The organism is Gluconobacter japonicus (assembly GCF_002723975.1).
GTDB lineage: Bacteria > Pseudomonadota > Alphaproteobacteria > Acetobacterales > Acetobacteraceae > Gluconobacter > Gluconobacter japonicus.
This window is the reverse complement of the sequence record NZ_BEWO01000007.1, coordinates 115,344-164,908: the sequence shown is the minus strand read 5'-3', so window position 1 is coordinate 164,908 and position 49,565 is coordinate 115,344. Positions and strand designations below refer to the sequence as shown.

Below are 49,565 nucleotides of genomic sequence, written 5' to 3'. Positions count from 1 at the left end.
CCTTGTTCAGGCCCCGACGGAAGATTTCAAATTGATCACCAAGACCGCTCAAACGCGCCACCCCCTCCTCAACATTAAAGAAACTGATCTATTTCATATCGAAATTACAACGATATGATCACTGATTTTGGCTAACAGTCAGGAAGAAGCTTAGTGGAAATTTGTTTTTGTCAGTAACTGCACGAAGCTTCGTATTCATACCACCTTTGGCGCCCCCAATCAGGCGACCTAGATTTTTTACCCGTAGCCTCGTTTTCTCTTGAGAGGCGACGCATCAATCATGATTAACTACGAACTACCTCTTCGGTCCCCGACCACCCATCGTCCTAGCCGAAGATCCATAACGCCCCAGCGCTCACGGCTTTTTACGCGCTCCATATTCTCGGTGTGCTCGCACCAGCGTAAACCGCTTATGTCCAACTTCCTCGGATAGAGCCTGAAGCAAATTTCTACTTTCAGATCTATGAGCCTTGCAAGAATATTACCAATATCGTGAAAATATAGTCTGAATAACTACAAAAAAACTTACCCAAACACTAAAAATTAATAAAGTAATCTCCATTTTTTCTATGTTTTTTGTAGAAATAAAATTTACTTTCTTTGAATTTGGAAAAAATAGAATGGAAAACATGGCTAGAGGTATGAAATATCGCCCTTGCAATCCTTCAATTTCATGCCCACCAACAGGCGTCCAAATCAGATAAAGAGCTAAACTGACACTACACATTGTCCCAAAAAACAACAAAAATATCAGACCATTTTTTGCAAAATATTTTTTTAAAGAATTTTTTCTAAAATACAGCAAGGAAAGCGTTGCTGAGATAATAAATAAAATACCTTCGAAATGGTAGAACCACCTAGGAAGCGGAGCATCGAGCCACCCCAGGACACCTATGAATTGTCCACTAAGAGACAATAGGGATACTTTGGCTGTATTCCAAAGCACTGTTATTATCATCAATGGGTGAACAAGCAAAAATTTTGCTTGTTGAGCAGCATCAACTCCATCAGAAATTCGAAAGGGAATTTTAGAAGAATGAACACCTACCAGTGACCAAAGCATTGTAATCGTTACAATACATCCAAATATACTCAGAGTACGGCGCCACATACTCAACGGCATAAGTACGACTGGGATAAGCCCTATTAAAATATAGGGCGGCTTAGATGCTATTATACACCCCAACGAAATGGTCAAAACTATCCAAAACCATTTTCCTTGAGAAAAATCATCTTCGAGACGCGTCAGAAGGGCCGCACAAACCGCACAGGTTGCAATTAACGGTCCATCCTGAGAACAAGATGCAAACAACGAAAGAACCATCGGCATCGACAGCAATGCCACAATAAAAATTTTTCCTCTAGTACTAATACAAATAGCGGTGATACCTGCAAAAAGGCAAAATAGCACATTACAGAGACGCGCTAGATAAAAAGAAGTTTGGATATCTGTATTAACTATTTTTCCAATCTCCACTCCAAAAGCGGAGGGAAGATAGAAAACCGGGAAATATATTACGGTATTGGGGAATCCGGCTTCCTCTTTATGACTTTCCCAGTCAAAATGAGTTCCATTTAGAATTCTATCCCAACTTACCTTTTCCTGGTAATTTCCTTTAATATCGTCGTAGCTATGAGCAAATTTAATACTATCACTTGGGAGTATCCCCCCGCTATTAAAGTCACCTAGTCGACGGCCAATCAGATTTCCTTGAGCAATCTGCACACTTCTTAAAAAGTGATTTTCTTCATCCGCAACCTGCAAGGGGGGCGTCGCTATAAACAAGAAAATGAGATAGACTGAAACAATAAGTCCCCATAAAATGGCGAGCGGATTCTTATATATTATGGGGAAATTAATATTTATCACAAGCCGGACCACGTTCTGCAGATTGAATTTAACAATTTATATTTGTACAAACTGACCTAGGAACTTCAACGAATTATAATTAAAAAATAGAAAATACGCTCTATTTCTTAAAAAAGCCGGGACAACTTATTCTCAAAAGCTTTCCCGGCTTGAAAAATTCTTCCTTACGGAAGGATTTCCGTCTCAGCGAAGAAGAATGCGATTTCGTTCTTTGCATTCTCAAGGCTGTCAGAGCCGTGCACGGAGTTGGCTTCGATGCTTTCTGCGTACAGCTTGCGAACAGTGCCTTCAGCAGCGTCAGCCGGGTTTGTAGCACCCATGACTTCGCGATGCTTGGCAACAGCGTTCTCAGCCTGCAGAACCTGCACGACAACCGGCTCGGCAATCATGGAAGACACGAGGCTGCCGTAGAACGGGCGTTCCTTGTGAACAGCGTAGAAAGCACCAGCCTGCTTTTCGGTCAGCTGGATGCGCTTCTGTGCAACGATGCGCAGACCGGCCTCTTCGAACACGGCATTGATCTTGCCGGTCAGGTTACGCTTCGTAGCGTCGGGCTTGATGATGGAAAGCGTGCGCTCGAGAGCCATCTTTCTTCTCCTGTTGGACAAAGGGGTAAATCCCGCCGTTCCACTAGAGCAAATTCGTCGTTCCTGATAGGTCTGTCGCGGTTTTTTCACTCTTCCCGACTGATCGAGGCGCCCGTGAGCCTGCTCACCATCACTGACCTGACACTCCGTATCGCTGGCCGCACTCTGCTGGACGGCGCATCGCTGACTGTCGATCCCGGTCGGAAAATCGGCCTCATTGGAAAGAACGGGGCCGGAAAATCAACGCTCCTTGGGGCCATCGCGGGCGATATTGCCCCTGATGGTGGTACGATCACGTTAGCCAACCGCGCAACAATGGGGCGCGTGAAGCAGGAAACACCGTCGGGCGAGACATCCCTGATCGATACAGTGCTGGAAGGCGATCTCCAACGGGCAAAACTTCTGGCTGAAGCAGAAACCGCCACAGATCCGGAGCGGATTGCAGACATTCATGAGCGCCTGATTGCGATTGATGCCTACACCGCCCCTGCTCGCGCCGGCGCTATTCTGTCCGGCCTCGGATTTGATCAGGAAGCACAACTCCGTTCGGTTTCGGACTTCTCTGGCGGCTGGAGAATGCGCGTTTCCCTTGCCACAGCACTGTTCCTGAGCCCTGACCTGTTGCTGCTGGATGAACCGACCAACCATCTGGATATCGAAGCCACTCTTTGGCTTGAATCCTGGCTGGCCAAATTTCCTGGCGCGGCCATCATCGTCAGCCATGATCGCTCACTGCTCGACAATACCGTCGATGCGATTGCCCATCTCGATCATCAGAAACTCAGTCTGACACCCGGAGGATACGACAATTTTGTGCGTATCCGTACGGAACAGGCTCTCCAGCAAAATCGCATGGCAGAACGCATCGCGACCCAGCGCGCCCATATGCAATCTTTCGTGGATCGGTTTCGTGCCAAAGCCACCAAAGCCAAACAGGCTCAGGCCCGATTGAAAGCACTGGAACGCCTCCCCCAGATCGACAGTGTTGTGGAAGACACGCCAACACGCTTTTCCTTCCCCGAGCCACAGCCTCTTCCGCCGCCAATGATTACCCTCAACAACGTCAGCATTGGTTATGATGAACGCGTGGTTCTCAAAGGACTGAACCAGCGGCTGGATATGGAAGACAGAATCGCGCTTCTGGGTCAGAACGGGCGCGGCAAGTCCACTTTTGCCAAGCTCCTCGCGGGTCGTCTTGAACCCATGAGTGGCTCTTACAACCACTCATCAAAACTCCGGATCGGATATTTCGCCCAACATCAGGCCGATGAACTCGTCCTCTCCGAAACACCGATCGACCACATGGCGCGCGCCATGCCGGATGCGACACCGGTGGCGGTGCGATCCCAGTTGGCGCGATTTGGACTGGATGTAAACCGCGCAGAAACACGGGTATCCGAACTCTCGGGCGGTGAAAAAGCACGACTTCTTCTTGCGCTCTCCACACGGGAAGCCCCTCACCTTCTTATCCTTGATGAGCCGACCAACCATCTGGATCTGGACGCCCGAGATGCCCTAATCCGTGCGCTATCAGAATTTGAAGGCGCCGTAATTCTGATCAGCCATGACAGCCACCTGGTCGAATCTGTCGCAGACCGGTTCTGGCTGGTTGAGGATGGAACGATCAGCGCCTTCGAAGGGGATATGGCTGAATACAAGGAGTGGCTGATCGAGCGGGCCCGCAAAGCCCGTGCAGACAATGCAGAGCGCACGAAAGGCACGGCGCGTTCGCCTTCCCAGGACGCGCCCCAGAAAAGGGTTGATCGTAAAGAACTGACGCGCGCTTTGGCTCCTCTCCGACGGAAAATCCGTGATGCAGAAGCGAAACTCGCCCAGATCACAAAAGAAAAAGAAAAAATCGAAGCCAAGCTTGCTGATCCGGCATTGTATCAGTCGGGAAATCCAGGAGAAATTGCATCGTTGAATGCACATTTGTCCGCGCTCAACGCGACACAGGAACAAACAGAAGAATTATGGCTTGAGGCCCAGACAGAACTGGAAGAAGCATCTGCCTGAAATCAAAATCCTCGCGCTCGCGCCAAGGCAATAAAGAGTTTATTTACTTTTAATTGGTAGAATCCTGTCTGAATTTCAAACATCAGGCGACTAGCTTTTTCAAAGTCGCCTGCAAGGACAGACAGGACTCCTGCGTGCCTCAGAAAATTTCCCATGCACCTCATGAGGCACACGCCAAACCTTCCTCCAAGTCGTTCTTTTCGCATCCAACCTTCAACAGCCATTATGGAAAATCTACTGCAGGTCACCCTCACCACAATCCTGCTCCATCACAGTCGCATCATGAAAAGCATACGGGCCACAAGCCCGCTTCCAGAAAGCAAAAAATTGAGGACTTTACCGAAGCCTGCTTTTTGCCTGGCAGTCTTATTGCCACTCCACAGGGTGAAAAACCCATAGAAACCCTGGTTATTAACGATGAAGTTCTGACAGTCGGGGGGCGAAGTGAAAAACTGGTCTGGGTTGGAAAAAGCCACTGTTGCGTTCGGCCCAATCGTCCAGATGATCTGGCAGGCTGGCCCATCCGTATCCGGGCCGGTGCAATCGCTGATCATCTGCCGCACACAGATCTCCTTGTAACAGCAGAACATTGTATTTTTATGAATGGTGGTCTCATTCCAGCAAGAATGCTGGTCAATGGTGTATCCGTCATGTGGGATCGTAATATTCATTCCTACGAATATTTTCATATTGAGACAGAAACGCACACAATCATATCTGCAAATGGACTTTTTACTGAAAGTTATTTTGACACTGGTGATAGACGTGCTTTTCGGCAAACAGGTCAGATTGCAACACTGCGTTCCATTCAGAAAAATTGGGACAAAGATGCGGCTGCCCCACTCCTGACATCTCGGTCCCAAACCGAAGCGGCTTGGAAAGCCATCGCTACCAGAGCTGGTATTGAAGGGTTTGAAGCCTTCACAACAACAGACCCCGCCCTGCATCTGATCCTTCCTGACGGCACACGCCTCTATCCGAGCCGTCAGAGTGGTGGATACGTCATCTTTACTTTGCCAACCCCGGTCAGAAGTCTGCGGCTTGTTTCCCGCGCAAATCGCCCTTGTGACGTGAAAGGTCCTTATATTGATGATCGGCGCACTCTCGGCGTCCTGATCCGGGACGTGCTCCTTTTCGATGCGTCCAGAACCCGAAAAGTAACCGATCATCTGGTTCCACCAGAACCAACCTCCGGCTGGATGACAGACGAGACACAGGGTCAGGGCTGGACCGATGGAGATGCCGCCTTACATCTCAATACGGAAGGTCCGAGTACTCTGGCTCTCGAAATTATTGGCGGTGGCCCTTACAGTCTTTCCCAGCCTGCTTCACAGATCCGTTGGGCTGGCTGACCGTTGGTTTCTTCCAAGGCCCGATTGACCCGCCCTCTCTAAATCCATAAGCCGATGCTGGTCTACAGATTCAGGATGGACCGGCTGATGCCTATTTCGTTTTCCGACCCGAAGGACCGTGACGAAAAGGAGCCTCGCACGCGCGAGTTATCCCGAATCGCAGGATTGCTCCGCATTGCTCTCGCTGTCACGTTAATCCTACTGGCCGTCTGGCTCATGAAAGACGTGTTGGCCGTTGTTTTCGCCTCTGCCCTGATGGCCGTGGTGCTTCATGGTCTCGCCCGCATGGTACGACGTCACATCACGTTCATCCCTTATCAGGCAGCAGTAGCGCTTGTGACCGTTATCATTCTTTTGGCCGTGGCAGGCCTTGTCTGGAGTAGCGGCCCAGCGATCGGAGATCAGTTCATTCGCCTCAAACAGGCGCTTGTTCAGCAGTCGGGAGACCTCAAATCCCACCTTTCCGGCTCTACGCTGGGTCAGATGGTTCTAGATCACCTCCCCACCGCTGTAGGCGGCAATGACGCGACCTCAGGCAGCCTCGGATCTTTGGGATCAGGGCTCGCTGGATCCGTAACCGGCATTCTCAGCAGCGCCTTCGGCGTTCTCGGAACTTTGGCGGTCATTCTGATTGCTGGTCTCTACTTTGCTCTGTCTCCTGCCATTTACATTGATGGCTTTCTCCGCCTGTTTCCAACCCAGCACCGCAATGCAGCCCGTACATTGCTCATGGCTGCGGGCACCACACTTTGGGCCTGGACGGCCGGACAGGCTCTGGACATGCTGGTCGTCGGTATTCTGTCAGGCATCGGACTGTCACTGATCGGAGTGCCACTGGCGCTGGCGCTCGGTGTTGTTGCAGGGCTGTGCAACTTCATCCCTTATATTGGAGCCATTCTAGGAGCGGTTCCGGCAATATTGCTAGGCCTCTCCATGGGAACGAAAGAAGCGCTGTTTGTTGCTATTCTCTACAGCGTAATTCAGTTCTTCGAGGGCAATGTTCTGGCCCCCCTGATCCAGCGCCGCGCGGTTCATATGCCACCGGCTGTGGCCATCCTGTCTCAGACCGTTTTCAGCACGATCCTCGGCATCCCAGGACTGATTCTTGCATCTCCGATTACGGCGGCTCTCCTTGCCATGGGAGACAAAGCCACTGCCCCGCTTGAAGACGAAGATCAGACCAAGCGGGATGTTGGAGAGATTTCCGAGACCGAAGCACACAAAGAGTAAATTTTCCCTTGCTCCTGACGTAACGTCATCATGACACATGGTGCGTCAGGAGGAAGATCCATGACACCACAGACCCTGACAATCGGGGAACTGGCCAAAGCAAGCGCCACCACGCCCCGAACCCTTCGACATTTTGAATCGATGGGGCTTATCAGACCCATTCGAGCAGAAAACGGCAGAAGAGTTTATGATCTTTCCGCCGTAAGCACACTTGCTCAGGTTCTGCTTCTGAAGCGTATGGGCTTCAGTCTTTCAGAAATCAAAGAGATGGAGCGCAGACCCACCGCTCCCGAAGCGATAATCGACGCTCAACTGGCGCTACTTTCAGTACGAAAGACGGCTCTCGAACGGACGATCAACCAACTTCATGCAACACGCCATCTGCTCAAAGAAAACGATATCGGTCATGGTGCCGTTGATCTTGCCGCATTCTGCCTCCTGCTGCGTGAAGGAGAAGCTGCTCTTCAATGGGAAAATACACGACCTATTTTCGAGCAGTACTTCACGCCTTCTGAGCAATGTGAATGGCAACAGCAGATGGATACTCATTTCGGCTGCAAAGACGAAAGGACATTCTATCAGATTCGATGGGTAAAACTGATCGCCCACTGTGAAGACGCCATCGGTCGCAAGGTCGTGCCTTCGAGCCCCGAAGCGCAGAACCTTGTCAAAGAGTGGATGGAGTTGCAGCAACCGCTCCAGGATGCCGTGGGACCGGATCTATGGCGCAAAGCTGCAACCATGTACGAGCAGATGCAAGACTGGCAGACGCCCGAGCGGCAGGCGCCTTTCAGTCCTGAAGTTTATACTTTCATCCGTGAGGCTGCAGCTCAGCGGGTTGTAGCGCCTTGAGAGACGCATCTTCAAAGGCATTCATACGATAAGGACCATCATCCTCAAGCTGAACGCCAACGATATCGGCCTCATGCTTGTGCTTCCAGATGGAAATGATGACAGGGTGGTTTTCAGCGTTGCTCAGACGCAGAATCACCTGTCCCTTTTGTGGCGGCTGTTCACCGCTCGGCCCCCAGCCCGTCGTATGGGACTGAAGCCAAAGGTTGACGTCACTCACTTCCGCGGACGTCAGATCCCGGCTGACAGGAGCCACGATTTTACCCTCCGTGACGGGCGGAAATTTCCATGCGTGGATCAATGGCCAGGCGACAAACCAGACGATACCCACGGGAATGAAAACCAGTGCACAAAAAGCCAGAAGCAGCTTCTGTTCGCGCCTCATGTATTTTCTCCTGCCCAGCTTTTAAGGGCATCCGTAATACGGCTGACTTCATCATCAGTCAGCTCCGGGTGAATAGGGAGCGCAAGCACTCGCGCGCCAAGACCTTCAGAAACAGGCAATGAAGCACCGTCATGATGCTCGCTGTAAGCAGGCTGATGATGCAGTGGCTTGGGGTAATAAACCGCTGTTGGCACGCCTGCCTCTTTCAAATGCGCCTGCAAGGAGTCCCGGGCCACGGCATCCGGGAGCAGAACGCTATATATCGCCCACGCGCTTTCACTTTCCGCGACGCGCGCTGGCGCCTGAATTCCTTCTGGCATGGCAGCGTCATAGGCACTGGCAATAGCGTCCCGGCGCTTCAGTTCATCTTCAAAAGCATCCAGCTTGGCAATCAGAACAGCCGCCTGAAGGGTATCGAGGCGCCCATTGATCCCAATTCGCTCGACTTCGTAACGGGTTTTGCCCTCGCCATGGGTGCGGAGCGACCGGTAAAGCGCAGCCAAGTCAGCATCATCCGTCAGGATCGCGCCGCCATCCCCGTATCCACCCAGCGGCTTGGACGGAAAAAACGAAAGTGTCGTAGCGCGGGCTTCGTGTCCAAGACGACGTCCATGATAGGAGGCCCCAAAAGACTGGGCGCAGTCTGCAATCAGGGTCAGCTCTTCCCGAGCAGCAAACGCCTTCAGTTCATCCCAGGGTGCAGGCTGACCAAACAGGTCGACACCGATGACAGCGCGTGGCTCCAGTTCCTCTCCAGCCCGCACAGCCGCCAGGCGCTCGGCCAAAGAGGTCATGCTGATCTGGAATGTATCTGGCTCAACATCCACAAAAACGGGCGTTGCCCCAAGAAGAAGCACGACTTCCGCAGTCGCCGTGTAGGTAAAGGCAGGCAGGAAGACCGCGTCCCCCGGCCCGATTTCTTCACCCATCAGCACCATCAGAAGCGCATCCGTCCCTGAAGACACGCCAACCGCGTACTTCGCGCCACCGAACGCGGCGAGACGCTGCTCCAGTTCCTCAACTTCTGGCCCCATAACGAAGCGGCAATGCTCGAAAACCGTCTTTACCCGACGGTCGATCGCATCCTTGAGACGGGCCTGCTGTTTCGGAAGATCCAGAAAAGCAATTGGATCAGTCATGCAATCGTCTCCACATCGGGCTGGGAATGGTCTGTTTGAGACGGTGTCTTGCCGTCCCGGTTATGATTAAATTCAGGCACAAGCTGCTGGAAAATCGCCATGATGGCGGGAAGATCTTCCTCTAGACAGGCGGCTTCAAGCGCATCCATGGCCTCAGCCGCCACATCAAAATCGACTGTCCGTGGGGATGCCATACGCAGGCCGGGTGCATCCGTCGGAACGGGTGCCTCGCGGCCGTGGAACAGTTCTTCAAACAGTTTTTCGCCCGGCCGCAGACCTGTAATCTGGATTTCCACATCCGTCTCAGGCCTTAGACCCGCCAAGCGGATCATTTGACAGGCGAGATCCATAATCCGAACCGGATCACCCATATCGAGCACGAAGATGCCACCCTGACGCAGCTTCTGATCCGTCGTGTCTTCACCGGATGCTTCCTGTGTGCCACGAACCGCCGCCTGAAGAACGAGACCAACGGCTTCGGGAATGGTCATGAAATACCGGGTCATGTCTGGATGGGTGACCGTCAGTGGACCACCCTGCTCAAGCTGCCTGCGAAACAGCGGCACAACAGACCCGGTGGACCCCAGAACGTTACCAAACCGAACGGTCACGCAACGCAGTCCACCTTTCCCGGCCCGGGCGCGCATGTCCAACGCCTGACCATAAACCTCGGCACAGCGCTTGCTGGCGCCCATCAGACTGGACGGATTGACGGCCTTGTCCGTTGAAATCATGACCATGGCCTGAGCACCAGAGCGCTCGGCTTCATCAAGCACGATCCGCGTCCCGATCACATTGGTCAGGACACCTTCGATCGGGTTGGATTCGACGATAGGCACATGCTTGAGAGCAGCCGCATGGAAAACGATTGCGGGCCGGTATTGAGTGAAAATTTCAGCAATCCGGCGTCGATCCCGAACATCGGCAACGATCTGATACCGCTTGCCATCGGGATAGCGCTCAGACAGATCGAGATTGATCTGCCACAACGCGTATTCATTGTTCTCAATCAACAGAATGGCTTTTGGGCCAAATGAGGCGATCTGTCGGGCCAGTTCTGAACCGATGCTACCACCAGCCCCTGTCACCGCGACAACCTGCCCAGCAATCAGCCGGCTCATGCCTTGAGAGTTCAATGCAACCTGAGGGCGATTCAGCAGATCCTCAATAGCCACAGGCCGAAGCTCGACACTTTCCGCAGGCTTCAGATCCGTCAGAGACGGCGTTCTCTGAACATCGAGATGATGAAGGCGCGCAACCTCAAGTACCCGGGAAAGCGACGCACCTCGCAAGTCTGATGTGGTGATCACCAGCGTGTCGGGCAGTCGCCCGGCTGCGGCCATTTGATTCAGGATTTCCGGAGTCTCATCAATGGTTCCCAGAATAGGGCAACTGTGAATACGCCTCCCGGCCTGCTGTGTTCCCCCCGTCAGCAGACCGACAACCCGCCGCCCCGCCTCCTGATCGCGTTCCATCGCACGGATAAAAAGATCCGCCTCATGATCCGCGCCGAGCAGGAGAACACGCTCTCGGCCAGCTACCATCAATCGGCGACGAGCGCTCAATCGCCAGATCATGCGGATGGACCCAAGAAATGTCAGCAAGACCAGCGCATGAATGAAGGGGAACGTTGAACTGGGAAGCGGATACCCTGCCAGATGCAGTAACGTTGAGAACAGAACCGCACTCAGCGCCGAGGCACAGGCAATATTGAACAGATCCGAGAGACCGGAAAACCGCCAGTACTGCTGAGCCATACGGAACGGCAACCCACTGACCAGCAGCGTGATTCCGCCCCCTGCGACAAACCACAATGGGTGAAGCCATCCCCCATGGGGATCTGCCAACCAACGGGCGACAGGCGCCGCCAGAGCCGAAACGACTCCGTCCAGCAGGACATTGAGGGCAATACGCCTGGCCTGCACAGTGGTACGACCAGTGCGGCTGACGGAAGAAGACTGGGCCGATAAATGGAGGCCGGATGGAGGTGTGACTGTCACACACACCTTATAGCGTCAAAACACCCGTTCCCATAAAGTCAGTCCATGCCCTTTTCTTTACAATCTCTTCTTTCCGGCGTTGTGGCCCCCGACCTCCTGGCCCCGCTTCTCTGCCTGGTGCTTATTGCGCTTATGATTCGCGCCGGGGTGATGGATCATCCTGTCCATCGAAGCTCTCATACTCGCCCGATTCCCAAAGGCGGCGGTATCGGGATCATTGGAGCCTTTCTGCTCTGTCTTGCTCCAGCCCTTTACCTGACTCACCAGCCGTTTTTCACAGGACCTATCTTTGGATTAGCAAGTGGCGTCATTCTGCTGGCAGCCGTTTCCTGGCTGGATGACCTCTATTCTTTTCCTGCGCGTTATAAGCTGGCGGCGCAATTCATTGCGGCAGCATTGGCAGCATTCGGAAGCGGCGCGTCACTTCCCATGACGGGCCTGTTCATTCTCGGCGCGGTATTCATAACAAATGCGCTGAATTTCATTGATGGAATCAACGGTCTGGCATCCGGCGTCATGGCCTTAGCCGCGCTGTTTCTGGCAGCATCTGGAATTCAGCCAGTCATTTTCGTTTTATACGCGATCTGCCTGCTGGCATTTCTTCCCTGCAATTTTCCCAAAGCGCGAATTTTCATGGGGGACGTTGGCAGCCAGTCTGGCGCTTTGATTATTGCTTGGGGTGCCATGCAGCCTCATCGCCTCGCAGGGCTGCTGACACTGGCACTTCTCTCTGGCGTTTTGTGGGATGTGCTGTTCACTTTAGCCCGCCGCGCTCGTGCCGGAGACCGACTGGCACAGGCTCATCGGGGTCATCTTTACCAGCTGGCAGTCCGATCCGGGATGCCGATGCCACTGGTCACAATGATTTACTGGGGATTTGTATTGTGGGGAGCGCTGGCCTGTGCAGCGACGCAGCCTTGGGAAACAGTGCTGCTTGTTCTTCTGCCCCAGCTTTGCTGGACAGGATATATCTGCACGCGTGCCAAAGCCCGCGTGCAGGATCGCTGGTAATTAGCCAGCGCGGCGTGTGATACGCTCGACAGAAGCAGAAGCGCGTTCTGCACGTGCAGGGCGCGTGCCGGATGCTTCAGCCATGACGGCGCGCATTTCACGCAGGAAGGACGATCCCTTCAGCGTGCGCTGAACCAGCACGGAGCGACGGTCCAGAGGATCGACTTTACGACGAGCCAGATCGAGTTCGCCCAGACGGTCCAGAGCGCGTGTGATAGCAGGCTTGGACACCTTCAGTTCCGCTGCCAGGCCACGAACGGTGTGAGCACCGTCACGCAGATAGCAGGTCAGGAACACGGCAAGCTGGCGGGCAGACAGATCCGGACCGTCACGGCGCACCATGGAAACGACGGTGTCGCACAGAAGGTGAAGCATCTGGTCGTTGTTAGCCTGAGGCATTTCTCTCTCCTTACGGTCTGCCCCCCTGTTACCCAATCAGGCAACAGGGAAAAGAACTGTCGAGCCATTCAGACCCGACGGGGTTGTGTATATCGCTCACCCCCGCATGGGTTTGAGCTCTGGTCTTCTACATCTGGTGTTTTGAAACGCATTCGCAAGTATGCGGGTTTCAAAACGATTTATGCTGCGGATAGCAGCTTTCGAACATGGAAGGCCGTATGCCCTATCAGACGCAGATTTACACCCCATAGTTTTAAGACAATCATATTACGGTTCGTTAAGGATCGTCCCGTAGTCTGGTTGTTCACTTCACGAAGACCTGCCCAGTCTTGCAATCATTTTAAGAAGCGCACGAAGCGCGAGGGTCTCTCCCCCCTCCGGACGACCTGGTGAACTCGCATCATTCCAGGCGTAAGTGTCTATATGGAGCCACTTTTGTCCGTCCGGAACAAACCGCTGAAGGTAGAGAGCGGCCGTAATCGCCCCTGCCATTGGTTTTGACGTTATATTTCCGAGATCGGCTATTTTACTATCAAGCCATGCGTCATAGCCATGCCAGAGTGGCAATCTCCACAAAGCATCCGCAGTATCCAGACCCGATTCGAGCAGTAATTGAGCGAGTTCATCACTGTTGCTGAACACCGCCGGAAGGTCGGGGCCGAGAGCTACGCGCGCAGCGCCGGTCAGGGTTGCAGCATCCACAATGTAATCCGGAGCACTTTCAGAGGCTTCCGTTATCAGATCACACAACACCAGACGCCCTTCTGCATCTGTGTTCCCGATCTCCACAAACTTTCCACTGCGCGTCTTCAGAACATCCCCCGGACGCATGGCATGACCGGACACACTGTTCTCAACGCAGCCCAGTCGAAGCTCCAGATCAATATCGAGCTTCAGGTCGATTGCCGCGCACATGACAGCCAGCATCAGAGCCGCACCGCCCATATCCTTTTTCATGCGCAGCATTCCAGCCGCAGGCTTCAAGTCATACCCGCCCGTATCAAAGCAGACGCCTTTCCCAACCAGTGACAAACGCGGCGCACCTTCCCGAGCCTTCCAGCGGGCCACGACAACAGCAGGCTTGCGCTCAGATCCCTCGCCGACTTCAGCCAGACAAGGGTAAGCCGCCTTCAAATCATCGCCCTCGACAATGCGCACTTCAGCGCCTCGCCCGTCCAGAGCTCGGTAGGCAGACTGGGCCAGATCTCTAGGACCAAGAAGATTGGCAGGCGTGTTGATAAGGTCACGACCGAACCAGATGGCCTTCGCAATGGCACTTGCTGTCGCAACGGTATCAGGAACCACCATGCGGGTCGCAGCGTCCTGATCCTGACCCACACGATAGCGATATGCCCCCATCGCGAACCCTAGGAGCGCGGTCTCCTGAACGCCGCCTTCAACCCCATGCAGGACAGCAAGCCAGTCACCGGCGGGGAGAACTGTTCCCAGCAGAGCGAAAGCCGTCGGATCATTCAGTCGTCCCTCATCTACACAGAGTAACGCCGCACCCGCTCCGTTCTCACTCGGCAGCAGCGTGAATGCACCGTCACGGGACGCAAAGCCTTGCGCCTTCAGAAAAGCACCATGCTCTCCCAGCAGACGATCAACCGTTTCCGTGTCCTGAGAGCGCACCAGATGGATCGTCTGGGGTGTTGGAGCATCAGAAACAGATACGAAAGGGAGTTGAATATGGAAACTCATGAACCTCTTTCCTGAAAAGTGTCGAACCTTAAGGCCCGAACGCTTGCTTTTGTTCCGCAGGCACCCGACCATTCAGACATGAAGGGTGCTCACCGCGGTAACCATTCCGCTCATCATATCATGCCGGCAAGCGTCCGTGCGGCGCTGGGTCCAACCAATACCGGCAAGACGCATTATGCCCTCACGCGCATGATGGCTCATTCCTCCGGCATCATCGGCTTTCCGCTGCGCCTGCTGGCGCGCGAAAACTATGAGCGGCTGGTGAAAGCCAAGGGAGAGCGGTCCGTCGCCCTTATTACCGGGGAGGAGAAAATCGTTCCTCCCGGGGCACGCTGGTTCGCCTGTACGGTGGAAGCCATGCCGCTGGACCGAAAGGCCGAGTTCGTCGCCGTCGATGAAATCCAGCTCGCATCCGACCCGGACCGTGGACATATCTTCACGGACCGACTCCTGCACGCCCGCGGCACGGTAGAAACACTCTTTCTCGGTGCTGAAACCATTCGCCCCCTTCTTCAGAAGCTGGTTCCGGGCATCGAGATCGACACGCGGACGCGCCTGTCCAGCCTGGTCAGCACCGGCCCTACCAAGCTGTCACGTCTGCCGCCCCGCTCCGCGATCGTCGCGTTCTCCATGGCTGAGGTTTATGCGCTGGCGGAAGTTATTCGCCGCCGCCGGGGCGGATGTGCCGTCATCATGGGGCAGCTGAGCCCCCGCACCCGCAACGCACAGGTCGAACTCTACCAAAACCGGGAAGTCGATTACCTCGTCGCCACCGATGCGATCGGCATGGGGCTGAACATGGATGTGGACCATGTTGCCCTCGCCCAACTCTCAAAATTCGACGGTACTTCCCCGCGTCCATTATTTCCCCAAGAGATCGCACAGATCGCCGGGCGTGCTGGCCGTGGCATGAAGGACGGCACCTTTGGCACCACGGCGGACTGCCCACCCATGTCTGCCGCCACCATCGAAGCCGTGGAGCAGCATCGCTTCGATCCGATCCAAAGACTCTACTGGCGAAACCACGAGTTGGATTTCACCAACCCGCGCGCCCTCCTCGCCAGCCTGACCGTCGCGCCGCCGTTTCGTGGCCTGACCGCAGGCCGGGTGGCATCTGACGTTACAACTCTCGAATCCCTCGTCCTTGATCCCGAGATCCGGGAGGTCGCAAAAGGACGTCGCGCCACATCCCTGCTCTGGGAAGTGTGCCAGATCCCCGATTTCCGGAAACTCGGGGACGACAGTCACACCCGACTCTGCGCGCGCCTTTTCCTGCATATCCTCAAGGAAGGCGCCGTCCCGGCCAACTGGATGGAAGGCCACATCAAGGGCTTTGCACGCGTTGACGGGGACATCGACACCCTGATGCACCGCCTGACCGGCGTGCGCGTCTGCTCCTACGTTGCCGCCAGAACGGAGTGGAGCCGTCACTCCGCCACATGGCAGGAACGGGCCCGCGAAGTGGAAGACCTTCTCTCCGACGCCCTTCACGAGCGTCTGACGGCACGCTTCGTGGACAGGCGGGCAACATCCCTGCTTCGCCGCCTTGATGCAGAGACAGATCGGAACATTCTTTCTGCCGTCACAACGGATGGCGATGTGATCGTTGAAGGCCACAGCATCGGAAAAATCCGGGGCTTTGCGTTGCAAGCCGATACAACAGGCGGCCCCGATCACCAGATTATCATGCGCGCAGGCCGGAAGGCTCTGCTTCAGGAAATCCCCCGCCGGGTCCGCCTGTTTCAGGAGGCACCTGACAGTGCCCTTTCTCTGGATACTGAAACGGGGCTTCTCTCCTGGGAGGGTATCGCGCTCGGTAAGCTGATTGCTGGAAAAACATTCCTACAACCGGCCGTACGCCTGTTCTCTGGAGAGTTTGCGGATACCAATCAGCGCAATCAGGTCGAGAACAGGCTGCTCCGTTATGTGCGGACAATGATCGAGCGGGATATGGCCATTCTCTTCAAGGCAGAACAGGCCGTTACGAACCAGCCAGACCTCAGGGGTATCGTTCACCGTCTCCATGAAGACGGCGGCATCACGAGCCTTCTGCCTCCTGACAGAATGTTGCCACAACAAGCCAAACGGTCCCTGCGCAAGATCGGCGTAGAAGTCGGCCGCTTTGCCATTTTCTTTCCCGCCCTTCTGCGTCCTCGTCCCCTTGGTCTCATGACGCTTCTGACCCAGCTTCGTCTTGGCGAGTCTCTCACCATTCCTGCTCCCGGTAGGGTCTCGCTTCCCTGGGACCTTGTCGCAGGCGTGCCGGGCTGGCTTCAGGCTGGGCAGACCGGGATCAGGCTTGATATTGCAGAACGCAGCGTAGCTGAACTGGAGCATCTGACCCGTAAGCAGGATCACCCTGCTCCCGCGGGTCTGGCCTCACGGTTCGGTGTAAAAACAGACATGGTTCCGGGAATTCTGACGGCTCTCGGGATTGCTCACCGCCCCCCATCGGCTGCCAGCCCTTCTCACGCAGGACCACCCGCTCCTCTCATGCTCCTTTTCGATCGACGCACACGTGCGGGCCGCAGGAGGCCTAAAGCTTCGGGTCAACGCACCAGCCGACCGACTGCTGTCCGACAGGATAGTCCTTTTGCCGCTCTCGCTATTTTAAGAGAATGATCTACCCCATGAGTGATGACTATCAGCGCCTGGACCAGTGGCTCTATTATGCCCGGCTCGCCAAAACGCGCCCTCTTTGCGCAGCGATCGTCAGTAAGGGGCGTATTCGCGTAAACCGGCAACCAACCAGCAAGCCTCATGCCAAACTTCGTGTGGGAGATGTGCTGACGCTTCCCCCCGCGAGCCCTGGTGAAGACGTGCGGGTCTGGCGTATTCTGGACCTTGGGGAACGTCGCGGCCCCGCGAAAGAAGCATCCCTGCTATACGAGATCATTAAAGAAGAGCCTAAGAAGCTTGCTTCCTAGGCCAATCCTTCGCATATCATCCCGCACAATTGAAAAATGGGCCACACAGCCGGGCCCGAATGAGGATCGGAGACACCAATGAGCTATGTGGTCACGGAAAACTGCATCAAGTGCAAGTTCATGGACTGCGTGGAAGTTTGCCCCGTAGACTGCTTCTATGCCGGAGAGAATTTCCTCGTCATCAACCCGGACGAATGCATTGACTGCGGCGTGTGCGAACCTGAGTGCCCGGCTGAAGCAATTTTTCCAGACAGCGACAACCGCGCCACCCCATGGATTGAGATCAACTCCAAATTCGCAGCCCAGTGGCCGAACATTACCCGCAAGGGTGAACAGCCGGCCGATGCGGAAGAATGGAAAGACAAGCCCGGCAAGGCAGCCATGCTTTCTGAGGCACCTCACAAGGACTGAACCCTCCTCTCACCGGAAGGCTCAAAGCCCGGCACACTGTGCCGGGCTTTTTTTATGAGATCCCTCAGACACGTCTGACCAGCCGCCTGAAATCTGCCCCCTGTTCTTGGGCTGAACAGCGGATTCATCACAAGACAGGCAGGCACAAAAAAACCGGCAGGATTTCTCCTGCCGGTTTTTTTAGCTTTGATCCGTAAAGGATCTTAGCGGGACATCATGTTGATGGCCGTGTCATGCATGATGAACAGCGTACCACCGATAATGATGACCACTGATGCTGCTGCGAAGATGAAGCACATCAGGTTCCAGCTCTGCTCGCGGCTGGTGTTCAGGTGCAGGAAGAACACCAGATGCACAACGATCTGAACGACCGCCAGCACACCAAGAGCGGCCAGTGCCATCCCGGGAGCAAGTGCGTGGGTCATGACTGCTGCGAAAGACGCAACAGTCAGAACGACCGCAAGAACGAACCCGATGATGTAGGACTGATAGGAGCCGTGGCTACCATCGTGGGTTGTATGTGCCTGGGCCATTACATCACACCTGCGAGATAGACGAAGGAGAAAACACAGATCCAGACGATGTCCAGAAAGTGCCAGAACAGGCTGAGGCAGGTCAGCTTGTCCATCATCCGCTGGGACAGATCCTGCGGGCCCATCATCTGGACCATCAGAACTGCCATCCAGATCAGACCACAGGTGACGTGCAGACCGTGCGTTCCAACCAGCGTAAAGAACGCGGAAAGGAATGCAGAACGGTCAGGACCGTTACCTTCAGCGATCATGTGTGAGAACTCGCTCACTTCAAGACCAACGAAGGACAGACCCAGCACGAACGTGATGGCCAGCCAGACCAGCACCATGGTCTTGTTCTTTGCCATCGCATTGATCGAGGCAAAGCCATAGGTGATGGACGAGAACAGCAGGATTGCCGTTTCGATCCCCACATTCGTCAGGTCGAACAGTTCCTTGCCCGAAGGCCCCCCGGCAAACTGGTTCCGGAGGACTGCGAACGCAGCAAAGATCGAACCGAACAGAATGCAGTCCGTCATCAGGTAGAGCCAGAAGCCGAAAACATTCGGCGTCTCGTGATGATGATCGTGACCGTGGTCGTCAGCGTGTGCCAAAGGCGACATGGTTGCTTCGTGAGCCATTAACTATGCCCCCCCTTACTCTGCTGCCTGCGCAGCGGCGATACGACGGGAATAAATTTCCTCGTTGTGCTCGATTTCGCTGACAGGGACGTAGTAATCGACATCGCGGTTTGCACTGCGCATGATCATCGTAACGGCAATACCGATCAGGCCAAGACCTGCCATCCACCAGATGTACCAGATGGCACCAAAGCCGAGGATGAACGAGAATGCACCGATGATGGCACCCGCAGCCGTATTCTTCGGCATGTGGATCGGAGCCAGCGGCTTGTTATGTGCACGACGGCCAAGCTGCTTTTCGGTGTGGAACGTGTCCAGACCATGGATGTCCGGGATCACTGCGAAGTTATAAGCCGGGGGCGGAGAGGAAATGGACCACTCCAGCGTACGGCCACCCCACGGATCGCCCGTCAGATCCAGGTTTTCCGGCAGGTTACGATCGCGGATAGAGACGTAAAGCTGCGTGAGCTGGCAGACGATACCCAGAGCGATCACGATCGCACCAGCTTCTGCAACCAGCATCCACGGATACCAGTCCGGGTTGTTATAGTGGTTCATACGACGCGTCATGCCCTCGAGGCCGAGGATGTAGAGCGGAACAAAGGCCAGATAGAAGCCAATAAACCAGCACCAGAACGCGCGCTTACCCCAGGCTTCATTCAGCTTGAAACCGAAAGCTTTCGGGAACCAGAAGCCCATACCTGCAATGTAACCAAAGTACACACCGCCGATGATGACGTTATGGAAGTGGGCGATCAGGAACAGGGAGTTGTGAAGGATCCAGTCAGCAGCCGGCATAGCCAGCATGACACCTGTCATACCACCGATGGAGAAGGTGATCATGAAGCCGATCGTCCAGTACATCGGAGCCGTGAATTCAACACGCCCCTTATACATGGTGAACAGCCAGTTGAAGATCTTCACGCCAGTCGGGACTGCAATGACCATCGTCATGATACCGAAGAAGGTATTGACGTTGGCGCCTGCGCCCATGGTGAAGAAGTGATGCACCCACACGACGAACGACAGCACCATAATGGAGCACGTAGCGTAAACCATCGTGTTGTAGCCGAAGAGCGGCTTGCGGGAGAAAGTTGAGGTAACTTCAGAGAACACGCCGAAAGCCGGGATGACCAGAATGTAAACTTCCGGATGGCCCCAGGTCCAGATCATGCTCAGATACAGCATGACGTTACCGCCGGCATCGTTCGTGAAGAAGTGCATGCCAAGGTAACGGTCGAGGCTGAGCAGAGCCAGCGTCACGGTCAGAACCGGGAACGAAGCCATGATCAGAACGGTCGTGCAGAACGCAGTCCAGGTAAAGACCGGCATCTGCATCCAGCCCATGCCAGGAGCGCGCATCTTCACGATGGTCGTGAAGAAGTTCACACCCGTCAGAAGCGTACCAACACCGGAGATCTGAACGGCCCAGATGTAGTAATCAACGCCAACGCCCGGGCTGAACTGCATTTCGGACAGTGGCGGGTAAACCAGCCAGCCGCACTGAGCAAACTCACCGATGAACAGCGAGATATTGATCAGAAGGGCGCCGACCAGCGTCATGTAGAAGCTGAGCGAGTTCAGAAACGGGAACGCAACGTCGCGCGCACCGATCTGGAGAGGCACCACCAGGTTGAGCAGCCCCGTCATGAACGCCATGGCCATGAAGAAAATCATGATCGTGCCGTGAGCGGAGAAGATCTGGTCGTAGTGGTGTGGCGGAAGGTAACCGGGGTTACCGGCATAGGCCAGCGCAAGCTGGGTACGCATCATGATGGCGTCCGCGAAACCACGGAACAGCATGACAATTGCCAGGATGATATACATCACGGCAAGACGCTTGTGATCGACTGTCGTCAACCATTCGCGCCATAGGTAACCCCACTTACCGAAATAAGTAACGGCACCCAGCACGGCAAGGCCGATGACAGCCACAGCCAGAAATGTACCGACCAGGATCGGCACATCAAAGGGTATGGCTGAAAGGGAGAGTTTTCCGAGCATCTGTCGGTTATTCCTTCATGCCAGTGTCGGACGGTGCAGCGCTGGAAGCGGACTGCATATGCATGACCTTGCCCGTCGTCTTCTCAACCATCATGCCATTGTTGTACTTGGCGACGATGCCGTCGAAGAGGTCTGGCTGGACATGCGCGAAATACTGCACCGGCGCAGCTTCCTGCGGGGCGGCATATTTCGGATAGGTCGTGTCATCGAGGTTTTCGCTGCCGCTCTTCACCTTCTCAACCCAGGCGCTGAATTCTTCAGGTGCCATGGCAAGGGTACGGAACTTCATGTCAGAGAAACCGCGACCACTGAACTGGGAGGCTTCACCCAGATAATCACCGGACTCAGCTGCAAGAAGATGCAGCTGCGTCTGCTGACCCGGCATGGAGTAGATCATCGATCCCAGACGCGGGATGAAGAACGACGTCATGACAGTGTCAGAAGTGATCTGGAAGTTCAGCGGCGTATTCGTCGGAACATCCAGCTGGTTGATCGTCGCGATCCCCAGATCCGGATAGATGAACAGCCATTTCCAGTCGAGAGAGACCACCTGAACATTCAGTGGCTTGACGTTGTCAGCCGTCTGAAGGGGGCGGTACGGGTCGTAGGCGTGGGTGCTGTACCAGCTGATTGCGCCGAGAGCGACGATGATCAGGGTCGGAATACCCCACACAAACCATTCGATTTTCGTTGAGTGATCCCAGGTCGGCAGATATTCGGCCTGGGTATTGGAAGCACGATACTTCCAAGCAAAGTAAAGCGTTGCGATACAGGTCGGAACCACAATCGCCATCATGATGGCAAATTCAGCCACCATGACGTCGCGGTTCATTTCTGCAATCGGACCGCGCGGCTGAAGCAGATCAACCGTGCAACCCGATAGCATCAGCGCCGGCAACGCTGGGAGATATCGCCAGAGTTTTTTCATCGGTCCTGCTTTCATCATCCGTTCCGGCATGGAGTATTCGCCGGGAAACGGTTTGACACGATAAGGGCCGCATCAGAGCTGCCGAACGCTGCCATAGTCTGCTGCCTTTCTCGTTCGTATCCTGACGTCAGGAACCGGATCAAAGATCCGATCCTGAAATTCATTCAGCATGGGACACGACTGTCCCGGTTCCTCAGGTTTTTTCTGCCTGAATCGACCGGAAGACAAGGCTTATCACGGATTTCGTGAGGAATAGGGCATATCCCCGGCAACCCTATAAATGGCTGTTTTTCGCCACATTTGATCTAATTACGACTTTTATTAAGTCTGAAAATTACAGTTTTTTAATGTAAACCAATTCGAATAAGTCGAAAATAATTCAAGACCTTTTTAGTCCAAAAACAAGAAAGGGAGCGACATTGACTGCCACTCCCCCAGAAACATCAAAAATAGTTGAAAGGTAATATCAGTCGCTATTACTGGAACGGACGCCTGTGAACTGAATAAGAAACTGAAACAGGTTCACGAAATTGAGATACATGGAAAGCGCATCGTAAATACTAAGCTTTCCAATATCATCCTGCGACGCAAAAGACATATATTGCTGGTAGTTAATCTTGATGCGCTGCGTATCATAGGCTGCGAGGCCAGTAAAAAGAGCCACACCGATTAGAGAAACAAGCATAGCCAGCGGTGCGCTATGCAGGAAGATGTTCACAACCATCGCAATCATGATGCCAATCAGGCCCATGAACAGGAAGGAACCGAGTCGAAGAAGGTTCGCTCCTGTCGTGTATCCCCACAGCGCCATTCCGCCGAACATGACAGCACTGATAAAGAACGTTCTGGCCACCGAAACGCCCGTATAGCTCAACAGCAGGCTGGACATGCTTGCGCCCATCGCTGCGCTGAACAGCAGGAAGATCGCCTGAACAGCAGACCGTGAAAGGCGATTGATCCCGAAGGACAGCACCATCACGAAAGCCAGGGGGGCAAAAATTGCGACACCACCAAGAAAGGTCGGCCGCAGAACGAATGCGCCATTAGGCGTTTCTGCCAGATGGAAGAAAAGCGCCCGCAAAGATGTTTCTGCGACGCCATAAGCAACAAGCCCCGTTACGACGAGGCCGATCGCCATCCAGTTGAAGACGCGGCACATATAGGAACGAAGACCGGCATCAAGATTGCCGACCCCTGCCTGCGTACCGACCCTGCCGAAATTGGAATTGAAAGCCATGATACCTTTTCCAGTAAAAGGCCCTTTCAAAAAGGGCGCTTGACGAACCTTGCAAGCTCGCCCGTACTTTCCCTGAATGTGGGGCTTTTCACTGCACGGTCAAGAAGACCCTTCATATCTGTGTTCTATTTGTCCGGGAAACGAGCCTCTTGAGACTTTTTGTCGCACTCGACCTCTCCCCCGCCCAGCGCGAAGCGCTCGCTCTTCTCAGAGGATCATTGCCTGGTGTGCAGTGGGTTCCGTCCGAGAACTATCATTTAACCTTGCGCTTTATCGGCGAAATTACAGATCGCTATGTCATGGACGAGATTGATCTCGCCCTTTCCAGGCTGGCCTGGAAACCGTTTGACGTCTCATTTCAAGGAGCAGATCTCCGGGAAGGAATGACGGCTGACAGCCTGGTCATCGGTATCGAACGATCTGAAGCTCTAAATACACTTCAGACGCAGGTTGAAAGCGTTCTTCGCAAGGCAGGCTGCCCGCCGGCCAAGCGACGCTTTCAACCTCACATAACCCTCGGCCACCTCGCGACGACACAACGTGCCGATGCGGCTCGATGGGTTCAAAGACATAATCTTTTCAGAAGTGAGCCAATGCCCGTTCACCACGTTACACTTTTTGAAAGTCTGCGTGGGTACGATCAGCATGTCTATGTTGCCCGCGCCGAATATGCCTGGCACCCCGACATGCCACTTCTTCCTGAGGATGAATGATTTCCAATCCCACTACACAAGACCGATTGACTGCTCTGGTTCAGGAGGTCCGTGCCTGCCGCATCTGCGAAAATCATCTTCCGCTCGGCGCGAGACCTCTTATCCATGTCTCTGCAACATCGCGACTGCTGATCGCCAGTCAGGCGCCGGGGACGAAGGCCCATTTCAAGAATACGTCTTTCATGGACCCGTCAGGCGTTCGGCTGAGACAGTGGCTTGGCCTGACGGAAGATGTCTTTTACGACACACGGGACGTTGCCATTCTCCCAATGGGCCTTTGCTACCCCGGACGCCTCCCCAAAGGCGGGGATTGCCCGCCACGCCCGGAATGTGCGCCAATCTGGCGAAATCGGGTCCTCTCCCTAATGCCAGCTTTGCAACTTACCCTTTTGGTCGGCAGCTACTCACAACATCATGTTTTAGGAAAAGGCTCGGTCACAGAACGGGTCAGGAATTTTCGGGATTATCTACCCAACAATTACTTTCCCCTGCCCCATCCCTCATGGAGAACAGGGGTATGGGAAAAGAAAGCACCCTGGTTTCAGGAAGAGGTCATTCCTGCCCTTCGCGAAAAGGTGCAGACCATTTTGGCTCTCAGTGATGAGCAAGCCGTAGGGTATCGACCAGAAAACCCTGGACACCGGAAATCAGGATCTGGATGCCGATAGCCAGAAGGATAAGCGCCGCCAGACGGCTGACAATCCGCGCGCCTGTCACGCCTAGCATGGAAACAATGCGTTCCGCGTAGGCGTAAGCTACGGCGACAACAATGCCCATAGCTGTTGCGGCCGCAGAGACACCCATAAAATAATCCGGCACCGGCATATGCGGCGGGCAGGACGAACTCAGGGCAATCGCGACTGAAATACTTCCCGGCCCCACCGTAAAGGGCATGGCCAACGGGAAGAACGCACGCTCTTTCAAATCAGGCGCAGCGACAGTCCGGCCACCCTGCAAAGCCTGCTTCTCTTTACGGGCCTCACTTGTTTCCGGCTGCTGCAACATGACCCAGGCACGAGAGGCCACCACCAGCCCACCCGTTATCCGCAGCGCGTTCATGCTGATGCCGAAAAAGCTGAGAATCCAGCTTCCGAACCAGATGGAGACAAGAAGGATCGCAAGCGAGTTAAGAGCCACAAGCCGCGCTAGCTCGATGACTTCTTTCCGCGTCCGACCTTGTGTGGCCTGAGCAAAAATCAAAGAGGCGCCAAGCGGATTGATGATCGAGAACAGTGCCGGAAAAGCAATCAACCAACTGTTGACCGCATTACCCAGACTTGGCGGCAGGCTCATGAACTTACGGTGCCTGAAGCCGCTTCAGGACGTCCTGCCGACCGCTTCTTGCGAGCCTGCCGTTCTTCTCCACTCAGAAACGCCCGGATCATGCGATAATCCTCAGAAAAACAGCAGATGGTTCCAGCCTTCCCATCCGGGCAAACTGTCAATCCAAGATCATTATAGACGGCCATGAGAGACTGACCAACACGGACAAACGCAAGTTTACGTCCCTCCTGAAGAGCAAGATCCCGCAATCGCCAGATCGCAGCAATACAGTTCCGCTCCGAACCAGCCGGATCGCCCAGACCAATGATAAACTGGCCCGTACGCAGGAACGGAATAGCCGCACGTCCGGCCTCATCATGCAGCAGACCACTGGGCCGACGACGCCCCAGCTCCTGCAACGCATGCGGAAGGCTGCGATAACGCTGCTCATTTTCTGAGTTCCACGCCTCAAAGCGGATGCGCGTCCGGCGCATTCCAAACCAGAGCGCGAAAAGCCCACACAGCGCAGAAATGGCTAGAAACCAGCGTCCGATCGCTGTGTGTGCGTCGTAAATCATTGAACGCCACCAGATAGGACCGAGATGACGTTGCAACGCTACCCATCCCACACCCAGCAAGCCCAGTGCCCAAAGCGACACCGGGGCCAGCATGGCGGGCGTCAAAGGCGCGACCAGGATCTGCGCGCGACGATAATAGCAGTTCCGAAACGGCGCGATCAGCAGCATTACCAGCCCAAGTGCAACCGGTGCCTCCCATGGTGCATGGCGCAGCACCAGCAGAACAACGGACGCCCCCAAAACACCAAGCGACACTTTCCATGCCAGTGCCACGCGCTGAGACAGTCCCAGCGCCAAACCGACCAAAGCCACACCGCTGACAGTCAGAAAAAGATCCGCAATCTGGGACACTGCAGCGCCCAATGAGGTGCGCAGGGCCGGCAATTCAGCTGCCAGAGCATAGAGAACCAGAAGAATACCTGCGACAGCCTGAACGCTTGTCGCAACAGTGACAGAGAAATCCGCTTCAGACTCCCGCACCACCTGGCTCGGCCGGATACGACGTGGCGCCTGCCCGGCCGACATAAGGGCCTGTTCGCCACGCAGAAACAATTCATGTCCTGCAAACATCAAGCCCGCCAGAACAAGCGGAATGATGTAATAAAAAAGACGGAACACCAGAATGGCGCTCATGATTTCCGGAACCGGAAGGTAAGGGCGCAGCGCCAGCAACATGGCACTGTCGAAAACGCCTAACCCACCGGGCACACTGGCAATCAAGCCAGCCGTGTAAGACGCAATATAAATGGCCAGGAATGTACCAAAACCAAAATGCGCTTCCGGTGGTAGTGGAGGCAGAACGCCATATGCAATCAAGGCTGTTGCCGCCATATCGGCGGCACTGACAGCAATCTGGGAAATCGCAATACCAGTCCGTGGAATTTCAATCGTGTAGCGCCAGATCCTGACATGACGACGCACACGGGACAGCACGACATACGCAGCCAAGACGCCCCATAGCCCTAGTCCCGCAAGTCTCAAAAGAAAGGACGGCAGATGAGACAGTACAGGAATCGCATGTGGCTCCAAGGTCAGAATACCTCCGACCAGAGCCATGGTTCCGAGCAGATACGTTGCCGAACAGAACGCAATAATCTGAGCAATATCGCCCGGCGCGACCCCCCAGCTGCGATAAAGCCTGAACCTGACAGCTGCGCCGGAAATCGCAGCACATCCAAGATTGTGAGACAGGACATAAGAACAGAACGCAGCAAAGGCAGAGCGCTGGAAAGACACCTTCGCACGCACATGCAGACAGGCCAGCCGGTCGTAAAACGACAGGATGAAATACGACAGAACTGTCGCACCTGCCCCCGCGATCAAAGCGCCTGAGGGAATATCCCCCAAACTTCTGAGAATGTCATGCAGGGAGAGATGACGCAGTTCACGCCAGATCACCACGACAGCCGCCACCAGAAGCACGAGCCCGACAACAGCGGGGGCACGCGTCAGCAGAAGTTGCCAGCGGCTTTTAACGCATCCGCTCTCACCCTCTTCTTCGAGAGCGAGAGCGTCATCCTGCCAGTCGTCTTCCCTGTGAGGGCACATCGGCGTCAGGCCTGAATGGCCCCGGTTACCGGACGGGCCAGCGCGCCCCGGATCAGGGCAACTGTCTCCGGCAAACCGAAGAGCGATGCAAAAATTCCGAAGCGTGGCCCCTCGCTCTGCCCCAACAGAACCTCGTAGAGGCATCCAAACCATGAGCGCAATTCAGACTTCTCAAAGTAGCGCTTGCCCACTTCGAAAACCACATCCTGCACTTCAAGCGGCGGTGTCTGAGCCGGAAGTTTTTCCAGTTCTGTTGCCAGATCCTCAAGACCCTTGCGCTCTCTCTCAGACGGATCGCGATAGGTCTTGTTCGGGTAAACCTGCTCCTGGAAATAGGTCAGAGCGCAACGAACCAGCTTGTCCACATACGGATGCGTTTCTGGAGACAGCGTCTCGTCATAGCGGCGGAGGAACTTCCAGAGTGTTTCTGGATTGTCCGCATTTGCGACGTTCGCAAGGTTGAGAAGTGCCGTATAAGATACGGGACTGGTCTCTTCCTGTCGTACTGTTCCACCGTGAATGAACCAGACCGGATTAGCCATCAGATCCACTGGTTCCTGCGTTTCAGCTTTCTGAACCAGTGTCAGATAGTCATCCGTCGCGCGCGGAATCACGTCAAAAAACAGACGTTTTGCGCGAGCAGGCTGCTGGAACATGTACTGCGCAAGGCTTTCCGGCGTGCCATAACGCAGCCATTCCTCGACAGACAGACCATTCCCCTTGGACTTGCTGATCTTCTGTCCCTGGGCATCAAGGAACAACTCGTAGGTCAGCCCGGCAGGCGGCTCCTTGCCCAGAATACGGCAGATCTTCGAGGACAGTTTCACACTGTCGATCAAATCCTTGCCGGACATTTCGTAGTCGACACCCAGAGCATACCAGCGCATGGCCCAGTCGGCCTTCCACTGCATCTTGGCATGACCACCCAGAACAGACGTTTCAAACGTCTTCCCAGCGTCGTCTTTCCAGACAACCGTCCCGGCATCCGGATCAACCTTGATGATCGGAACCTGCATCACCTGCCCAGTTTCAGGGTGGATCGGCAGAACCGGGGAATATGTTGCACGGCGCTCAGGCCCAAGCGTCGGAATAATGGTCGCGACGACTTCATCATGCACTTCAAGCATACGACGAAGCGCAGCATCGAATGTGCCACCGGTATAATAATCGGTCGCGGAAGCAAATTCGTAGTCAAAGCCGAAGCTGTCGAGAAACTGGCGCAGACGGGCGTTATTATGGGCGGCAAAGCTTTCGTATTCACCGAACGGATCCGGAATACGGGTCAGCGGCAGGCCAAGATACTTCGCAAGCATCTCCTGCTGAGGCACGTTTGTCGGCACCTTGCGCAGGGCATCCATGTCATCCGAAAACGCCAGAAGACGGGTCGGACGGCCAGTCAGAGCTTCAAAAGCCTGCCGAACCCACGTTGTCCGAGCGACTTCGCCGAACGTGCCGATATGCGGCAGCCCGGATGGCCCATACCCTGTTTCAAGCAGAGCCGGAATTTTCGGATCGCGCTCACCCACATGCGCGGCGATTTTTTTCGCTTCTTCGAATGGCCATGCTTTGGGCAGAGGCGCATCCGGTGCGAGGGACGGAAAGGTTTGTGAACTGGAATTGTGCATGATTACCGGAAAAAGTAGGCAGACACGTATCCCGGGTCAAGCAATACGAGCAGAAGCAGAGTTTCTCGACACGACTCAAATGGTGACGAAATATGTCAAAATCCATTTTTGACGACCCGGCTCTAGCCGCCCGCCTTTCCTTTCACGATCTGTTCCCGAAATCTCTCGCCCCCTCCGCACCTTCCCGCTAGACTGAAGGGGATGCCATCAGCTCCCTCTTTTCCGTCGCCATTTGATGCTCCCGCCCTGATTGCAAGGCGGGGCCTGTCGTCTCTTCTGACACCAGACGGAGAACTGCTGGATCTGTCCGCCGAAGACGCGCGGGAAAAATTATCGCAACTTCCCCCACCCCTTCTGGTGCACGGGCCAGCAGCTCTCCGGGCACTGGACCTGACACCTCTGTCACAGCCGGTTCCCTGGTTCGACCTTCTGGACCTGTTCCTGTTCGTCCTTCCAGCGACAACCGTGGCACCCACCCCACGAGGATTGGCCATTGCACTCGGGCTAACACCTCCCGAAACCGTAACGGCCGATCTTCTTCCTCTTCTATGCGAAAATCTTCTCAGCCGGTTGCGCGCCAAAGCGGACACCCAGGAAGGCGCGCGTCTTCGTGCGCTTCTGCTCCCCCTCACCCGCGCTGACTGGATCTGGAGTGGCGAAGTTGCAGACGCCATTGGCTCTGCCTCAGACCCGGGCAGTGCGCATCCTTTCGATGCCGTCCGCATCTGGAGACGCCTCCCCCGCTGGGAGGAAACAGCTCCTCGTCCTGCACCCAGCAGTCAACCCGTCTCTCCCCGTGCAGCACGCGAAAGACTACGTCAGATTTTAGGTGAAGGCGCGGAAGAACGTCCCGGTCAGGCTGATTTTGCATCAGTCGCAACATCCGCTTTTGAGCCTCGGGAAACGTTGGGTTCACCCAACGTCGTTTTAGCAGAAGCCGGAACAGGCACTGGCAAGACACTGGGATACATCGCGCCCTCAAGCCTCTGGGCCGAGCAGAATGACGGTGCCGTCTGGGTCAGCACCTATACGCGTCATCTTCAGCGACAGATCGAACAGGAACTTCATCGCCTCTATCCCGATGAGACCACCCTTCGGCAAAAGGTCGTCGTTCGCAAAGGCCGTGAGAATTATCTCTGCCTTCTGAACATGGAAGATCTTCTCAATACCGCCACATCCCGTGGAAACGACGGCGCAACAGCCCTCCTGCCCCTCGCCCTTCTTGCCCGCTGGGCAGAGGCCAGCCGCGATGGCGATCTGATGGGTGGCGATCTGCCGGGCTGGTTCGGGGAACTCTTCGGACACGGTACGCTCTACGGCGTTGCTGATCGACGTGGCGAGTGTATCCATGCTGCCTGCCCGCACTATCAGGCCTGCTTCGTGGAACACGGCATCCGCCGGGCAAGACAAGCCGATCTGGTTGTGGCCAACCACGCCCTCGTCATGTCTCAGGCCGCCTGGGCTTCCCTGGCTCCTCCGGGCCTGCCGGACGAAGACGCAGCCCCCACGCGCTATGTTTTTGACGAAGGCCATCATGTTCCAGAAGCCGCCGATAGTGCTTTTGCAACCGTTCTCTCAGGCCTAGAAGCTGCTGAACTGAGACGATGGCTCCTGGGTGCGGAAGGTAGCCGATCGCGCGCGCGAGGGCTTTTGCGACGACTGGATGATCTTGTCGAACGCATCCCTGCTATTGACGCCCCGCTGCATGCCGTCCTGCAAGCTGCACGCGCTCTTCCGGCTCCCGGCTGGAGTACGCGACTGAAAAGTGGTCCGGACGCTTCTCTTGCCGAAGAGGACGCTCCATCCCTTCTGCCACTGGAGGAACCCGAACTCGACAATCCTGCGGAACTGTTCCTTCAGGCCTTGGATCAACAGCTTAAGGCGCGCAGGTCTCAGAACCCGCAGCATGAAACCGGATACATCTCCACGGAGTGCGATCTTCATCCGACAAATGATGCCGTCCAAAAAACTGCTGAGGATCTTTCCCGTGCGCTCCGCCGCTTGCAGGAGCCGCTGATCCTTCTGACCAAACGGCTTGAAGCCCAGGTCGAAGATGATCCCGAAATGGAAGCCCCAACGCGCCAGCGGATAGAAGCCTTCATTCGTACACTTCATCGTCGCGCCATTAGTCGCGTGACAGGATGGGTAGGGATGCTGGATGCTCTGCAAACACCTCCGGAAGCCGACATCACACCCGTCCATATCGACTTCATACGCACCGAGCGATTGCCTCGAACCCGAGCTACTCAGGGTGACCACGATGTTGGGCTGTATCGGCACTGGCTCGACCCAACCATTCCATTCGCATCTACCATCCAGACACCGGCTCATGGCCTTCTGCTAACCTCCGCCACGCTTCGGGATCAAACTGGCCCTGAGGACGGAGAAGAAAGCTGGCATGCCGCCGAACTTCGCCTGGGCGCCACGCATTTCATGAAGCCGCCAATCCGGGCGTCGCTCATGAGTCCGTTCGACTACGCAAAGCAGACGCGCGCTTATGTCGTCACAGACGTCTCAGTTGAAATCGCGTCTCTGGCCCACGCCTTTCGTGCCCTGTTCGAGACTGCGGGTGGAGGCGCGTTAGGGCTTTTCACGGCAATCCGAAGACTGCGAGAAGTCCACAAACGGATTAGCGAACCGCTGGAAACACAGGGCTTCCCTCTCTACGCCCAGCATGTGGATGCAATGGATAACGCAACCCTGGTGGACGTCTTTCGCACCGAAACCCATAGCTGCCTGCTTGGAACAGACGCCATGCGCGATGGCGTCGATGTGCCGGGAGAAGCCCTGCGGATGGTAGTGTTTGAAAAAACGCCTTGGCCTCGCCCCGACATTCTTCATCGGGAACGCCGACGCCTGCTCTCGGAAGGCCGTCCTAGCGATTATGACGACCGCATCACCAGAATGCGCCTCAGGCAGGCTTTCGGCCGATTAATCAGACGAGGCGATGACAGAGGCGTTTTCGTCATGCTGGATCGCCGCATGCCTTCCCGCCTCCTCTCAGCGTTCCCCGAAGGCGTCGAAGTCCGACGCCTTAGTCTTGTGGAAACATTGAAGGATATTGGAGCGTTCTTGACCTCCCCTTCCTCGGTTTCTTCGGAAAACTAGAACCAAGCAAAGCATAAAAAAAGGCGGTGGAAATTCCACCGCCTTTTTCGTGTCTTCAGAGAGCCTGAAGATCAGAAGTTCACGCCTGCCTGAAGGAAGACGTAACGGCCCTGATACAGGTTGCCGTAAAGAGCGGCTGCACTGTTATCCGTTCCACCAGAAACGAATGGTGGCTTCTTGTCGAAGAGGTTCTGCACACCACCTTGGAAGTTCCACTTCTTCCAACGATACGTTACCGTCACGTCGTGAGAGAAGATGCCAGGGGTCTTGGTGCGACCAGAAGCAGAGCGGGCAACATCGCTTTCCGTATCGTTCCAGCGCATACCGCCCATGTAGCTCATCATGTACGTTACACCGAACGGACCATGCTGCCAGCCGACTGTCGCATAATCACGAACACGCGGATTGCCTGTGCCGTTGTTGTAGAACATGCGGCCAGCATAGTTATACCACTTGCCACCGACTTCGTTCTGCTGGAGATAGCTGACGAGCTGCTGGAAATTATTGGTCAGCGACAGGACATCATGGGATGTAACGCGGATACGGTAGTCAAGATCGAAATCAATACCACTCGTCTTCAGGCCACCAATATTGTCATACAGCGCCGTCACGGAGTTCAGCTGGTTTGTGCTGCCAACGCGGGTAATGTCATTGCAGTATGACGTGTTTGCACCCGTGTAGCACTGGTTCATGATGTACTGGCTGCTCAGATAAGAAATCATGTTCTTGAGCGTGTAGTGCCAGTATTCCACGGAAGCCGACAGGCCCGGAATCCAGCGTGGAGTAACTGTCGTACCAAACGTGTAGGTCCGACCGGTCTCAGGCCTCAGCTTGCTGTTGCCACCGAAAAGTGTCGGAACCTGACTTGAAGAAGCAGAGACAAAGTTGCTGCTGTTAATACCCTGTCTGGCGCAGTTTGCAGCAACAATTGGCGTCATACCACCGTAGGTACCAACCTGTCCGCTGTCACATGGATCCGTGGCGGATGCATATCCTAGGGACTGACCACCAAACAGCTCATAGACGTTCGGCTGACGGTAAGACGTTCCTAACGTCGCACGGAAGCGGATGTCCTGGACCGGAGCCCAGTTAATGGACGCTTTCCAGTTCTTGGTGCTACCAAATGTATTGTAGGATGAGTAACGGCCCTGACCGTCAATCGTCAGGTCCTTGGCGAGGAAGGCGTTATGCAACAGCGTTGCCTTACCTTCCAGGTAACCTTCAGTAACGTTGAAGCCGCCACCCGTATAGGACGCGGAGTTCGTCAGCGTGTTGCCAGCCTGCACCATCGCATCAGGATGATATGCCAGCTGCTCACCACGATGCTCCATGCCCAGCGCGATACCAAGGTCACCACCGTTCTTCCACGGCATGTGAACGACATGGTTGTTATTGATACGCAGGTTCAGGTCGCGAAGCTGGTAGTAGTAATGATCATGCGACGTGTAGTTTGAGTACTCGGCAGCCTGCGGAGACAGCTTGTTGAACGGATTGGAAAGCGTGCAACCAGCGGCTGCATTACAGACCGACGGGTTATAAACCAGCGCACTGTCCGGATTGCCGGGTTCGGCAGCGGCGAGGCCATAGGTATCGAGAAGCCTGGAGTAGTTACCAACACCGGATGTCTGGGACATGACCTGGTTCCACCCGTAAGTGTAGGAGAGGTCATATTTCCAGCCGTGGGTGATCTCACCCTCAGCACCAATCTTGGCCGTATATGTATCGGTTGCAGTCTGGCTGACGCGGTTTCCCCATTCACCCAGACGCTTGTACATCGTGGCATCTTCGCCAAGCGTATTGTACGGCGCGCTGCCCGGAATGGTAATGGCGACTGGCATCGTTGACGGATAAATGCTGCCTGACACCGGAATCGGCGCCATTTCCGCATTTGAATTACGATGCGAGTACAGGAAGTTGCCATACGGCGTGAAGTGACGGTTCACATCATAATGTGCGTCAAACGACAGCGTGGCATCCTGAAGGGAGTTTGTCAGATTCTGATCGTTGCCGTAATTGTAACGATCAGCCTTACTGAAATTATGGAACGTGCCATCACCATTCGGAACATTATCCGCGCTATCGGTAATAAAGCGTCCGGCAGTTGGAATGGATGACCCGTAAGTCGGCGAACCACCCGGCGCAATCAGTCCGGAAACAACCGGATTGGCCCAGTCACGGCTATTTTGACGGATCCCGCTCTGGGTCATGTAAGAACCAGAGATCGTGACGTTGCCCTTGCCATGATCGAAGTTCCAGCCTTTGTAGCCGGAAATCATGCCCGTTTGGCCATCGCCACGATCAGTAATGCCACCACGAACCGTGATGTTCGCGTCATCCAGATTATGCTTCAGCTTGATGTTTATAACGCCCGATACAGCGTCAGCACCATAAAGCTCGGACCCACCATCCTTGAGGATTTCGACGCTTGCCACCTGATGAACGTTGATGGTGTTCATGTCGAAGCAGCTGGCAGAACCATCCATGGCAGCGCGTTTGCCATCAATCAGGACGAGAACACGCTTCTGACCAAGGTTGCGCAGATCAATACAGGACACGCCGGCCGTGCCATTTGTCTGGCTGTTCGTTGTTCCTGAAGAACCAACGGATGGCAGACGCTGCAGGTAATCACCAAGCGTGGTGGCACCCGTTTGCTCGATCTGCTTGCTGGTCACGATCTGGACCGGATTGGCATTCGAGTTATTGGACGTGCTCAGAGCCGAACCGGTGACAACAACACTTTCCTGCGTTGCTGAATCAATGGAACGGACGGCATGGCTTCGGTTGACCGCTACAGGCGCATTAAACTGCGGAGCCGCTACGGGACGAATCACCGATGCCGGTGCTGTTGTTGCAGGCGTCGCAGCAGAACGCACCGGACTATGGGTCACAGTCTTGTGGCGCACATGTGAGGACGTATGGGTGCTTTCGGTTGCAGCATGAGCCACGCTCGAAAGCGCTCCCATCCCCAGCACCGATGCGCAAAGTAACGTATTGCGACGCGATACGATCATAGTGAAACGAAATCCTTCTAAAGGCGGTGGAGTCCTTTAGACAGGTCGTTACGCAAATGTCACCCCAAGTTACCGTGGTTACGGGCGTAACATGATAGTTCTGTGACAGGCGTTGCATAAGGGTCACATATGCGCCCTGCACATATCAAAAAAGGCCGCCCCACCTGCGTGGACCGGCCTTTCCTGTAATGTTCTGACGCAATTCCCGCCCCTGAAACGGGGCGAAAATCAAGTGCGATCGGATTAGAAATCCATGTCGCCCATGCCGCCCATTCCACCCGGAGCGGCCGGAGCCTTCTTCTCTGGGCGTTCGGCAACCATAGCTTCCGTCGTGATCAGCAGACCACCCACCGAAGCGGCATCCTGTAGAGCCGTACGGACAACCTTCGTCGGATCGATGATGCCAGCAGCAACAAGGTCCTTGTACTCAGCGTTCTGAGCATCAAAACCGAAGTTGTAAGTGTCGTTCTCGAGCACCTTGCCAGCGATCACGGCGCCGTCTTCACCAGCATTCTCAGCGATCTGACGCAGCGGCGTCTGAAGTGCCTTGCGAACGATCTCACCACCGATGCGCTGGTCATCGTTGTCGAAGGTCAGGCCCTTCAGAGCGACAGAAGCGCGGGCAAGAGCCGTACCACCACCCGGAACGATACCTTCTTCAACAGCAGCGCGGGTTGCGTGCAGCGCATCGTCAACGCGGTCCTTGCGTTCCTTCACTTCCACTTCGGTGCTGCCACCGACGCGGATGACGGCAACGCCACCAGCCAGCTTGGCCAGACGCTCCTGGAGCTTCTCACGGTCGTAGTCAGACGTCGTTTCTTCGACCTGCGCACGGATCTGGTTGCAACGACCCTTGATGTCTTCGCTGTTGCCAGCGCCTTCGACGATCGTGGTGTTTTCCTTCTCGATGTGAACCTTCTTGGCGCGGCCCAGCATGTCGAGGGTAACGGATTCCAGCTTGATCCCGATGTCTTCGGAAATGACCTGGCCACCCGTCAGGATCGCGATGTCTTCCAGCATGGCCTTGCGACGGTCACCGAAGCCCGGAGCCTTGACGGCAGCGATCTTCAGACCACCACGCAGCTTGTTCACGACCAGCGTGGCAAGGGCTTCGCCATCAACGTCTTCAGCGATGATCATCAGCGGACGACCAGACTGCACAACGCTCTCAAGCAGCGGCAGCATTGGCTGAAGCGAGGAAAGCTTCTTTTCGTGGATCAGGATGTACGGCGCATCGAGATCGGCCGTCATCTTCTCCGGGTTCGTCACGAAGTACGGGGAGATGTAGCCGCGGTCGAACTGCATACCCTCGACGACGTCGAGTTCCGTGTGCAGACCCTTGGCTTCTTCAACCGTGATGACACCTTCGGAGCCGACCTTCTGCATGGCAGAGGAGATCATCTCACCGATTTCGCGCTCACCGTTGGAAGAGATCGTACCGACCTGAGCGATTTCCTCAGGGGACGTCATCTTCTTGCTGTTCTTCTTCAGCTCTTCAACAACAACGCCAACAGCCTTGTCGATGCCGCGCTTCAGGTCCATCGGGTTCATGCCAGCGGCAACAGCCTTGGCACCTTCACGGATGATAGCCTGTGCGAGAACCGTGGAGGTCGTCGTGCCGTCACCGGCGAGGTCGTTCGTCTTGGATGCGACTTCGCGCACCATCTGAGCGCCCATGTTCTCGAACTTGTCAGCCAGTTCGATTTCCTTGGCGACAGAGACACCGTCCTTGGTGATACGCGGCGCGCCGAAGCTCTTGTCGAGAACAACGTTACGACCCTTCGGGCCCAGCGTTACCTTGACGGCATTCGCAAGAATATCAACGCCACGCAGCATACGGTCGCGGGCATCGGCACCAAACTTTACGTCCTTGGCAGCCATGTTCTTATCTCCTGTTGAGGTCTTTTAATGAGAGGAAACGGGGACGGCTGTTCAGCCGATCACACCCATGATGTCGCTCTCTTTCATGATCAGCAGCTCTTCGCCGTCGATCTTCACCTCGGTGCCGGACCACTTGCCGAACAGCACCTTGTCACCAGCCTTGACGTCGAGAGCCACGATCTGGCCCTGCTCGTTCCGGGCGCCTGGGCCTACGGAAACGACTTCGCCTTCGGTCGGCTTGTCCTTAGCGGTGTCAGGGATGATGATGCCGCCAGCGGTCTTCTCTTCACCAGTCAGGCGACGGACCACAACGCGGTCATGCAAGGGACGAAAAGTCGTCATGGATTGCTCCATTTTAGGCCGTGCCCTTCTACAAAGCGACGCGGCCGGGTTACGCGCTCAATGACTGCAGCGCAGTTAGCACTCCCACATCGAGAGTGCCAAGAGAGGTAGTCCCAACGACTGTTTTCGTCAAGAACCATCATCCTTCAGGGAAAAAATTTTCTTGCCGTCCAAAAGGGTTTTGAGGCGCTTCTTCTCAAGAGAATCTGCCATTTTTTGCCCCTTAGTCCGCCCGAATAGACGACGATTGGTTTCAGCGTCCTTCGCATCCTCAACAGACTTGCGGCGTTTGCGTTCCCGACGGAGATTGATGACGTCGCTCATGGCACCTGCCTTTCCGGCGTTACAGAGACTGGACAGAAATCAATGGACCACAAGCATTCCCAAGAGAAGACCGAAGGTCACATGATCCGCCTCAAGGCGGCTGACGGACATGAATTTGAAGCCTGGGAAACCGGCTCCCCCGAGTCCCCCCGCTCGATCGTTGTGGTACAGGAAATCTTTGGCCTGACCGGACATATCCGGGAGGTCTGTTCGGAACTGGCACAACAGGGTTTCCATGTCCTCGCCCCGGCTTTATTTGACCGGGTCAAACCCCATACGGTTCTCGCCTATAACGAAGCAGGCCTGAAGGAAGGCCTGGAGTTTCGCAGCGGAATTTCACCGGACCTGATCCAGCAGGACCTCGCAGCCTGTGCCGAAAAACTGCGTGAAAATGATGATCAACGTCCTGTGGGTGTCCTTGGCTTCTGTTGGGGTGGCCTGATCGCCTGGCTTGCAGCAACACGGACGCATCATTTCAATGCTGCCGTTGGCTGGTATGGCGGCGGCATTGCCAATCATTGCGATACGGCTCCCCATTGCCCGACACAGCTTCATTTCGGCGGTGAAGACGCATCCATTCCCCCAGCCGATGTTCAAAAAATCCGGGCAGCACGCTCTGAAGTGGAGGTTTTCCTCTACGATCAAGCCGGTCACGGCTTCGGTTGTCCGGAACGATCCAGCTTTAATCAGGATGCACGTGATCTTGCCTGGAGCCGAAGCGTTGCCTTCCTGAAACATCATCTCAAGAGAGCATAACGTCCGTAGCGATATAACGACACGGACCTCTTTGAAGCATTCCTACCCTATTCAGGAGTTTTGATTATGAGCAGCAATCCGCTTGAAGCCGATCCAAAACGCGATGCCGCCATCCGTCGTGAAGCCAAGCTCCTCTGGGAAGCCGACGGCAAACCTGACGGCGGCCCGGAAGCCTATCTGGACAAAGCAACAGATCTGATTTCCATCAAAGGTGTACCGGAAGGCATCCCTGTTGAGGACCTGCCGCCGCCAGAACTGGCCGATATCCAGATAGAGGATCCGAGACTTCAGGAAAATCTTGGAGAATTTCCCGAGCGCAGTACGGATCAGGGTGATCAGCGCCACTTCCCCGTTGCAGACCGGAAAGAAGAGCGCGAACTGATGAATGATCCCAGCACTGATGCCGGTCAACCGGGATATGCCCAGATTGATGAAAAGCAGGAAGGTCCCTGATCACCGTCCCTGTTGCCGCCCGTCTGAAAAACGGGCGGCAGACACATCAGACCTTCTTCAGAACACGACCTGCAACAGCATCCAGCTTGGCGACCAGCGCCGGGTCACGCTTTTCAGGCGCAGTAATGATCGCAAAATCGAGCGCACGCTCGGCGGAAAGATCCAGCGGGCGCTTCTGCCCCAGAACGGGAATCACAGCCTTCACGAGGCGACGGGCATTATCCGCATTCCCCTTCATGACCTTCACAACAGCCTCGACCGTGACACTGTCATGCTCGGTGTGCCAGCAGTCATAATCCGTGACCATCGCAACCGTCGCATAGGTCATCTCGGCTTCACGGGCGAGTTTCGCTTCCGGCATGTTGGTCATGCCCACGACCGAACACCCCCAGGACCGATAAAGCTCACTCTCGGCACGCGTTGAGAACTGCGGGCCTTCCATGACGATGTAAGTGCCACCGCGCGTCACCGGAATATCGAGCTTGCGGGACTCCGCTTCCAAAACATCCAGCAGACGTCCGGAGACCGGATCAGCCATGCCAACATGCGCCACACATCCCGTCTCAAAGAAGCTCTTTTCGCGCGCAAAGCTGCGATCAATGAACTGATCGACGAGCACGAAACGGCCCGGTGGCAATTCTTCTTTCAAAGAACCCACAGCTGAGAGCGACAGAATATCCGTCACACCCGAGCGCTTCAGAGCGTCAATATTTGCACGAAAGTTAAGACGTGACGGCGGGATCGGATGCCCACGACCATGACGCGGCAGGAAGACGCATTTTACGCCTTCGAACGTTCCGAAAAGCAGTTCGTCGGATGTTTCGCCCCAGGGCGTTTCAACCCGGCGCCATTCCTTGTTTTCCAGACCATCAATATCATACAGGCCAGAGCCGCCGATGACGCCGATAACCGGCTGAATTTCTGTTTCCGAAGACATGAGTGTTCAATCCGCCCCTGATGAACATGTTTGAGGATCGTTCAGGAACACGAGACCGAAGTCCTGCGCAAGCCTCTGCTGCTCAGCCCGGTGCAAAAAACGGTTTCATATTTACGAAGCGGCAAGACACTCTCTGCCATCATCACGCCACAGAGCCGCAGCAGACATGCAACCAACCAACTGTTCGTATCAAGCGCGATTTGCTAGGACATCCCACGTAACGTGATTTTGTACCCAGGATGGTAGGGGAGAGAAAAATGGACCAGATCAGCCCCGATTTTGCTGAACTCGTTCGCCCGGATGTGCCTCATGATACGCTAAAGCGTGAGGCGAAAGCCTGGTTTGAAACTCTCCGGGACCGGATCTGCGCGTCCTACGAGCAACTCGAAGACGAGGCCGTCGAAGGTTGCTCACAGGTTCTCCGGGACCGCACGGAAGCCGGTCGCTTCACCCGTACCGCATGGAGCCGACCGGAAGGTGGCGGTGGCGTCATGTCCGTCATGCGGGGCCGTGTCTTCGAGAAAGTGGGCGTCAACGTCTCCACGGTCTGGGGTGAGTTCTCTCCCGAATTCCGCAAAAACATTCCCGGTGCATCGGAAGACCCACGCTTCTTTGCAACAGGCGTTTCTCTCGTCGCGCACCCCTGCAATCCCCATGTCAGTGCCGCGCATTTCAATACGCGCATGATCATCACGACCAAGGGCTGGTTTGGCGGCGGTGGCGACATTACGCCAATGTTCCCTGACAGCGCCGAAGCCCGCAGTGACGCGGACTACTTCCACAAGATGTTTGAAGCCGCGTGCAACAAGCATGATCCGGAACACTATCCGCGCTTCAAGGAATGGTGTGACCGCTACTTCCATCTCCATCACCGTGACGAACCCCGCGGCCTGGGTGGCATCTTCTACGATCAGTTCTCGACCGGCAGCCTGGAAGGCGACTTTGCCTTCACAAAGGACGTGGGGATGGCTTTCCACGACGCCTACCCCGCCGTGGTCCGCCGTCGCATGTTCAATCCCTGGACAGAAGCAGACCGGGAAGCCCAGCTCATTCGCCGTGGTCGCTACGTCGAATTCAATCTGCTCCATGATCGCGGAACCCTGTTTGGCCTGAAAACAGGCGGCAACACGGAAGCAATCCTGATGAGCATGCCACCGGAAGTCCGCTGGCCGTGATGCCCCATTCTCCGACCCGCCGTGACTGCCTGAAAGGGCTGGCCCTGCTCGGTGCCGGAAGCGCCATACCGTTGGCGGGGGCTCAGGCCGCAGATATTTCTGATGCCCGCCTCCTCCTTGGTGGAACACTGGCCTCCATACAGGGTCAGTTTGCAGAACTGGCCGCGGGCGTCATTTCTCATACGCTAGGCCTGGATGCACCACTCGAAATCACACCTGACATCGGTCAGGATGGTGTACGGGCGGCAAACCTCTTTGACGCCAATACGGCCCCCGATGGCAGCACAGCCCTGATTGCACCGGGAAGTGTTCTGCTGGCCTCACTCACGGGCGATTCACGCGTCCATTATGATTTTACCCGATGGACGCCCCTGCTGACGGCTCACACCACAACGGTGGTCATTGCCCGGGCAGAACTGCACAAAACTCTTAAAAGCCGCCTCAAAGGCTTTTTCCACGATCATCCTGTTCGTCTCGCCGTGTCACGGCCAACAGGGACGGAACTTGATGCATTGCTGGGCCTGACCCTGCTGGGTCTGCGCCCCATCCCTGTTTCCGGCTTTGTTCGCACGGAGGATGCGCTGGACGCGTTGGCCAACAACCAGGTCGATGCCGTGCAGCTTCTTCCCTACACACTCGGGGTTCCGGTTGAGGACATTCTGGCCAAACTGCCCCCAGACACGGTCCCGCTTTATCATACAGGCGATCTGGCCGAGACAAGCGCAAACAGCATTCCGAACTTCCTTGAGGCCTATCAGCAGGCCCGGAGGCGCCCGCCAGAAGGCGCGCTCTACAGAGCATGGCAGGCAGTCTCGGCCAGCACCTATACAGCCCTGACTGTGGCACTTCCCATGTTGACGCCGCCTGATTTGGTCAAAAGCTGGCAGAAAGCCTGTTGGGATGCGGCTGTTGATCCGACCGTGCACCGCTGGGCAGAAAAACACCATTTCATGCTGGCTGCCGGTGATAACGCTGCTCCCTTCCTGTCCCGCGCCACACCAGACATAGGAGCTATCCTCGCCCTGAGGCGCTGGATTGCCATGAACACACCGCGCTGGAGACTGGGGCAGGAAACACGCCCGATCTGAAATCTACTTCCGTTTCGTACGCAGCAAAATCCGCACGGAGCCATGATTGGCGGCGTGCGGATGCACAACAGCAAGCACCATCGGGCGAATATCCGCCCTCTGAAGCCACAGCGGCAGTTCACGACGGATCAGGCCGCTCGTCGCTCCACTTCCCAGCCCGGTCACAACCTCGACACAACGCCAGTTTCTGGCCTTGGCGCGATGCATGAACTCGATCAGGCGATCAAAAGCGTCCTGAACAATATACCCATGCAGATCCAGCTTGGCATCGACCTTGAGATTGCCACGCGAAAGACGCTTCCAACTCGTATCATCCAGCCCGGGTGCACGAACCCCAATGCGGAGATCCTGCGCTCGGGTCCGGCGAACCACCGGGCGCGCAAGCATCGCCCCAAAAGACAACTCCCTTTCCGGCACCGTCACAGCGGCCGACAGAGCCTTCATCGGCTTTGGGTCTTCCTTGATCTTCTGGGAAACGGGCTGCGGCTCAGGCTTCGCGCGAGCAGGATGCATGGGAGCAATATCGCGCACGACCATGCGCCACAAAGCCACTTCCTCCTCCTTCAAAACCCGTTTTGCCACGCATGTTTCCTCTGAACCGACCCTGATCGCGCAACCCGCACAAACCTGCGAAACGTGTAACTGCTTCCATGGCTCTCGAACAATGGCAAAGGCCAAATTTCCTGACCTTGCCTCATCGGAGACAATCCCGTCTGATATGACCGGATGGGAGCATGATTGAATGGATATGACGGATCTGGCTCAGTTCTGGGCCAAAACAGACATGCAAACCGGGGCTCTCCACCCCATGCATCCTGTCCTCGCACATTGCCTGGATGTGGCAGCCGTTGCGATTAGCCTGCCGGAAAGCATGCTCCCTCTTATCAATCATCAACCTCTGGATCGGCGGCTTCTAGGCTTTCTCGCCAGCCTGCATGACATCGGCAAACTGGGAGCAACCTTCCAGTTCCTCCGCCCGGACCTCTGGCCTGCAGCTCTTGGCCATACTCCCGCCGCCCTCCCTCCAGGTCCACGACACGATGCTGCGGGCTTACAGCTTCTGGGACAACTCAGTACTCACCCCGTGTTGCGAACCCTTTTCCCGGACTGGTCAGTAACGGAAAAACTCCGGATTTTCACAGGGGTTGCCGGTCATCATGGCAAACCGGTCAGCCGAGCCTACCAACGTCCTGCAAACCTGATGTCTCTTGGAGAAAAAACTCTGGAAGCAGCCCAATCCTTCCTGACCGTCATGGCCTCTCTTTTCCAGCCGCCCCCCTTCCCGGAAGACATCACGGAAGCAGCCATGGACAGTCTCGCCTGGCGCCTCGCGGAATATCTCCCGATAGCAGACTGGATTGGTTCAAACCATACATGGTTTCCCTATATCAACCCCCAGGACCTGAAAGACCCCTCCGCCTATTTCTGGAACAAAGCCCTGCCCCAGGCCCAGAAGGCCGTTCTACAGGCAGGACTTGGGTCTGTTCGCACCACGCCTTTCCAGACAGCAAAGACTCTTCTGCCCCACCTCGAAAAGCACGCCCTCTCCCCATTGCAGCACTGGGCTGAAACCGTCCCACTTCCTGATGGACCAACGCTCATCGTCATTGAAGACATGACCGGGAGCGGCAAAACGGAAGCGGCCCTGATTCTGTCCCATCGGCTGATTGCACGCGGCCACGCCAGCGGACTTTTTCTGGCTCTTCCAACCATGGCAACAGCCAATGCAATGTTTGATCGTGTCGCTGCGGCATACGGGAAAATGTTTCATCCCCTGGATCGGCCATCCCTTGCGCTCGCACACGGAAAAGCCCGCCTTTCAGAGCGGTTCACGCAAACAATCCTTTCGGAAAAACCGTCTTTTTCAACGCCAGAGCATCAGAAGCAACCCGGCGAGGCCGCCTGTTCCGAATGGCTGGCCTCGGAGAACCGGCGCGCGCTGCTGGCGCAGGTCGGTATCGGCACCATCGACCAGGCTCTCATGGCCGTCCTGCCCGTCCGTTACACGACCGTCCGACGGCAGGGACTAAGCAACAAGATCCTGTGCTGTGACGAAATTCACAGCTTTGACCCATACATGACTGAGGAAATGAAGGAACTTCTGACTCTTCACGCCTCTCGTGGCGGCTCAGTCATCCTTCTCTCCGCAACCCTGTCCCATGCCCTCAGAACCACACTGGTGAACGCATTCCGCAAAGGACTGGGTCTGCCCGGAACGACTCTGCAGGACACGCATTACCCTCTGACCACACTGGTCTCGACAACCGCTCCCCCTATGGAAACGCCCTGTGAACCACGTCCCGGGCTGGGCAGAACCGTTACAATCAACCGGCTTTCAGACCCGGACGAAGCTGAAGCCCGTATTATGAACCTCGCTAGCACCGGCGCTGCCATTGCATGGATCCGCAATACCGTTGATGACGCCATCGCAAGTGCCGAAGCCCTTCGTGCCAGAGGCGTGAAAGTTCAACTGTTCCACGCCCGTTTCGCCATGGTGGACCGACTTGCAATCGAGCAGGACATTCTTCGGAAGTTTGGCAAACAGTCGTCCCCCGAAGAAAGGACTGGCGTTCTCGTTTCTTCGCAAATCCTGGAACAGTCTCTGGACGTGGATTTTGATGCCCTCATTACGGACCTTGCCCCCGCTGATCTCCTGATCCAGAGAGCGGGGCGCCTCTGGCGTCATCATCGCAGCAATCGCCCCCTCAGTTCCCCGCAACTGGATATTATTTCCCCGCCCCCTGTTTCGGATCCGGATGCAAACTGGATCCGCCGTGTCCTGCCCGGAACAGCGGCCGTTTATCGAGATCCTGCCCTGCTCTGGCGCACGGCTCGCGCGCTATTTTCACGCAATATTCTCCGAACCCCCGAAGACGTTCGTCCGATCATTGAAGAGGTTGCAGACTCAACATCCCCTGACAGCGTTCCCGCTGCGCTTGAAAAAGAAATGCTCACCACGCAGGGCAAAAATATCGGCGCCCAGGGGTTGGGACGACAGACGGTTCTGAAAACGGGCGAGCCCTATGATCCCGGAACAGGCCAATGGGATACCGACCTGCAGGCCCGCACACGACTGGAAACCGATCCAACAGTTGTGGTCCGCCTTGCGCTTCTCAAAAACGGCATCATTCGCCCTTACGCAGACGACGACGATCCCGCACGGGCATGGGCACTCTCTGAAATCCGCGTGGCCCGCAGACGCCTGACATCCTGCTCTCCCCCGGAAGGCCTACAAACCGCCATTGAAACCGCCCGTGCCTGCTGGCCCCGCTGGGAGCGGGAGGCCGTGAACGACATTCTGGTCCTTGTTCTGTTTGCGGCGGAGGAAGGTGGATTTGAAGGGACCGCCTGCGACAAAGATGACAATGCTTTGAGACTCCAGTATCATAAAGCCACTGGGTTAATGTTCCCCGCATAAGCGGGGATGAACCGTTCTATTTCCTACCTTGGATAGGTGCTTTAACCCGCGTTCCCCGCGAAAGCGGGGATATTTTTTAAGTTCTATTTTCTACCATGGATTATCAATATTGCTTTCTAGGGTTTGTTCTGTCACCTTTCGGAAATGAGGTGGCTCAGCTTTGATTTCAGCCTCTACGCTGAACCACCCCCGCAAACACAAGGAGATTTTATGCACCCCGCATCTGAAACGACCTTCCATCACATCCTTCAAGAGGAAAGATCAGGAAGGAAGCCGCTATCCAGCTTAACGCCTTTACCCCCTGTTTCGCAAAAATATTCTCTCTTCCATTTGCTTTATATCCTAATCCCAATCAGTATTCTCTTTCTGACCTTCCATGCTTTGGAAGCATATGTTTCTACTATCAAAATAAGCGCGAATATCTCCGTAATTTTTCATACTCACGGAATTTCATAAATGTTTGATTTGATAAAAACATCCTGGATTCCAATCCGACGAAGATCCGAAAAGACGGAGATTATCCGTCCTTCCCAGATTGTCGAAAATATTGAGACCGATCCAGTTGTTGACTTCGATTGGCCCCGCGTTGACTTCCAGATTGCCAGTATCGAATTCCTGATCGGGCTATTGGCAACGGCTTTCCCGCCCGCCACTGAACGGAAATGGCGTACTCTCTGGCGCACCCCTCCCACACCGGAGGACTTGGAAGCCGCATTTGAGCCTATGCGGAAAGCCTTCAATCTGGATGGTTCTGGCCCCCGTTTCCTCCAGGATTTCGAGCCCCTCTCAAATGGTAGCGAACCCATTGAGCGCCTTCTGTTCGAAGCCCCCGGCGAGCAGACGATCAAGAAGAACATGGATCTTCTCAACCATAGAAACCGCGTGCAGCGCATGGGGCGTCCAGCAGCAGCCATAGCGCTCTACACCATGCAGTCCTGGGCCCCCTCAGGCGGCAAAGGAAACCGGACCGGCCTTCGCGGAGGAGGCCCCCTTATCACATTCGTAACCCCATCCGACCATGACGCGCTTTGGCATCGGTGCTGGGCCAACGTGCCACTGGGCACTCCACCCAGCGAAGCAGATCTGCCCAAAGTTTTCCCTTGGCTGGTCCCAACGCTGACCTCAGAGAAAAACCTTGAAATCCTTCCAGACCTGAATGCGCACCCCTTACAGGCCTGGTGGGGAATGCCACGTCGGATCCGGTTCAATTTTGAAGAGCAACCCAATGCCCGGTGTGACATCACGGATGAGCCGGACGACGTTCAGGCAACAGGGTGGTGTCAGCGCCCTTATGGCGCCAACTACAACTACTGGGCGCCCCGTCACCCCCTGACGCCAACCTACCGTCCGGGGAAGGACAAGGAACTCCTGTTCCAGCATCCGCAACCGGGCGGCATTCGGTACCGGCACTGGCTTGGATTAGTGGTCCCGACAGAAACATCTTTTGAAGCGCCAGCCATCCGCACCTGGATCAATGACCGCCAGCCAGATCTGGACGATGGCGACACTCCCCGCCCGATGGATCGCTTTTTCGCGGGCGGCGCAGATTTCGACAACATGAAGCTCCGCAGCTTTGCCGAAAGCCATTTTCCTCTCCCCCGGGCCGCCACGCCTGAAGACCAACTCCTCGTTGACGACATGGCACGCAGGCTTGTTCAGGCCTCCACCCTCGTGGCCGATACCCTTCGCTCAACCGTACGCGCTGCTCTGTTCTCGGCAGGAGCGACGGTCAAATTGGATGCGTCTCTTTTCACCTGCCTGCGCGAAGAGTTCTGGAACCGCACGGAACCAGCATTTTTCGAGCATCTGACCCAATACAGCCAGAACCCGACAGCGGCACAGGACCAGACCTGCCATGACTGGTTGGCAGATCTCCGTCGTGTCGCGCTGGATCTGTTTGACGAATACGCTCCCGCTACGCCGGATACGGACATTCAGGAATGTATTCAGATTGGGAACGGCCGTCGCTGGCTCATCAGCACCCTGTACGGACACTCCAAAGACGGGAAGCAGCTTTTCGAGTTCCTGAAGCAGCCGCTTCCGCCCAAAGCCCCCAAAAAGAACGGGACAAACCATGCGTCTTGATAAGGAAACAACCGAAACCTTCGTGACATGGTGGCGAGACCTGTATCCGACCAATCCTGATCTTCAAACGGGTGGTCGGCGCGCCGTTAGCGCGCGCCTGCGGCGATGCGGCTCTGTCTGGGATATCATGATGGAACCCGCGTTCGCCTCTCTGGTGCGTCAGTTCCCAACCGCTCCGTCCCCCGAGGAGTTGCCCGCGCTGGCTCTCACGATGGGCGTGCTCGCGCATGTTCGGACAGAAACACCCACGCCAAAAGCACCGGACGGCCAAAAGGCTTTTCGAAATGCCGTTGCCCGGGAAGTCGGACCAACAGACTTCGGCGGCTCCCCGAATGAAGTGGCAACCTCCGCAAGATTCAAACCCAATCGATTGGAAAAGCTGCTGGAAACCCGCGATCCAGAAGAGTGTCTGACAGCTTTCCGCCGCCTTGTGCGCCTGGCCAACGCACCGCTCAACATCCGCGATCTGGCACACTCCCTTCTTCGCTGGCCGGCAGAAGATGCCGCCGCAGACCGTATCCGCACCCGCTGGGTGCATGACTACTGGGGCATTGGCTCTCAGAATCCCCTCTCCGCCCTTCCCGCCGACGCCCGATAAGGACATTTCCCATGAGCCGTTTTCTTCAGCTTCACCTTCTGACGTTCTTCCCCCCGTCCAACCTGAACCGGGATGATCTGGGCCGCCCCAAGACGGCCATGGTCGGGGGAGCCAACAGGCTTCGACTGTCTTCACAAGCCCTCAAGCGTGCATGGCGGACTTCTGAAGCCTTTGAAGCAACGCTTGAACACCATCTTGGCAAGCGCACCCAGCGCATGGGACAGGACATTCTGGATCATCTGATTGCAGCAGGTCAGGACACTAAAAAAGCCACCAAGATTGCCCGTGAAGTCGCAAGTATCTTCGGCAAACTCAAAAAGGAAGAAACTTCAACCGCGATCGAACAGCTTGCCTTCATTTCCCCTCGTGAGAAGGCAGCCGCTCTGGAACTGGCAGATCGCATGGCGGGTGGTGAAAAGATCGACCCAAAGAAAGAAGCAGCCTCCGTGCTCCTGCGGGCTGATACCGCCGCAGACATCGCCCTCTTCGGGCGTATGCTGGCAGACAATCCTTCCTTCAATCGCGAAGCCGCAGCGCAGGTGGCTCACGCCATCACAACGCACAAAGTCTCCATTGAAGACGACTACTATACCGCCGTTGATGATCTGAAGACGTCCTCCGAAGATGCAGGCGCAGGCTTTCTGGGTGAAGCCGGGTTCGGGTCAGGTGTGTTCTACCTGTATCTGTGCATCAACAGGGATCTTCTGAAGACCAATCTTGGCGAAGAAGACGATGGCACACTCGCCGCCGCCACGCTCGGCGCTCTGACACGAGCAGCCGCAACCGTCGCCCCCAGCGGCAAACAGAACAGCTTCGCCGCCCATGCCCGCGCCCATTACATTCTGGCTGAAAAAGGCAACCAGCAGCCGCGCACACTGGCTGGGGCCTTCGCCCAGCCAGTCACCGGCACAGACATCGTGGGCGCTTCCATCGCCCAACTCAAAACTTTCCGGGATCAACTCAACAAGGCTTACGGCCCCGGTTCTGACGCACAGGCTGAGCTGGTACTGGGCGGCGATGGAACACTGGAAGAGATCGTCACCTTCGCGCAGAAGGCCTGACTTTCATGCCACGCTATCTGACCTTCGCCCTCGTTGCGCCGCTCTCAGCCTTTGGCGGCGTGGCAGTCGGGGAACGGCGGGACGGGTTTGATCGCCCGGCTCGCTCGGCTGTTCTGGGACTGGTCGCCGCCTGCCTGGGCCTGACGCGGGAAGACCTCCGCCAGGACGATCTGGCGCGCGATTACGGTCTGGCGCTTCTCTGCCACGCTCCCGGCCAGTTGCTGACGGACTTCCACACGGCCCAGATGCCATCCGCCCAGCGGAATACGCGCTTTTACACCCGCGCTCAGGAACTTGCGGTCTCAGACCTGAATACAACGCTCTCCCGACGGGACTACAGGGCCGGAAGCTGGCATCTCGGCGCCCTGTGGCAACGCAGCGAAACACCCCCATGGTCTT

Annotated in this window: 41 protein-coding genes and 1 pseudogene (1 of these 42 only partly in view); 20 read left to right on the top strand and 22 right to left on the bottom strand. The window is 55.7% G+C overall.

Annotated features, from left to right (window positions below):
* Window positions 1-127 precede the first annotated feature (127 nt).
* The 3 genes and pseudogenes from GJA01_RS07060 to ndk form a co-directional block, all read right to left on the bottom strand.
* Window positions 128-229: pseudogene (locus GJA01_RS07060) on the bottom strand (IS5/IS1182 family transposase); the annotation flags it as partial.
* Window positions 230-481: 252 nt separating this feature from the next.
* Complete coding sequence (locus tag GJA01_RS07055) at window positions 482-1,870, bottom strand: DUF2142 domain-containing protein (RefSeq protein ID WP_062503131.1); 1,389 nt, start codon at window positions 1,868-1,870, stop codon at window positions 482-484.
* A 164-nt stretch (window positions 1,871-2,034) separates the two neighbouring features.
* Window positions 2,035-2,457, bottom strand: coding sequence for a nucleoside-diphosphate kinase (gene ndk / locus GJA01_RS07050; RefSeq protein WP_007282334.1), 423 nt, complete (start codon window positions 2,455-2,457; stop codon window positions 2,035-2,037).
* Between the two features lie 114 nt (window positions 2,458-2,571).
* Between ndk and GJA01_RS07045 the strand changes: the two genes are divergently transcribed.
* From GJA01_RS07045 to GJA01_RS07030, 4 genes are all read left to right on the top strand, one after another.
* Complete coding sequence (locus GJA01_RS07045) at window positions 2,572-4,473, top strand: ABC-F family ATP-binding cassette domain-containing protein (protein ID WP_062503133.1); 1,902 nt, start codon at window positions 2,572-2,574, stop codon at window positions 4,471-4,473.
* Window positions 4,474-4,607: 134 nt separating this feature from the next.
* Window positions 4,608-5,825, top strand: coding sequence for a Hint domain-containing protein (locus GJA01_RS07040; protein WP_062503135.1), 1,218 nt, complete (start codon window positions 4,608-4,610; stop codon window positions 5,823-5,825).
* An 87-nt stretch (window positions 5,826-5,912) separates the two neighbouring features.
* Window positions 5,913-7,055: an AI-2E family transporter gene (locus tag GJA01_RS07035; protein ID WP_253783198.1), complete on the top strand. Its 1,143-nt coding sequence runs from the start codon at window positions 5,913-5,915 to the stop codon at window positions 7,053-7,055.
* Window positions 7,056-7,115: 60 nt separating this feature from the next.
* Window positions 7,116-7,907 carry a MerR family transcriptional regulator gene (locus GJA01_RS07030; protein ID WP_062503139.1) on the top strand — a complete coding sequence of 264 codons (792 nt, stop codon included), beginning with the start codon at window positions 7,116-7,118 and terminating at the stop codon, window positions 7,905-7,907.
* On the opposite strand, the gene GJA01_RS07025 is transcribed toward GJA01_RS07030, so the two are convergent.
* From GJA01_RS07025 to GJA01_RS07015, 3 genes are read right to left on the bottom strand one after another with little or no spacing between them, the layout of a single operon-like run.
* Entirely contained in the window at window positions 7,867-8,292 is a 426-nt protein-coding gene (locus tag GJA01_RS07025) for a hypothetical protein (RefSeq protein WP_010502859.1), read from the bottom strand. The two genes, GJA01_RS07030 and GJA01_RS07025, sit on opposite strands and share 41 nt — an antisense overlap.
* Window positions 8,289-9,431 carry a DegT/DnrJ/EryC1/StrS family aminotransferase gene (locus tag GJA01_RS07020; protein WP_062017640.1) on the bottom strand — a complete coding sequence of 381 codons (1,143 nt, stop codon included), beginning with the start codon at window positions 9,429-9,431 and terminating at the stop codon, window positions 8,289-8,291. The genes GJA01_RS07025 and GJA01_RS07020 overlap by 4 nt, the downstream gene beginning before the upstream one ends.
* Window positions 9,428-11,431, bottom strand: coding sequence for a polysaccharide biosynthesis protein (locus tag GJA01_RS07015; protein ID WP_062503141.1), 2,004 nt, complete (start codon window positions 11,429-11,431; stop codon window positions 9,428-9,430). Before GJA01_RS07015 ends, GJA01_RS07020 begins: the two co-directional genes overlap by 4 nt.
* Window positions 11,432-11,476: 45 nt before the next feature.
* Here GJA01_RS07015 and GJA01_RS07010 point away from each other — a divergent pair, with 45 nt between their 5' ends.
* A complete protein-coding gene (locus tag GJA01_RS07010; protein WP_010502854.1) occupies window positions 11,477-12,442 on the top strand; it encodes an MraY family glycosyltransferase in 966 nt (321 codons plus the stop codon).
* Here the strand turns inward: GJA01_RS07010 and GJA01_RS07005 are convergent, their stop codons facing one another.
* On the bottom strand, window positions 12,443-12,841 hold the full coding sequence (locus GJA01_RS07005; RefSeq protein WP_010502853.1) for a MarR family transcriptional regulator: 399 nt from the start codon (window positions 12,839-12,841) through the stop codon (window positions 12,443-12,445).
* A 309-nt stretch (window positions 12,842-13,150) separates the two neighbouring features.
* Window positions 13,151-14,542, bottom strand: a complete 1,392-nt coding sequence (locus GJA01_RS07000) for a M17 family metallopeptidase (RefSeq protein ID WP_062503143.1) — start codon at window positions 14,540-14,542, stop codon at window positions 13,151-13,153.
* Window positions 14,543-14,560: 18 nt separating this feature from the next.
* Between GJA01_RS07000 and GJA01_RS06995 the strand changes: the two genes are divergently transcribed.
* From GJA01_RS06995 to fdxA, 3 genes are all read left to right on the top strand, one after another.
* Complete coding sequence (locus GJA01_RS06995; RefSeq protein ID WP_062503144.1) at window positions 14,561-17,164, top strand: helicase-related protein; 2,604 nt, start codon at window positions 14,561-14,563, stop codon at window positions 17,162-17,164.
* A gap of 8 nt (window positions 17,165-17,172) precedes the next feature.
* Window positions 17,173-17,469 (top strand): RNA-binding S4 domain-containing protein, encoded by a 297-nt coding sequence (locus tag GJA01_RS06990; RefSeq protein WP_062503168.1) that lies wholly within the window; start codon window positions 17,173-17,175, stop codon window positions 17,467-17,469.
* A 78-nt stretch (window positions 17,470-17,547) separates the two neighbouring features.
* Window positions 17,548-17,880 (top strand): ferredoxin FdxA, encoded by a 333-nt coding sequence (fdxA, locus tag GJA01_RS06985; RefSeq protein ID WP_010502849.1) that lies wholly within the window; start codon window positions 17,548-17,550, stop codon window positions 17,878-17,880.
* A gap of 203 nt (window positions 17,881-18,083) precedes the next feature.
* Here fdxA and cyoD read toward each other — a convergent pair whose 3' ends face one another.
* The 5 genes from cyoD to GJA01_RS06960 form a co-directional block, all read right to left on the bottom strand.
* Window positions 18,084-18,413: a cytochrome o ubiquinol oxidase subunit IV gene (gene cyoD, locus GJA01_RS06980; RefSeq protein ID WP_010502846.1), complete on the bottom strand. Its 330-nt coding sequence runs from the start codon at window positions 18,411-18,413 to the stop codon at window positions 18,084-18,086.
* A complete protein-coding gene (cyoC, locus tag GJA01_RS06975) occupies window positions 18,413-19,033 on the bottom strand; it encodes a cytochrome o ubiquinol oxidase subunit III (RefSeq protein WP_010502844.1) in 621 nt (206 codons plus the stop codon). The genes cyoD and cyoC overlap by 1 nt, the downstream gene beginning before the upstream one ends.
* 15 nt (window positions 19,034-19,048) lie before the next feature.
* Complete coding sequence (gene cyoB / locus GJA01_RS06970; protein ID WP_062503146.1) at window positions 19,049-21,037, bottom strand: cytochrome o ubiquinol oxidase subunit I; 1,989 nt, start codon at window positions 21,035-21,037, stop codon at window positions 19,049-19,051.
* 7 nt (window positions 21,038-21,044) lie between these two features.
* On the bottom strand, window positions 21,045-21,983 hold the full coding sequence (gene cyoA, locus GJA01_RS06965) for a ubiquinol oxidase subunit II (protein ID WP_039792271.1): 939 nt from the start codon (window positions 21,981-21,983) through the stop codon (window positions 21,045-21,047).
* 448 nt (window positions 21,984-22,431) lie between these two features.
* Window positions 22,432-23,202, bottom strand: a complete 771-nt coding sequence (locus GJA01_RS06960) for a Bax inhibitor-1/YccA family protein (protein WP_062503148.1) — start codon at window positions 23,200-23,202, stop codon at window positions 22,432-22,434.
* Window positions 23,203-23,351: 149 nt separating this feature from the next.
* On the opposite strand from GJA01_RS06960, the gene thpR reads away from it, so the two are divergent.
* Window positions 23,352-23,915: an RNA 2',3'-cyclic phosphodiesterase gene (thpR, locus tag GJA01_RS06955; protein WP_062503150.1), complete on the top strand. Its 564-nt coding sequence runs from the start codon at window positions 23,352-23,354 to the stop codon at window positions 23,913-23,915.
* Window positions 23,912-24,583, top strand: a complete 672-nt coding sequence (locus GJA01_RS06950) for a uracil-DNA glycosylase family protein (RefSeq protein WP_082785241.1) — start codon at window positions 23,912-23,914, stop codon at window positions 24,581-24,583. Before thpR ends, GJA01_RS06950 begins: the two co-directional genes overlap by 4 nt.
* Here the strand turns inward: GJA01_RS06950 and GJA01_RS06945 are convergent.
* Genes GJA01_RS06945 through GJA01_RS06935 form a run of 3 tightly spaced genes read right to left on the bottom strand, consistent with a single transcriptional unit; the run spans window position 24,510 to window position 28,929 of the window.
* Window positions 24,510-25,208: a MarC family protein gene (locus GJA01_RS06945; protein ID WP_010502831.1), complete on the bottom strand. Its 699-nt coding sequence runs from the start codon at window positions 25,206-25,208 to the stop codon at window positions 24,510-24,512. The two genes, GJA01_RS06950 and GJA01_RS06945, sit on opposite strands and share 74 nt — an antisense overlap.
* Window positions 25,205-27,304, bottom strand: a complete 2,100-nt coding sequence (locus GJA01_RS06940; RefSeq protein WP_062503152.1) for a lysylphosphatidylglycerol synthase domain-containing protein — start codon at window positions 27,302-27,304, stop codon at window positions 25,205-25,207. The genes GJA01_RS06945 and GJA01_RS06940 overlap by 4 nt, the downstream gene beginning before the upstream one ends.
* A gap of 5 nt (window positions 27,305-27,309) precedes the next feature.
* Window positions 27,310-28,929: a lysine--tRNA ligase gene (locus tag GJA01_RS06935; protein WP_062503154.1), complete on the bottom strand. Its 1,620-nt coding sequence runs from the start codon at window positions 28,927-28,929 to the stop codon at window positions 27,310-27,312.
* A 201-nt stretch (window positions 28,930-29,130) separates the two neighbouring features.
* On the opposite strand from GJA01_RS06935, the gene GJA01_RS06930 reads away from it, so the two are divergent.
* Window positions 29,131-32,037 (top strand): ATP-dependent DNA helicase, encoded by a 2,907-nt coding sequence (locus tag GJA01_RS06930; RefSeq protein ID WP_062503156.1) that lies wholly within the window; start codon window positions 29,131-29,133, stop codon window positions 32,035-32,037.
* A gap of 71 nt (window positions 32,038-32,108) precedes the next feature.
* Here the strand turns inward: GJA01_RS06930 and GJA01_RS06925 are convergent, their stop codons facing one another.
* The 4 genes from GJA01_RS06925 to GJA01_RS06910 all read right to left on the bottom strand — a co-directional run bounded on the left by GJA01_RS06925 (window position 32,109) and on the right by GJA01_RS06910 (window position 37,595).
* Entirely contained in the window at window positions 32,109-35,048 is a 2,940-nt protein-coding gene (locus GJA01_RS06925; RefSeq protein ID WP_062503158.1) for a TonB-dependent receptor domain-containing protein, read from the bottom strand.
* A gap of 243 nt (window positions 35,049-35,291) precedes the next feature.
* Window positions 35,292-36,929: a chaperonin GroEL gene (gene groL, locus GJA01_RS06920; protein WP_007282363.1), complete on the bottom strand. Its 1,638-nt coding sequence runs from the start codon at window positions 36,927-36,929 to the stop codon at window positions 35,292-35,294.
* A 51-nt stretch (window positions 36,930-36,980) separates the two neighbouring features.
* The gene (gene groES, locus GJA01_RS06915) at window positions 36,981-37,271 is read right to left on the bottom strand and encodes a co-chaperone GroES (protein ID WP_023945273.1); all 291 of its coding nucleotides are present in this window, start codon (window positions 37,269-37,271) and stop codon (window positions 36,981-36,983) included.
* 129 nt (window positions 37,272-37,400) lie between these two features.
* The gene (locus GJA01_RS06910; RefSeq protein ID WP_062503160.1) at window positions 37,401-37,595 is read right to left on the bottom strand and encodes a DUF4169 family protein; all 195 of its coding nucleotides are present in this window, start codon (window positions 37,593-37,595) and stop codon (window positions 37,401-37,403) included.
* Window positions 37,596-37,676: 81 nt separating this feature from the next.
* On the opposite strand from GJA01_RS06910, the gene GJA01_RS06905 reads away from it, so the two are divergent.
* Both GJA01_RS06905 and GJA01_RS06900 read left to right on the top strand, forming a co-directional pair.
* Window positions 37,677-38,351 (top strand): dienelactone hydrolase family protein, encoded by a 675-nt coding sequence (locus GJA01_RS06905; RefSeq protein WP_026017505.1) that lies wholly within the window; start codon window positions 37,677-37,679, stop codon window positions 38,349-38,351.
* Between the two features lie 66 nt (window positions 38,352-38,417).
* Window positions 38,418-38,804 (top strand): DUF2934 domain-containing protein, encoded by a 387-nt coding sequence (locus tag GJA01_RS06900; protein ID WP_062503162.1) that lies wholly within the window; start codon window positions 38,418-38,420, stop codon window positions 38,802-38,804.
* A gap of 46 nt (window positions 38,805-38,850) precedes the next feature.
* Here the strand turns inward: GJA01_RS06900 and GJA01_RS06895 are convergent, their stop codons facing one another.
* Window positions 38,851-39,741 carry an S-methyl-5'-thioadenosine phosphorylase gene (locus GJA01_RS06895; RefSeq protein WP_062503164.1) on the bottom strand — a complete coding sequence of 297 codons (891 nt, stop codon included), beginning with the start codon at window positions 39,739-39,741 and terminating at the stop codon, window positions 38,851-38,853.
* A gap of 257 nt (window positions 39,742-39,998) precedes the next feature.
* Between GJA01_RS06895 and hemF the strand changes: the two genes are divergently transcribed.
* Both hemF and GJA01_RS06885 read left to right on the top strand, forming a co-directional pair.
* Window positions 39,999-40,916: an oxygen-dependent coproporphyrinogen oxidase gene (hemF, locus tag GJA01_RS06890; protein ID WP_062503166.1), complete on the top strand. Its 918-nt coding sequence runs from the start codon at window positions 39,999-40,001 to the stop codon at window positions 40,914-40,916.
* The gene (locus tag GJA01_RS06885) at window positions 40,916-42,004 is read left to right on the top strand and encodes a hypothetical protein (RefSeq protein WP_010502807.1); all 1,089 of its coding nucleotides are present in this window, start codon (window positions 40,916-40,918) and stop codon (window positions 42,002-42,004) included. The genes hemF and GJA01_RS06885 overlap by 1 nt, the downstream gene beginning before the upstream one ends.
* 3 nt (window positions 42,005-42,007) lie before the next feature.
* Here the strand turns inward: GJA01_RS06885 and GJA01_RS06880 are convergent, their stop codons facing one another.
* Window positions 42,008-42,586, bottom strand: coding sequence for a Smr/MutS family protein (locus tag GJA01_RS06880; protein ID WP_099282318.1), 579 nt, complete (start codon window positions 42,584-42,586; stop codon window positions 42,008-42,010).
* Window positions 42,587-42,746: 160 nt separating this feature from the next.
* Here GJA01_RS06880 and GJA01_RS06875 point away from each other — a divergent pair, with 160 nt between their 5' ends.
* From GJA01_RS06875 to cas5e, 5 genes are all read left to right on the top strand, one after another.
* Complete coding sequence (locus tag GJA01_RS06875) at window positions 42,747-45,422, top strand: CRISPR-associated helicase/endonuclease Cas3 (protein ID WP_099282316.1); 2,676 nt, start codon at window positions 42,747-42,749, stop codon at window positions 45,420-45,422.
* Window positions 45,423-45,878: 456 nt separating this feature from the next.
* Complete coding sequence (casA, locus tag GJA01_RS06870) at window positions 45,879-47,507, top strand: type I-E CRISPR-associated protein Cse1/CasA (RefSeq protein WP_062502717.1); 1,629 nt, start codon at window positions 45,879-45,881, stop codon at window positions 47,505-47,507.
* Window positions 47,497-48,105 carry a type I-E CRISPR-associated protein Cse2/CasB gene (gene casB, locus GJA01_RS06865; protein ID WP_062502716.1) on the top strand — a complete coding sequence of 203 codons (609 nt, stop codon included), beginning with the start codon at window positions 47,497-47,499 and terminating at the stop codon, window positions 48,103-48,105. The genes casA and casB overlap by 11 nt, the downstream gene beginning before the upstream one ends.
* A gap of 11 nt (window positions 48,106-48,116) precedes the next feature.
* Window positions 48,117-49,166 (top strand): type I-E CRISPR-associated protein Cas7/Cse4/CasC, encoded by a 1,050-nt coding sequence (gene cas7e, locus GJA01_RS06860; protein WP_062502715.1) that lies wholly within the window; start codon window positions 48,117-48,119, stop codon window positions 49,164-49,166.
* A 5-nt stretch (window positions 49,167-49,171) separates the two neighbouring features.
* A protein-coding gene (gene cas5e / locus GJA01_RS06855) for a type I-E CRISPR-associated protein Cas5/CasD (protein ID WP_062502714.1) crosses the window boundary here: on the top strand, window positions 49,172-49,565 show its beginning. 467 nt of this gene lie beyond the right edge of the window; 394 of the gene's 861 nt are visible here — the first part of the coding sequence; its start codon is at window positions 49,172-49,174; the stop codon falls past the right edge of the window.

Coding starts and splice junctions, on each gene's coding strand:
- ndk (WP_007282334.1), bottom strand. CDS start 2,457: ATGGCTCTCGAGCGCACGCTTTCCATCATCAAGCCCGACGCTACGAAG.
- GJA01_RS07035 (WP_253783198.1), top strand. CDS start 5,913: ATGCCTATTTCGTTTTCCGACCCGAAGGACCGTGACGAAAAGGAGCCT.
- GJA01_RS07030 (WP_062503139.1), top strand. CDS start 7,116: ATGACACCACAGACCCTGACAATCGGGGAACTGGCCAAAGCAAGCGCC.
- GJA01_RS07025 (WP_010502859.1), bottom strand. CDS start 8,292: ATGAGGCGCGAACAGAAGCTGCTTCTGGCTTTTTGTGCACTGGTTTTC.
- GJA01_RS07020 (WP_062017640.1), bottom strand. CDS start 9,431: ATGACTGATCCAATTGCTTTTCTGGATCTTCCGAAACAGCAGGCCCGT.
- GJA01_RS07010 (WP_010502854.1), top strand. CDS start 11,477: ATGCCCTTTTCTTTACAATCTCTTCTTTCCGGCGTTGTGGCCCCCGAC.
- GJA01_RS07005 (WP_010502853.1), bottom strand. CDS start 12,841: ATGCCTCAGGCTAACAACGACCAGATGCTTCACCTTCTGTGCGACACC.
- GJA01_RS07000 (WP_062503143.1), bottom strand. CDS start 14,542: ATGAGTTTCCATATTCAACTCCCTTTCGTATCTGTTTCTGATGCTCCA.
- GJA01_RS06990 (WP_062503168.1), top strand. CDS start 17,173: ATGAGTGATGACTATCAGCGCCTGGACCAGTGGCTCTATTATGCCCGG.
- fdxA (WP_010502849.1), top strand. CDS start 17,548: ATGAGCTATGTGGTCACGGAAAACTGCATCAAGTGCAAGTTCATGGAC.
- cyoD (WP_010502846.1), bottom strand. CDS start 18,413: ATGGCCCAGGCACATACAACCCACGATGGTAGCCACGGCTCCTATCAG.
- cyoC (WP_010502844.1), bottom strand. CDS start 19,033: ATGGCTCACGAAGCAACCATGTCGCCTTTGGCACACGCTGACGACCAC.
- cyoB (WP_062503146.1), bottom strand. CDS start 21,037: ATGCTCGGAAAACTCTCCCTTTCAGCCATACCCTTTGATGTGCCGATC.
- cyoA (WP_039792271.1), bottom strand. CDS start 21,983: ATGATGAAAGCAGGACCGATGAAAAAACTCTGGCGATATCTCCCAGCG.
- GJA01_RS06960 (WP_062503148.1), bottom strand. CDS start 23,202: ATGGCTTTCAATTCCAATTTCGGCAGGGTCGGTACGCAGGCAGGGGTC.
- GJA01_RS06950 (WP_082785241.1), top strand. CDS start 23,912: ATGATTTCCAATCCCACTACACAAGACCGATTGACTGCTCTGGTTCAG.
- GJA01_RS06945 (WP_010502831.1), bottom strand. CDS start 25,208: ATGAGCCTGCCGCCAAGTCTGGGTAATGCGGTCAACAGTTGGTTGATT.
- GJA01_RS06940 (WP_062503152.1), bottom strand. CDS start 27,304: ATGTGCCCTCACAGGGAAGACGACTGGCAGGATGACGCTCTCGCTCTC.
- GJA01_RS06935 (WP_062503154.1), bottom strand. CDS start 28,929: ATGCACAATTCCAGTTCACAAACCTTTCCGTCCCTCGCACCGGATGCG.
- GJA01_RS06930 (WP_062503156.1), top strand. CDS start 29,131: ATGCCATCAGCTCCCTCTTTTCCGTCGCCATTTGATGCTCCCGCCCTG.
- GJA01_RS06925 (WP_062503158.1), bottom strand. CDS start 35,048: ATGATCGTATCGCGTCGCAATACGTTACTTTGCGCATCGGTGCTGGGG.
- groL (WP_007282363.1), bottom strand. CDS start 36,929: ATGGCTGCCAAGGACGTAAAGTTTGGTGCCGATGCCCGCGACCGTATG.
- groES (WP_023945273.1), bottom strand. CDS start 37,271: ATGACGACTTTTCGTCCCTTGCATGACCGCGTTGTGGTCCGTCGCCTG.
- GJA01_RS06910 (WP_062503160.1), bottom strand. CDS start 37,595: ATGAGCGACGTCATCAATCTCCGTCGGGAACGCAAACGCCGCAAGTCT.
- GJA01_RS06905 (WP_026017505.1), top strand. CDS start 37,677: ATGATCCGCCTCAAGGCGGCTGACGGACATGAATTTGAAGCCTGGGAA.
- GJA01_RS06900 (WP_062503162.1), top strand. CDS start 38,418: ATGAGCAGCAATCCGCTTGAAGCCGATCCAAAACGCGATGCCGCCATC.
- GJA01_RS06895 (WP_062503164.1), bottom strand. CDS start 39,741: ATGTCTTCGGAAACAGAAATTCAGCCGGTTATCGGCGTCATCGGCGGC.
- hemF (WP_062503166.1), top strand. CDS start 39,999: ATGGACCAGATCAGCCCCGATTTTGCTGAACTCGTTCGCCCGGATGTG.
- GJA01_RS06885 (WP_010502807.1), top strand. CDS start 40,916: ATGCCCCATTCTCCGACCCGCCGTGACTGCCTGAAAGGGCTGGCCCTG.
- GJA01_RS06875 (WP_099282316.1), top strand. CDS start 42,747: ATGGATATGACGGATCTGGCTCAGTTCTGGGCCAAAACAGACATGCAA.
- casA (WP_062502717.1), top strand. CDS start 45,879: ATGTTTGATTTGATAAAAACATCCTGGATTCCAATCCGACGAAGATCC.
- casB (WP_062502716.1), top strand. CDS start 47,497: ATGCGTCTTGATAAGGAAACAACCGAAACCTTCGTGACATGGTGGCGA.
- cas7e (WP_062502715.1), top strand. CDS start 48,117: ATGAGCCGTTTTCTTCAGCTTCACCTTCTGACGTTCTTCCCCCCGTCC.